This is a genomic window from Stutzerimonas sp. LR2 (assembly GCF_055755175.1).
Map to the genome: position 1 here is coordinate 494723 of NZ_JBVTRR010000002.1, position 56032 is coordinate 550754.

The 56032-nt window shown below is 59.8% G+C and carries 56 protein-coding genes, 2 tRNA genes and 1 other RNA gene (2 of these 59 cut by a window edge); 38 read left to right on the top strand and 21 right to left on the bottom strand.

The features are described from left to right. Positions 1-24, top strand: the final stretch of a protein-coding gene (locus ACVRRC_RS08835) for a thiopurine S-methyltransferase (protein WP_472996871.1). 636 nt of this gene lie to the left of the window's left edge; only the last 24 of its 660 coding nucleotides appear in the window; its start codon lies off the left edge, out of view; its stop codon occupies positions 22-24. Between the two features lie 22 nt (positions 25-46). Here ACVRRC_RS08835 and ACVRRC_RS08840 read toward each other — a convergent pair whose 3' ends face one another. From ACVRRC_RS08840 to ACVRRC_RS08855, 4 genes are all read right to left on the bottom strand, one after another. After that, positions 47-691, bottom strand: coding sequence for a DUF2959 domain-containing protein (locus ACVRRC_RS08840; RefSeq protein WP_017243993.1), 645 nt, complete (start codon positions 689-691; stop codon positions 47-49). 83 nt (positions 692-774) lie between these two features. Continuing rightward, the gene (gene htpX, locus ACVRRC_RS08845; RefSeq protein ID WP_014597043.1) at positions 775-1647 is read right to left on the bottom strand and encodes a protease HtpX; all 873 of its coding nucleotides are present in this window, start codon (positions 1645-1647) and stop codon (positions 775-777) included. A gap of 88 nt (positions 1648-1735) precedes the next feature. After that, complete coding sequence (locus ACVRRC_RS08850; RefSeq protein ID WP_045158418.1) at positions 1736-2206, bottom strand: hypothetical protein; 471 nt, start codon at positions 2204-2206, stop codon at positions 1736-1738. Between the two features lie 4 nt (positions 2207-2210). Beyond that, positions 2211-3422, bottom strand: coding sequence for a pyridoxal phosphate-dependent aminotransferase (locus ACVRRC_RS08855; protein WP_151320048.1), 1212 nt, complete (start codon positions 3420-3422; stop codon positions 2211-2213). Between the two features lie 270 nt (positions 3423-3692). Here ACVRRC_RS08855 and msrB point away from each other — a divergent pair, with 270 nt between their 5' ends. From msrB to ACVRRC_RS08870, 3 genes are all read left to right on the top strand, one after another. After that, positions 3693-4091 (top strand): peptide-methionine (R)-S-oxide reductase MsrB, encoded by a 399-nt coding sequence (gene msrB / locus ACVRRC_RS08860; protein ID WP_014597041.1) that lies wholly within the window; start codon positions 3693-3695, stop codon positions 4089-4091. Between the two features lie 16 nt (positions 4092-4107). Next, positions 4108-4590: a glutathione peroxidase gene (locus ACVRRC_RS08865; RefSeq protein ID WP_011913647.1), complete on the top strand. Its 483-nt coding sequence runs from the start codon at positions 4108-4110 to the stop codon at positions 4588-4590. 87 nt (positions 4591-4677) lie between these two features. After that, positions 4678-5568: an ATP-binding protein gene (locus ACVRRC_RS08870; RefSeq protein WP_011913646.1), complete on the top strand. Its 891-nt coding sequence runs from the start codon at positions 4678-4680 to the stop codon at positions 5566-5568. A 57-nt stretch (positions 5569-5625) separates the two neighbouring features. Here the strand turns inward: ACVRRC_RS08870 and ACVRRC_RS08875 are convergent, their stop codons facing one another. Further along, entirely contained in the window at positions 5626-6303 is a 678-nt protein-coding gene (locus tag ACVRRC_RS08875; protein ID WP_472996872.1) for a glutathione S-transferase family protein, read from the bottom strand. Positions 6304-6357: 54 nt separating this feature from the next. Then, positions 6358-7125, bottom strand: coding sequence for a hypothetical protein (locus tag ACVRRC_RS08880; RefSeq protein ID WP_472996873.1), 768 nt, complete (start codon positions 7123-7125; stop codon positions 6358-6360). A gap of 214 nt (positions 7126-7339) precedes the next feature. On the opposite strand from ACVRRC_RS08880, the gene ACVRRC_RS08885 reads away from it, so the two are divergent. Beyond that, a tRNA-Glu gene (locus ACVRRC_RS08885) sits at positions 7340-7415 on the top strand. A gap of 17 nt (positions 7416-7432) precedes the next feature. Beyond that, positions 7433-7508 (top strand) — tRNA-Gly (locus ACVRRC_RS08890). 172 nt (positions 7509-7680) lie between these two features. Here the strand turns inward: ACVRRC_RS08890 and ACVRRC_RS08895 are convergent. Continuing rightward, complete coding sequence (locus ACVRRC_RS08895) at positions 7681-7971, bottom strand: metal-sensing transcriptional repressor (RefSeq protein WP_013983149.1); 291 nt, start codon at positions 7969-7971, stop codon at positions 7681-7683. Positions 7972-8158: 187 nt separating this feature from the next. On the opposite strand from ACVRRC_RS08895, the gene ACVRRC_RS08900 reads away from it, so the two are divergent. From ACVRRC_RS08900 to ACVRRC_RS08915, 4 genes are read left to right on the top strand one after another with little or no spacing between them, the layout of a single operon-like run. Continuing rightward, positions 8159-8476: an ArsR/SmtB family transcription factor gene (locus ACVRRC_RS08900; RefSeq protein ID WP_011913642.1), complete on the top strand. Its 318-nt coding sequence runs from the start codon at positions 8159-8161 to the stop codon at positions 8474-8476. Further along, positions 8473-8907, top strand: a complete 435-nt coding sequence (locus tag ACVRRC_RS08905; protein WP_472996874.1) for a YeeE/YedE family protein — start codon at positions 8473-8475, stop codon at positions 8905-8907. Before ACVRRC_RS08900 ends, ACVRRC_RS08905 begins: the two co-directional genes overlap by 4 nt. A gap of 2 nt (positions 8908-8909) precedes the next feature. After that, the gene (locus ACVRRC_RS08910) at positions 8910-9329 is read left to right on the top strand and encodes a DUF6691 family protein (RefSeq protein WP_472996875.1); all 420 of its coding nucleotides are present in this window, start codon (positions 8910-8912) and stop codon (positions 9327-9329) included. 13 nt (positions 9330-9342) lie between these two features. After that, positions 9343-9543 carry a YgaP family membrane protein gene (locus ACVRRC_RS08915; RefSeq protein ID WP_013983146.1) on the top strand — a complete coding sequence of 67 codons (201 nt, stop codon included), beginning with the start codon at positions 9343-9345 and terminating at the stop codon, positions 9541-9543. Between the two features lie 63 nt (positions 9544-9606). Here ACVRRC_RS08915 and ACVRRC_RS08920 read toward each other — a convergent pair whose 3' ends face one another. The 7 genes from ACVRRC_RS08920 to ACVRRC_RS08950 all read right to left on the bottom strand — a co-directional run bounded on the left by ACVRRC_RS08920 (position 9607) and on the right by ACVRRC_RS08950 (position 17691). After that, entirely contained in the window at positions 9607-9987 is a 381-nt protein-coding gene (locus ACVRRC_RS08920; RefSeq protein ID WP_011913639.1) for a rhodanese-like domain-containing protein, read from the bottom strand. Then, positions 9984-11762 (bottom strand): SulP family inorganic anion transporter, encoded by a 1779-nt coding sequence (locus tag ACVRRC_RS08925; protein WP_019406810.1) that lies wholly within the window; start codon positions 11760-11762, stop codon positions 9984-9986. The genes ACVRRC_RS08920 and ACVRRC_RS08925 overlap by 4 nt, the downstream gene beginning before the upstream one ends. Then, positions 11759-13507, bottom strand: a complete 1749-nt coding sequence (locus tag ACVRRC_RS08930) for a bifunctional protein tyrosine phosphatase family protein/NAD(P)/FAD-dependent oxidoreductase (RefSeq protein WP_472996876.1) — start codon at positions 13505-13507, stop codon at positions 11759-11761. The genes ACVRRC_RS08925 and ACVRRC_RS08930 overlap by 4 nt, the downstream gene beginning before the upstream one ends. A 24-nt stretch (positions 13508-13531) precedes the next feature. Next, positions 13532-14395 carry an MBL fold metallo-hydrolase gene (locus tag ACVRRC_RS08935; RefSeq protein ID WP_106443059.1) on the bottom strand — a complete coding sequence of 288 codons (864 nt, stop codon included), beginning with the start codon at positions 14393-14395 and terminating at the stop codon, positions 13532-13534. Positions 14396-14557: 162 nt separating this feature from the next. Next, on the bottom strand, positions 14558-15289 hold the full coding sequence (locus ACVRRC_RS08940) for an ABC transporter ATP-binding protein (RefSeq protein ID WP_106443060.1): 732 nt from the start codon (positions 15287-15289) through the stop codon (positions 14558-14560). Continuing rightward, entirely contained in the window at positions 15282-16502 is a 1221-nt protein-coding gene (locus ACVRRC_RS08945) for an ABC transporter permease (protein ID WP_106443061.1), read from the bottom strand. The genes ACVRRC_RS08940 and ACVRRC_RS08945 overlap by 8 nt, the downstream gene beginning before the upstream one ends. A 4-nt stretch (positions 16503-16506) precedes the next feature. Then, positions 16507-17691 carry an efflux RND transporter periplasmic adaptor subunit gene (locus ACVRRC_RS08950; protein ID WP_472996877.1) on the bottom strand — a complete coding sequence of 395 codons (1185 nt, stop codon included), beginning with the start codon at positions 17689-17691 and terminating at the stop codon, positions 16507-16509. A gap of 185 nt (positions 17692-17876) precedes the next feature. Between ACVRRC_RS08950 and ACVRRC_RS08955 the strand changes: the two genes are divergently transcribed. Continuing rightward, on the top strand, positions 17877-18809 hold the full coding sequence (locus ACVRRC_RS08955) for a ZIP family metal transporter (protein WP_013983139.1): 933 nt from the start codon (positions 17877-17879) through the stop codon (positions 18807-18809). Between the two features lie 4 nt (positions 18810-18813). Here ACVRRC_RS08955 and ACVRRC_RS08960 read toward each other — a convergent pair whose 3' ends face one another. The 3 genes from ACVRRC_RS08960 to ACVRRC_RS08970 form a co-directional block, all read right to left on the bottom strand. Continuing rightward, entirely contained in the window at positions 18814-19548 is a 735-nt protein-coding gene (locus tag ACVRRC_RS08960; protein WP_407042833.1) for an OmpA family protein, read from the bottom strand. Between the two features lie 2 nt (positions 19549-19550). After that, a complete protein-coding gene (locus tag ACVRRC_RS08965) occupies positions 19551-20360 on the bottom strand; it encodes a motility protein A (protein ID WP_011913630.1) in 810 nt (269 codons plus the stop codon). A gap of 100 nt (positions 20361-20460) precedes the next feature. Next, positions 20461-21447 carry an NAD(P)/FAD-dependent oxidoreductase gene (locus ACVRRC_RS08970; protein ID WP_472996878.1) on the bottom strand — a complete coding sequence of 329 codons (987 nt, stop codon included), beginning with the start codon at positions 21445-21447 and terminating at the stop codon, positions 20461-20463. Positions 21448-21744: 297 nt separating this feature from the next. On the opposite strand from ACVRRC_RS08970, the gene ffs reads away from it, so the two are divergent. The 3 genes from ffs to efp all read left to right on the top strand — a co-directional run bounded on the left by ffs (position 21745) and on the right by efp (position 23786). After that, positions 21745-21841: signal recognition particle sRNA small type (gene ffs / locus ACVRRC_RS08975), an RNA gene on the top strand. A 193-nt stretch (positions 21842-22034) separates the two neighbouring features. Then, positions 22035-23174, top strand: coding sequence for an elongation factor P maturation arginine rhamnosyltransferase EarP (gene earP, locus ACVRRC_RS08980; protein WP_068506647.1), 1140 nt, complete (start codon positions 22035-22037; stop codon positions 23172-23174). A gap of 45 nt (positions 23175-23219) precedes the next feature. Next, positions 23220-23786 (top strand): elongation factor P, encoded by a 567-nt coding sequence (gene efp / locus ACVRRC_RS08985; RefSeq protein ID WP_011913626.1) that lies wholly within the window; start codon positions 23220-23222, stop codon positions 23784-23786. 68 nt (positions 23787-23854) lie between these two features. Here efp and ACVRRC_RS08990 read toward each other — a convergent pair whose 3' ends face one another. Both ACVRRC_RS08990 and ACVRRC_RS08995 read right to left on the bottom strand, forming a co-directional pair. Then, a complete protein-coding gene (locus tag ACVRRC_RS08990) occupies positions 23855-25303 on the bottom strand; it encodes an SLC13 family permease (RefSeq protein WP_061373206.1) in 1449 nt (482 codons plus the stop codon). Positions 25304-25444: 141 nt separating this feature from the next. Further along, positions 25445-26794, bottom strand: coding sequence for a class II 3-deoxy-7-phosphoheptulonate synthase (locus tag ACVRRC_RS08995; protein WP_181121177.1), 1350 nt, complete (start codon positions 26792-26794; stop codon positions 25445-25447). 138 nt (positions 26795-26932) lie between these two features. On the opposite strand from ACVRRC_RS08995, the gene ACVRRC_RS09000 reads away from it, so the two are divergent. From ACVRRC_RS09000 to ACVRRC_RS09110, 23 genes are all read left to right on the top strand, one after another. Then, the gene (locus ACVRRC_RS09000) at positions 26933-27682 is read left to right on the top strand and encodes a spermidine synthase (protein ID WP_019406818.1); all 750 of its coding nucleotides are present in this window, start codon (positions 26933-26935) and stop codon (positions 27680-27682) included. A gap of 295 nt (positions 27683-27977) precedes the next feature. Continuing rightward, the gene (locus tag ACVRRC_RS09005) at positions 27978-30140 is read left to right on the top strand and encodes a methyl-accepting chemotaxis protein (protein WP_472996879.1); all 2163 of its coding nucleotides are present in this window, start codon (positions 27978-27980) and stop codon (positions 30138-30140) included. A 331-nt stretch (positions 30141-30471) separates the two neighbouring features. Continuing rightward, a complete protein-coding gene (locus tag ACVRRC_RS09010; protein ID WP_013983117.1) occupies positions 30472-32133 on the top strand; it encodes a DEAD/DEAH box helicase in 1662 nt (553 codons plus the stop codon). A gap of 253 nt (positions 32134-32386) precedes the next feature. Further along, positions 32387-32668, top strand: a complete 282-nt coding sequence (gene ihfB, locus ACVRRC_RS09015; protein ID WP_061373209.1) for an integration host factor subunit beta — start codon at positions 32387-32389, stop codon at positions 32666-32668. A 99-nt stretch (positions 32669-32767) separates the two neighbouring features. Next, positions 32768-34045 carry an LPS O-antigen chain length determinant protein WzzB gene (locus ACVRRC_RS09020; protein ID WP_472996880.1) on the top strand — a complete coding sequence of 426 codons (1278 nt, stop codon included), beginning with the start codon at positions 32768-32770 and terminating at the stop codon, positions 34043-34045. Between the two features lie 83 nt (positions 34046-34128). Continuing rightward, positions 34129-34845, top strand: a complete 717-nt coding sequence (locus ACVRRC_RS09025; protein WP_472996881.1) for a Wzz/FepE/Etk N-terminal domain-containing protein — start codon at positions 34129-34131, stop codon at positions 34843-34845. A 392-nt stretch (positions 34846-35237) separates the two neighbouring features. Further along, on the top strand, positions 35238-36509 hold the full coding sequence (locus ACVRRC_RS09030; protein WP_472996882.1) for a lipopolysaccharide biosynthesis protein: 1272 nt from the start codon (positions 35238-35240) through the stop codon (positions 36507-36509). A 17-nt stretch (positions 36510-36526) separates the two neighbouring features. After that, entirely contained in the window at positions 36527-37525 is a 999-nt protein-coding gene (gene pseB, locus ACVRRC_RS09035; protein WP_472996883.1) for a UDP-N-acetylglucosamine 4,6-dehydratase (inverting), read from the top strand. A gap of 2 nt (positions 37526-37527) precedes the next feature. Then, positions 37528-38688 carry a UDP-4-amino-4,6-dideoxy-N-acetyl-beta-L-altrosamine transaminase gene (gene pseC, locus ACVRRC_RS09040; RefSeq protein WP_472996884.1) on the top strand — a complete coding sequence of 387 codons (1161 nt, stop codon included), beginning with the start codon at positions 37528-37530 and terminating at the stop codon, positions 38686-38688. Then, on the top strand, positions 38685-39377 hold the full coding sequence (pseF, locus tag ACVRRC_RS09045) for a pseudaminic acid cytidylyltransferase (protein WP_472996885.1): 693 nt from the start codon (positions 38685-38687) through the stop codon (positions 39375-39377). Before pseC ends, pseF begins: the two co-directional genes overlap by 4 nt. A gap of 2 nt (positions 39378-39379) precedes the next feature. Then, on the top strand, positions 39380-40477 hold the full coding sequence (pseG, locus tag ACVRRC_RS09050) for a UDP-2,4-diacetamido-2,4,6-trideoxy-beta-L-altropyranose hydrolase (protein WP_472996886.1): 1098 nt from the start codon (positions 39380-39382) through the stop codon (positions 40475-40477). Between the two features lie 22 nt (positions 40478-40499). Beyond that, entirely contained in the window at positions 40500-41048 is a 549-nt protein-coding gene (gene pseH / locus ACVRRC_RS09055; protein WP_472996887.1) for a UDP-4-amino-4,6-dideoxy-N-acetyl-beta-L-altrosamine N-acetyltransferase, read from the top strand. A gap of 27 nt (positions 41049-41075) precedes the next feature. Then, positions 41076-41999, top strand: coding sequence for a GNAT family N-acetyltransferase (locus tag ACVRRC_RS09060; protein ID WP_472996888.1), 924 nt, complete (start codon positions 41076-41078; stop codon positions 41997-41999). 11 nt (positions 42000-42010) lie between these two features. Further along, positions 42011-43057 carry a pseudaminic acid synthase gene (pseI, locus tag ACVRRC_RS09065; protein ID WP_472996889.1) on the top strand — a complete coding sequence of 349 codons (1047 nt, stop codon included), beginning with the start codon at positions 42011-42013 and terminating at the stop codon, positions 43055-43057. Further along, entirely contained in the window at positions 43054-43722 is a 669-nt protein-coding gene (locus tag ACVRRC_RS09070) for a PIG-L deacetylase family protein (RefSeq protein WP_472996890.1), read from the top strand. The genes pseI and ACVRRC_RS09070 overlap by 4 nt, the downstream gene beginning before the upstream one ends. 81 nt (positions 43723-43803) lie before the next feature. Continuing rightward, positions 43804-45006: a hypothetical protein gene (locus ACVRRC_RS09075; RefSeq protein WP_472996891.1), complete on the top strand. Its 1203-nt coding sequence runs from the start codon at positions 43804-43806 to the stop codon at positions 45004-45006. Between the two features lie 57 nt (positions 45007-45063). Then, positions 45064-46620: a capsule biosynthesis protein gene (locus ACVRRC_RS09080; protein ID WP_472996892.1), complete on the top strand. Its 1557-nt coding sequence runs from the start codon at positions 45064-45066 to the stop codon at positions 46618-46620. Next, positions 46617-47411 carry a glycosyltransferase family 2 protein gene (locus ACVRRC_RS09085; protein WP_472996893.1) on the top strand — a complete coding sequence of 265 codons (795 nt, stop codon included), beginning with the start codon at positions 46617-46619 and terminating at the stop codon, positions 47409-47411. The genes ACVRRC_RS09080 and ACVRRC_RS09085 overlap by 4 nt, the downstream gene beginning before the upstream one ends. Beyond that, a complete protein-coding gene (locus ACVRRC_RS09090; RefSeq protein ID WP_472996894.1) occupies positions 47408-48358 on the top strand; it encodes a UDP-glucuronic acid decarboxylase family protein in 951 nt (316 codons plus the stop codon). The genes ACVRRC_RS09085 and ACVRRC_RS09090 overlap by 4 nt, the downstream gene beginning before the upstream one ends. Positions 48359-48366: 8 nt before the next feature. Beyond that, complete coding sequence (locus ACVRRC_RS09095) at positions 48367-49698, top strand: UDP-glucose dehydrogenase family protein (protein ID WP_472996997.1); 1332 nt, start codon at positions 48367-48369, stop codon at positions 49696-49698. Next, positions 49698-50648 carry a UDP-glucose 4-epimerase family protein gene (locus tag ACVRRC_RS09100; RefSeq protein ID WP_472996895.1) on the top strand — a complete coding sequence of 317 codons (951 nt, stop codon included), beginning with the start codon at positions 49698-49700 and terminating at the stop codon, positions 50646-50648. The genes ACVRRC_RS09095 and ACVRRC_RS09100 overlap by 1 nt, the downstream gene beginning before the upstream one ends. Continuing rightward, complete coding sequence (locus tag ACVRRC_RS09105) at positions 50645-51202, top strand: sugar transferase (protein WP_472996896.1); 558 nt, start codon at positions 50645-50647, stop codon at positions 51200-51202. The genes ACVRRC_RS09100 and ACVRRC_RS09105 overlap by 4 nt, the downstream gene beginning before the upstream one ends. A gap of 82 nt (positions 51203-51284) precedes the next feature. Next, a complete protein-coding gene (locus ACVRRC_RS09110) occupies positions 51285-53291 on the top strand; it encodes a polysaccharide biosynthesis protein (RefSeq protein ID WP_472996897.1) in 2007 nt (668 codons plus the stop codon). A gap of 179 nt (positions 53292-53470) precedes the next feature. Here the strand turns inward: ACVRRC_RS09110 and ACVRRC_RS09115 are convergent, their stop codons facing one another. Then, positions 53471-53878 (bottom strand): PA2817 family protein, encoded by a 408-nt coding sequence (locus ACVRRC_RS09115; RefSeq protein ID WP_011913619.1) that lies wholly within the window; start codon positions 53876-53878, stop codon positions 53471-53473. Between the two features lie 165 nt (positions 53879-54043). Then, positions 54044-54772 carry a 4'-phosphopantetheinyl transferase family protein gene (locus ACVRRC_RS09120; protein WP_207238716.1) on the bottom strand — a complete coding sequence of 243 codons (729 nt, stop codon included), beginning with the start codon at positions 54770-54772 and terminating at the stop codon, positions 54044-54046. A gap of 224 nt (positions 54773-54996) precedes the next feature. On the opposite strand from ACVRRC_RS09120, the gene pap reads away from it, so the two are divergent. Next, positions 54997-56032, top strand: the 5' portion of a protein-coding gene (gene pap, locus ACVRRC_RS09125; protein WP_019406833.1) for a polyphosphate:AMP phosphotransferase. 464 nt of this gene lie beyond the right edge of the window; 1036 of the gene's 1500 nt are visible here — the first part of the coding sequence; the start codon lies at positions 54997-54999; the stop codon falls past the right edge of the window.

Consider the following 56032-nt stretch of genomic DNA (forward strand, 5'->3'; position numbering starts at 1 on the left):
TACCGGCTGCAACGGCGGGGTTGACCGCCGTTGCCGCTCGCTGCGCTCAGCTGTCCGCCTGGAGTCTGCGGATAAAGGTGTCGGCCTCGTCGATGGCGCGCTGCATGTCCGCCATCAACTGGTCGACATTGCCTTGCAGCGTGCGGTACTCGCCATGCAGGGCGCTGATCGCGCGAGCATTGAGGTTGTGCTTGAGAAACAGCACCTGATCGCGCAGTACGCTGAGCACCGGCTCGATGCGTTGTTCGGCTGCCTTCATGCGTTGCAGCAGCGTCCGGTATTCGGCACGGGTACGGCTCAGCTCCTTCGCACTGGCAGCCTTCAGGCTGGCATTGCTGTACTGCTTCAGTTCGCTCTCCCATTCCTTGAACAGAGCATTGGCGACGTCTTCCACCGCGTCGATGCGGGCCCGCACATCCCGGGCGCTGGCGACGCTCGCCTCGTACTGTCGGTTCAGTGCGTCATAGCGCTTCTCCAGGTCGCCGCCCTTGACCTCTACCACGCTGCGATAGCGTTCCAACGCATCCTTGAACTGTTCCTTGGCGGCTTGCTGCGAGTCGCGTGCGTCCTCCACCCGGTCGACCAGGATGTCACGCTTGTGGATGCCGGCTTTTTCCATTGCGGAGTAATAGGCACTCTGGCAGCCAGCGAGGGCGAGCAGGGCGCAGCAGACGAAGATGAGGCGGCGCATGGCGATTCCTTCTATGCGGAGTTGAATCTGCATAGACAAACGAAAAGGGCGACTTGCGTCGCCCCGGTACCACTCGGTCGATCTCAGCCACGCTGACGCAGGGCTTCGATGCGATCCTCCAGAGAGGGATGGGTCATGAACAGGCCGGCCATGCCGTGCTTGAGCGAGCCGTTGATGCCGAACGCCTTGAGCGAATCGGGCATGTGCACCGGCAGGCCCTGTTCGGCCCGCAGGCGCTGCAGGGCGCCGATCATAGCGCCGGTGCCGGCCAGTTGCGCGCCGGCTTCGTCGGCGCGGTATTCACGCTTGCGCGAGAACCACATGACGATGATGCTGGCAAGGATGCCCAGTACCAGTTCGGCGAAGATCGTCGCGACGAAGTAGCCGATGCCATGGCCGTCCTCGTTCTTGAGGATCGCCTTGTCGACGAAGTTGCCGAAGATTCGTGCGAAGAACATGACGAAGGTGTTCACAACGCCCTGGATCAGCGCCAGGGTGACCATGTCGCCATTGGCCACGTGGCCGATTTCATGCGCCAGCACCGCGCGCACTTCATCCGGGGAGAAACGTTCGAGCAGGCCCTGGCTGACGGCTACCAGCGCGTCGTTGCGATTCCATCCGGTGGCGAAGGCGTTGGCCTCGTAGGCCGGGAAGATACCGACCTCGGGCATCTTGATGCCGGCTTCGCGCGACAGTTGCTCGACGGTCTGCAGCAGCCACTGCTCATGGCGGGTGCGCGGCTGGCTGATGATCTCCGTGCGTGTGCTCATCTTCGCCATCCACTTGGAGATGAACAGCGAAATCAGCGATCCCGCAAAGCCGAACACCGCACAGAAGACCAGCAGGCTGCCATAGTTCTGGCCGGTGTAGCGATCGACCCCGAGCAGCTTCAGGGTGATGCTGGCGATGACCAGGACCGCAAGGTTGGTGGCCAGGAACAAGAAAATGCGCATCATGTTGCGGCAGACTCCAGGGTAGGATTTGAAGAACGATAGGCTATATAAGGTGCGCCCTTGAGCTATTCAACCGAGCGACTATTTCAAGCTATGTCGCTTGTGCGCCAAGGCTGGAGTGCAGCGGCGAGCCGGTGTCGTTTTCGAACAGCAAGCGGGCAAGATGGGCGATGCGCTCGCTGTGACCGGTTTTCAGTGCGTCGCGAAGCTGATGGGCGAGACTGGCCTGGATGCGCAGTACGCTGGGAGGCAGGCTGCGGTCGCCCGCCAGGTATCCGGGGACGGCGCGGGTCAGGCGAATGAAACCCTTCTCGGTCAGCACAGCCTGGTCCAGTGCGAGGAACTGGATGGTGCTCTCGAAGCGCAAATAGCCTTCGTCGGCCAGCCAGAGCAGGGCGCCCAGGCAGCTCTGGTGGCGTTTGGAGGGAAGGCCGAACTCGTCCGGCTCTTCCCGGCCTATCAGGTCTTCCACATACAGCGCGATCTTCCGTGGAAACGCCTGATACAACGCGAGCAGACCGCCCGCGGCGTCCTTGTAGAAGTCGTCTATCTGCAGATCCATTCGGTTACTGCTGGTAGGTCTTGAGGAAGTTGCCGATGCGTCCGATCGCCTGCTCCAGGTCATCCACGCGCGGCAGGGTAACCACCCGGAAGTGATCCGGCCACGGCCAGTTGAATGCCGTGCCCTGGACGATCAGCAGTTTCTCGGAAAGCAGCAGGTCGAGCACGAACTTCTCGTCGTTGTGAATCGGGCAGATCTTCGGATCGATGCGCGGGAACGCATACAGCGCGCCCATGGGCTTGACGCAGCTGATGCCGGGAATGTCGTTGAGCAGCTCCCAGGTGCGGTTGCGCTGCTCGAGCAGCCGACCCGGCGGCAGGACCAGGTCATTGATGCTCTGATAGCCGCCCAGTGCAGTCTGAATCGCATGCTGCGACGGTACGTTGGCGCACAGGCGCATGTTGGCAAGGATATCCAGGCCTTCGATATAACTCTGGGCCTTGTGTTTGGGGCCGGAGATGGCCACCCAGCCGGAGCGGAAGCCGGCGACACGATAGGACTTGGACAGGCCGTTGAAGGTCAGGCAGAGCACGTCCGGCGCCAGCGAGGCGGTGGAGATGTGCACCGCGGCGTCATAGAGAATCTTGTCGTAGATCTCGTCGGAGAACAGCACCAGCTTGTGCTGGCGAGCCAGCTCCACCATGCCCTCCAGGACTTCCTTCGGATAGACCGCGCCGGTGGGGTTGTTCGGGTTGATCAGGACCAGCGCCTTGGTGTTTGGCGTGATCTTGGCCTTGATGTCGGCCAGGTCGGGCCACCAGTTGGCCTGTTCGTCGCAGAGGTAATGCACCGGCTTGCCGCCGGCCAGGCTCACGGCGGCCGTCCAGAGCGGATAGTCCGGAGCGGGGATCAGCACTTCGTCGCCGTTGTTGAGCAACGCCTGCATGGACATCACGATCAGCTCGGACACGCCGTTGCCGAGATAGATGTCCTCGATGCCGATGCCTTCCACCTGCTTTTGCTGGTAGTACTGCATGATCGCCTTGCGGGCGCTGAACAGGCCTTTCGAGTCGCTGTAGCCCTGGGCAGTCGGCAGGTTGCGGATCACGTCCTGGAGAATTTCCTCCGGAGCTTCGAAACCGAACGGCGCCGGGTTGCCGATGTTCAGCTTGAGGATGCGATGGCCTTCCTCTTCCAGGCGTTTGGCGTGCTTGAGCACTGGCCCACGGATGTCGTAACAGACATTGGCGAGCTTGTTCGATTTGCTGACCTGCATGATCCTGAGTGTCCCGAAGTGAAAACGTGCCAGTTCCGGAAATGGCTGGTCACGTTTGGCATGAACCCGGGCGCCTTGGCAGTCGGAAACCCCGCTGCCAGACTAGGCGTCGAAGAGGGAGGCATGATACGTGCGGCCCGACCACCGGAAAAGGTACAGATCGGCCTTTTTTATATAGCGTGCTGTTGCGCTTCGTGTGCGTTCCAAACAACCGGTGCGCCATGTCGTGGCCATGGGACGAAACGCGAACAGACCCCGAGGAGGCTACCGATGGACAAGCTGGAAAAACCGCTCGACGCCTGGCGTGAGGAGCTGTCCGATGAGCAGTTCCAGATCTGCCGGCTCGGCGCCACCGAGCGCCCCTTCACCGGCAAGTACAACGACACCCGGACGCCGGGCGTCTACCATTGCGTCTGCTGTGATGCGCCACTGTTCGATGCCGATGCCAAGTTCGACTCCGGCTGTGGCTGGCCCAGCTATTTCCAGCCGGTAAGCGATACGGCGATCGCCAGCCTGGATGACTTCAGTCATGGCATGCACCGGATCGAGGTCAGGTGCGCTCGCTGCGACGCCCACCTGGGGCATGTGTTCCCCGATGGCCCTAAACCGACCGGTCTGCGCTATTGCATCAATTCGGCCTCGCTCGACTTGAAGCCCCGCGAAGTCTGAGCCGCAAGGAACCAGCATGCGCGATCCTCTGTTAGATATTCCCTGCGTCACCATCGACGGCGAGCACAAGACGCTCGCCGATTTCGATGCCAAGGTGCTGCTCGTGGTGAACACCGCCAGCCAATGTGGTTTCACGCCCCAGTACAAGGGATTGGAGGAGCTCTGGCAGCGCTACGGCGAGCGTGGCCTGGTCGTGCTCGGTTTTCCGTGCAACCAGTTCGGCGGACAGGAGCCGGATAGCGAGGCGCAGATCGCCACCTTCTGCGAGCGTCGGTTCGGCGTGTCCTTCCCGTTGTTCGCCAAGGTCGAGGTCAATGGCGGCGACGCCCATCCGCTGTTCATCGAGCTGAAGAAGCGCGCGCCCGGCCTGCTGGGCAGCAAGGCCATCAAGTGGAATTTCACCAAGTTCCTCATCGCCGATCAGGGGCGCACGGTGCGGCGCTATTCCTCGCGTACCGCGCCGCAGGCGCTGGCGGCGGATATCGAGGCGCTGCTCTGAAGCACGAGCGGCGCGGGATCGATAGCTTTCGCAGGCGTTGATGTCTGGTCCGGCTTCGGCCGGACTTTTTCTGTTTTGGAGTCAATCATGGATGTCGAGTTGAAAGCCTTCCTGCAGCGTGCCGAAGGCCTGTTGGCGCGTATCGAGCCGTTGCTGCCCGCGCAGCCGCCCGTTATCGATTGGGAGCATACGCTGGCGGCGCGCTGGCAGCGTGACGGCCGAAGCGGCTATCTGGCGCCGCTCGAGGTCAATCTCGATCTGCGTCTGGACGACCTGATCGGCATCGACCGACAGCGTGATCTGCTGGCTGCCAATACCCAGCAGTTCGTCGATGGCCTGCCCGCCAATCACGTCTTGCTCTGGGGCGCCCGTGGTACTGGAAAATCGTCGCTGATTCGCGCTCTGTTGGCCGAGTATGCCGGCCGTGGGCTGCGCCTGATCGAGATCGAGCGCGACCATCTGGCGGATCTGCCGCGCGTGGTAGAGCTGCTTTCAGGGCAGCGCCAGGCCTTCGTGCTTTTCTGCGACGACCTGTCCTTCGAGGCTGGCGAGGGTGACTACCGGGTGCTCAAGAGCGTGCTCGACGGTTCCCTGGAGCGTGCGCCGGAGAACGTGCTGCTGTATGCCACGTCGAACCGCCGTCACCTGGTGCCGGAGCGCCAGAGCGACAACGAGAACTGGCAGATGGTGGACGGCGAGCTGCATCCGAACGAGGCGGTGGAGGACAAGATTGCCTTGTCCGATCGTTTCGGCCTCTGGCTGTCGTTCTATCCCTTCAGCCAGCAGCACTACCTCAGTGTGGTGCGCCACTGGATCGATTCGCTGGCAGGCAAGGCGCGCCTGCAATGGGATTGGGACGAAGCGCTGGAAAAGGACGCGATTCGTTGGGCCACCGGACGTGGCAATCGCAATGGGCGCTGCGCGTATCAGTATGCCCGTCAGTGGGTGGGCGCACGTTTGCTCGACGCGCGGCGCTAACTTGGTAGCTTGTCGAACCCGCCGCAGCTGTTGCGGCGGGCCCGATGCCGGCCGACCCTAGACGGTAGCGGCCTTGCCCATCTCCTGCAGCTTGGCATTCATGCGTTGCTCGCCCGGCAGCAGGCTTTCGATGGCGGGGCGCGCCAGCATGCGCGCATGGTGTGCAGCCAGCCCCGGCCAGCGCTGGGCATCGAGCTGTTCGCCGCCGTGGCTCATGTTGATCAGCTGACAGGTCACGGCGATGTCCGCCATGGATAACCGGTCGCAGACGAAGAAATCGTTGTCGCCGAGCTGCTGCTCGAGGTAGTCGAAATGAGGCGGCAGCTTCTGCTGCATCGTTGTCTGCACCGCCTCTTCGTTGCACGGCTGGCCGGAGGTCGGCTTGAGAATTCGGTTGCGAAACACGGTGAAGGTGGTCAATGGCGCCAGCTCGTAGTCCGCGTATTTCTCGAGCCAGCGCACCTGACCACGCGCCTGGGCGCTGTCGCCGTACAGGGTTGGCGTGGCGGGATAGGCTTCTTCCAGGTACTGGCAGATCACGCTGGAGTCGGCGAGGGTGCAGTCACCATCCTTGAGCGAGGGAATACGTCCCAGCGGGTTGATGGCGTAATACCAATCGGGCGGGGTGAAGGGCATCACCGTTTCAAGCTGATAGTCGAGTCCCTTTTCCTGCAGGCACAGCCGTACCTTGCGGACGAAGGGGGAGAGGGGCACGCCGTACAGGGTCACAGACATCATCGTCCTCCGCGGTGGATTCGTTCTTGTTATGAGCTGGCGCCGGTGATGCGATCAGTAGACGTTGTTCTTCTTCCAGAGGTCGTCGTCGTCGAATGCCTTCATGCCTTCGGCCAGCTCGCTCGACTCGTCGGCCTTGGGCACCTCGTTCTTCAGCACCAGTGCGTTGGCATGCTCCAGCAGGGCCTCCAGCTGTTTCAATTGAGCCTGGTAAGGCGCCGGTGCCGGCTGCCGTCGAATGTGCTGGACGCCTCGTTCGAAGGCCAGGCGTGCACGCTGCGGCTGGTTCTGCTGCAACGCCTGCTTGCCCAGGTTGGTGAAGAACTCGATGTGCAGGATGGCCAGCATCCGCTGGATATCCTGTACCCAGCGCTTGGCCTCGGCTTGTTCCAGGAGGCCTTCCTTGGTGGCGCGCACGATCTGGGCGTGGAGATCCTCGAGCATGAAGCGGCTCTCCTTGGCCTGGGCCTCGGTGAGGATCTGCCGGGGCGGATTGCGCACTTCGATCGCCTCACCCTTCGCCACGTCTGCGCGCAATGTCTGAAGGCGGGCTGTCAGTTTGTCGTTGCCCTTGTCCAGCGGCTGCAGGCGCTCGCTGAGCGCCAGCTCGAGGCGGGTGAGCAACAGCTTCAGGGCCGGGGTCATCATCTGCCCGGGCAGGCCGTCAGAAAGATCGGCGCAGCGGCGGCAGCGGTCGGTCAGCTCGGCGCGCTTGCGGGCCTTTTCCAGATTGCCTTTTTCGACGATCTGTATGGAGTAGACGATGATGACCAGAACGAGCAAACCGGCCAGGATCAATCCCGTGATCATTAGTGGGGACACTTGACTACCTCTCGAGCCGCTGGCTTTTCGTCTGAGTGTAGTGGCTTGATGATGTGGCCGATAGCTCCAGCTGCCGCACGGTGATGCTGCGAAAATTTTTTTTAAAACTATGCTTGACGACCTTCGGAGGCCTCCATAGAATGCGCGCCACTTGCAGCGTGAAGCGCCAAACAGAGCGCTGCAAGCCGGAAGTAAGCTGTAGTTTCCGGGCAGCGTCCCCTTCGTCTAGTGGCCTAGGACACCGCCCTTTCACGGCGGTAACAGGGGTTCGAGTCCCCTAGGGGACGCCACTTTTTGTTGTAGATAAGCGGGAATAGCTCAGTTGGTAGAGCACGACCTTGCCAAGGTCGGGGTCGCGAGTTCGAGTCTCGTTTCCCGCTCCAAATTCTCTTCGCGGCTTCTTCAGGCCTGCGAGGAATCAAAAAAGCGACCTAAGGGTCGCTTTTTTCGTTTTGCGTTCTCGACATTCACCTGGATAGCGTCAACGGTTCGCTACGGCCCAGGCCGGCGTGCTCGCCGAGGCTTGCGGTATCGATCGGTCGACAGCGGCTTGCTTCAGGTGTACTTGGTGAAAATGCTGCGCACGCGCTCCAGGGTCTCGCCGGTATCCTGGGTCTGATCCTGCAGCGCTTCCTCGATCAGGCACGTCAGCATCAGCCGGTAGGCCTTGTCCAACGCACTGCGCGCAGCGGAGAACTGCTGAGCGATCGCTTCACAATCCTCCCCGCGTCTGATCATCGCCTGAATGCCGCGCACCTGCCCCTCGACTCGCGCGAGCCGTTTCAGCATGGCCTGCTGCTGAGTCTGCAATTCCGCGGATTCAGCGGCAGTGGTCTGGTCATTCATGCGTTTACCTCGAGATCACGAAAGAAGAGCTGGCGGGTGTTCCGGTCGCTTGGCCGAGTGGCCTGTATACGGGTAGGGGCATGCTAACGATGACCGCGAGCACGGCCAACTTCTTTCGCTGACGGCTTGCCTTATATTATATAAAAAAATATATTGTATTCATCTTAACCGTGCTGGTGACCGTCTCATGACGCCCGAGCTGGACATCGAACAGCTGCGAGCCAATGCAGCTTCCGCCGGCGCCTTGCTCAAGGCCCTGGCCAACCCGGATCGCCTGCTGCTGCTCTGTCAGCTGTCGCAAGGCGAGCGCAACGTTTCCGAGCTGGAACAGCTGCTGGGTATTCAGCAGCCCACATTGTCGCAGCAACTGGCTGTGCTGCGGCGCGAGGGGCTCGTTGCGACTCGCCGTGAAGGCAAGCAGATCCACTATCGAATCAGCAGCCCAGAGGCGCTGGCGGTGATCACGACCCTGTATCAGCTGTTCTGCGAGAGAGGTCAGGCATGACGATCGATTGGATCAATTTCACGCCCTGGACGGCGCTGGCCGGTGGCGTCCTGATTGGCACGGCTGCCGGCCTGTTCGTTGTGCTCAACGGGCGTATCGCCGGAATAAGCGGTTTGCTTGCGAGCTTGCTCGAACGAGGTGCCGAAGGGCGCGGAGAGAAAGCGCTGTTTCTTCTCGGCATCCTGTTGGCACCACTGTGCTGGTTGCTGATGGCCGAGTTGCCCGGCGCGGAGTTCCAGACCAATTGGCTGGGGCTGCTGGCTGCCGGGCTTCTGGTGGGTATCGGCACCCGCTACGGTTCCGGCTGCACCAGTGGTCATGGGGTCTGCGGGATCTCGCGACTGTCGCCGCGCTCCATCTTCGCCACCTTGGCGTTCATGGCTGCTGGCTTCGCCACGGTCTTTGTGCCCCGTCATCTGCTGGGAGGTTGAACATGCGCAAGTTGACGTCATTCGCCGCCGGGCTGCTGTTCGGGATGGGGCTGCTCCTCTCCGGCATGACCAATCCGGCCAAGGTCATCGGTTTTCTCGATCTCGCCGGTGCCTGGGATCCCTCGCTGGCGCTGGTGATGGTCGGTGCCATCGCAACGGCAGTGCTGCCTTTTACCTGGGCGAAGGCGCGCACCCGTTCGCTGCTCGACGCGCCGATGCAGTTGCCGGCCAAGCGGGAGCTGGATGGTCGCCTGATCGGGGGCAGTCTGTTGTTCGGGGTGGGGTGGGGCGTCGCCGGGATCTGCCCCGGGCCGTCGATCGCGATGCTGTTGGGCGGGCACTGGCAGGTCGTGGTGTTCGTGCTCGCCATGCTCGCTGGAGTGCTGTTGTTCTCTGCGCTGGAACGCCGGCGCGCTTGCTGACCGGGAGGTCATTATGAAAGCCAATGTTGGAACCATTGATCGGACACTGCGCATCATCGTCGGCCTGGCGCTGATCGCCTTGAGCCTGGCCGGCGTGATCGGCGTCTGGGGCTGGATCGGCGTGCTGCCGCTGGCCACGGGTATTTTCCGTTTCTGTCCGGCTTACACGCTGCTCGGCATCAAGACGTGCAAGAGCTGCAGCGCCAAATCCTGACGTGTGTTTGAAAAAGAGGCCGACGATGATGTCGGCCTCTTCTTGTTTATCGAGGGTGCCGAGCTAGTCGAAGCTCGGCAGGCTCGGCTTGACGACGGGCTTGTGCGCGGCGGTCCAGGCATCGAAACCACCGGCGATCGATTTCACCTGCAAATAACCCATGTCCTGCAGCGCTACTGCCGCCAGGGCAGCACGTCCGCTGGTCTTGCAGTAGAGGACGATGTTCATGTCCCGCGCGGCGAGTTCCGGGGTGGCGCTCAGCTTGAATTCCAGAACGCCCCGGGGAATGTTCAGCGCACCGTTTATATGGCCTTCGCGGTACTCGTCCGCCTCGCGGACATCGATCAGCACATCCGCTGCCTGAATCGCTGCCTCGGCGTCAGCGAGCGGTATTTCCTGGATGTGGCGCCGGGCCTGTTCGACGAGTTCGTGTGCGTTCTTCATCCTGCGTTCTCCTTGATGCTGGCAAAGCGTTCACGCGGCCGTTCGAGTGCGTGAAAGGTGGTATCCGGGTCCAGTGCAAGCAGCGCCTCGTACTGGCTGATGAAAACCTGGCCGCCGAAGTCAGAGAGGAAATTGCTGTGGCGCAGTCGATCCATGACCGGTCCTTTGACTTCGGACAGATGCAGCTGGATGCCGGCGGCGTGCAGTCGTGCCGTGATGGCCTCTAGGCTCTCCAGCGCACTGGCGTCGATGAGGTTGACGCCGGGACACATCAGCACCAGGTGTTCGGCCTGCGGATGACGGCCGATCAGCTCGGCGATGCGGTCTTCGAGAAAGCGCGCGTTGGGAAAATAGAGGCTCTCGTCGACCCGTACCGAGAGGACACGGGGGCTCTGTACCACGGCGAAACGCTCGACGTTGCGGAAATGTTCGCTGCCCGGCAGCTGCCCGACCACGGCGATATGTGGCTGGCTGGTGCGCCAGAGAAAGAGCAACAGCGACAGGCCGACACCCAGGAGAATGCCGCTCTCCACACCAATCAGCAGCACGCCGAGCATGGTTGCCGCCATCGCGGCGGCGTCCTGTCGGGAGTAGCGCCATGTGCGCCTGAGTGCGGAGAGGTCCACCAGGCTGAGCACGGCGATGATGATCGTCGCGGCCAGCACTGCGTGAGGCAGGTTGTGGAATAGCGGAGTGAACAGCAGCACGGTAATGCCGATGCCCAGGGCGGTGAGGGCGCCGGCCAGCGGCGTCTGCGCGCCGGCGTCGAAATTGACCACCGAGCGGGCGAAACCGCCGGTCACCGGAAAGCCGCCACTGAGGGCCGCGGCGACATTGGCGCCGCCGAGCGCAACCAGTTCCTGATTGGGCTCGATGCGTTCGCGACGCTTGGCTGCCAAGGTTTGCGCCACCGACACCGACTCGACGAAGCCGACCAGGCTGATCAGCACCGCCGCAGGCAACAGCTGCAGAATCAGTGCCGGCTCCAGCATTGGCAGACTCAACGAGGGCAGGCCGCGCGGTACTTCGCCGACGACCCGCACGCCGGCATCGGCAAGCCGGAAGGCGCTGACCGCCGCGATGGCCAGTAGCAGGGCGGCGACCGGGCCGATCTTGGTCAGCGTGCCGGCAATATGCGGGCTCATGCCCAGATGCTGCAGCCAGACGGAGAGCCGGCTGCGGACCAGATAGAGGAACAACAGGCTGCTGCCACCGATGGCGAGCGTCGGCAGATGCGCCCCAGGCAGCGCCGTGAGCAGCGCGGCAAGCAGGTGCACGGCGTTCTCGCCGTCGATCGAGATGCCGAGGATGTGCTTGAGCTGGCCGAGGGCGATGAGAATGCCCGACGCGCTGATGAAGCCGGAAATCACCGGATGGCTGAGGAAGTTCGCCAGGAAGCCCAGGCGCAGCGCCGCCATGAGCAGCAGCACCGCGCCGGAAAGCAGCGCCAGCAACATGGCCGCTGCGGCGTATTCCGCGCTGCCCGGGGCGAACAGCGGCCCGAGAGCGGCGGCGGTCATCAGCGAAACCACCGCTACCGGGCCGACCGCCAGGGTGCGGCTGGTGCCGAACAGCGTATAGGCGATCAGTGGCAGCATGCTGGCGTACAGGCCGGTCACCGGCGGCAGGCCGGCGAGCATGGCGTAGGCCAGGCTCTGCGGGATCAGCATCAATGTCACGATCAGTGCGGCCAGACTGTCCTTCGTCGCGGCCGCGCGATCGTAGTGCCTGGCCCACGCCAGCATGGGTAGATAGCGGGCCAGGCGCTGCTTCATCCCTTCTTCTCCTGGGTGAAGTCGCAGGCGTTGCGTGCCTCGGTCGAGCGCGGTTCGAAGTCCAGATGCTTCGGTTCGGCCAGCCACTCATGCCCCTTGAGCATCATGTCGAAGTAGATCGAGGGCATCCATTGCGTCTTCAGCTTCCAGGCCAGCCGCCGCGGCACCTTCGGGTCGAGGGGGAAGGTCGGCAGCAGCTTTCCGCCGTAGCCGAACTCGGCGAGGATCACCTTGCCGTACTCCACGGTCAGCGGGCAGGAACCGTAGCCGTCGTAGAGCGCCCGCGGGCCGCTGCCCTTGAGTACGCTCAACACGTTCTCGGCGACCACAGGTGCCTGCTTGCGTACCGCCGCGGCGGTCTTCGCGTTGGGCGCGGAGCAGACGTCGCCAAGGCTGAAGATATTGCCGAAGCGCGGACGCCGTAGCGTCTCGTGCTCGGCCTCGAACCAGCCGTCGGCGTTGGCCAGGGCGCTGTGGCGGATGAAGTCCGGTGCGTGCTGCGGCGGCACCAGGTGCAGCAGATCGAAGTCCCGCTCCACCGTGCTGTGCTGTCCGGCGCCGTCGGTGACCTTGAACCAGGCCTTGTGCGCGGGCCCGTCCACCGCCACCAGGGAGTGGTTGAAGTTCAGTCGGGCACCGTAGCGTTCGACGTACTGCATCAGCGCGGGTACGAAGTCGGCAACGCCGAACAGCACTGCACCGGCCGAGCAGAAGTCGACCTCGATATCCTTCAGTACGCCGTGCTGGCGCCAGTGATCGCAGGACAGGTACATGGCCTTCTGCGGTGCGCCGGCACACTTGATCGGCATGGGTGGCTGGGTGAACAGCGCCTTGCCGCCGCGCAGGTTCTGCACCAGCTGCCAGGTGTAGGGTGCGAGCTCGAAGGCGTAGTTGGAGGTCACGCCGAACTTGCCGAGGCTGTCGCGGGCGCCTTCGATGGCGTCCCAGTCGAGGCTCAGGCCCGGGCAAACCACCAGGGCACGATAGCCGATGCGGCTGCCGTCCTCGAGGACCACCTGCTGGTGCTCGGGTTCGAAGGCCTCTGCGGCTGCGCGAATCCACTGTGCCCTGGACGGAATGCAGCGGCTCATCGCGCGCTCGGTATTGGCACGGTCGAACACGCCGGCCCCCACCAGCGTCCAGCCGGGCTGGTAGTAGTGCTGGTCACGCGGTTCGATGAGGGCGATGCGCAGTTCGGGGTCGCGCTTGAGCAGGCTGGCAGTTACTGCGCAGCCGGCCGCGCCAGCGCCGATCACCAGAACGTCGTAACGCGGTGTGGCGGCGAAGGTCGAGGCGGCCGGAAGCGGCTGGTCGATGATCGACTGCCAGTACTGCTGCATGCGCGGCAGCAGGCCGCTGAGGTCGTAGCTGGCCTGCTGGGTAGTTTGCAGCAGCACCTGTGGGTCGAGATGGTGTGCCTCGGCCAGCGCCCAGAGTGAGGCCGAACGGGTACCGGTGCGGCAGAAGGCCAAGGCCGGGCCCTTGATCCGTTCCAGCAGTTCTCGGAAGGCCGCAACGTCAGCTTCGGTGATCTGTCCGGATACCACCGGGAGATGGTGATACTCGAGGCCGGATGCCTCGGCAGCGGCGCGCATGGCCTCGCTCGACGGCTGGCCCTCGCCCTCGTTGTCCGGACGGTTGTTGATGACGCAGCGGAAGCCATTGCTGGCCAGCAGTGCCATGTCGGCCGGTTGCAGCTGGGCCGCGACGGAGAGAAAAGGGGTCAGTCGTTTTATTGTTTGCATGTCGACGTCCTCCGCATTCGGGGGTTACAGCACGTCCAGGGGAATCTTCAGGTAGCGCGTCCCGTTGCTTTCGGGCTCGGGCAGTTCGCCGCCGCGCATGTTGATCTGCACCGACGGCAGGATCAGGGTGGGCATGCCCAGCGTGGCATCGCGTGCGGTGCGCATGGCGACGAACTGCTCCTCGCTGATACCGCTGTGGATATGCACGTTGTGCTCGCGCTCGGCGGCGATGGTGGTCTCGTAGAGAAACTCCTCGCGCCCGGGCGCCTTGTAGTCATGGCACATGAACACCCGGGTCTCGCCTGGCAGGGTGAACAGCTTCTGGATCGACTGGTACAGGGTGCGCGCGTCGCCGCCGGGAAAATCGCAGCGGGCGGTGCCGTAGTCGGGCATGAACAGGGTGTCACCGACGAAGGCGGCGTCACCGATGACGTAGGTCATGCAGGCCGGGGTGTGGCCCGGGGTGTGGATGGCGCGGGCCTGCACGTTGCCGACCTGGAAGCGGTCGCCGTCATGGAACAGGTGATCGAACTGACGGCCATCGGTGGCGAACCCGCTGCCTGCGTTGAACAGCTTGCCGAAGGTGTCTTGCACCACGGTGATGCGGTCACCGATCGCCAGTTTGCCGCCCAGTTGCTGCTTGAGATAGGGCGCCGCGCTCAGATGGTCGGCGTGCACATGGGTTTCCAGCAGCCACTGCACCCGCAGGTCCTGGTTGCGCACGTAGTCGACCAGGCGCTGCGCGCTTGCATGGGAGGTGCGGCCGGATGCCGGGTCGTAGTCCAGCACCGAGTCGATCACCGCACACTGGCGCGTTGCCAGGTCGCTGACCACGTAGCTGTAGGTAAAGGTCGCGGGATCGAAGAAGGCTTCGACGTGGGCATTCATGGCGCGGGGCTCCTCTTCAGATTAAATACCGGTGGGGGTATCTGTCCGGAGAGATCTTAGCCCTGAATTAGGTTATATGCTTAGATTTATTGGTTATTAGTGAAAGCCGCGAAATTCGTCCGGACGACCCGGCACAACGGCTCGCTGGGGCTGCCGCTGAGTTCAGCTTGCAAGCGGGTTGGCGGCATCGCTGACGATGCGGCCGTCGACCAGCTGGATGGTGCGCTCGCAGTCTGCGGCGAGTCGCGGATCGTGAGTGACAACCAGGATGGCGCAGCCGAACTGGGCGTTCAGGCGGTGGAACAGCTCGAACACGCTTTGCGCGGTGCGCGTATCGAGATTGCCGGTCGGCTCGTCTGCCAGCAGCAGCGGTGGACGGGTCACCAGCGCACGGGCAATGGCGACCCGCTGCTGCTGGCCACCAGAGATCTGCGTGGGTTTCTTGTCGGCGAACGGGCCGAGGCCGACCTCCTCGAGCAGGGCGCGCGCCAGGTCGGTCTCCGCCCGGGAGGGTTTGCCGTGGCGGATCATCAGCGGCATCAGCACGTTCTCCAGCACGCTGAACGCAGAGATCAGGTGATGGAACTGAAACACGAAGCCGATCGCCTGATTGCGCAGCTGCGTGCGCGCTTCATCGTCGCTGTCGCGTGTCGCCTGGCCGAGTACATACAGCTCGCCGGAGCTGGGCGTATCCAGCAGGCCGATCAAATTCAGCAGAGTGCTCTTGCCGGAGCCGGACGGGCCGACCAGCGCGGCCAGCTCGCCGCGCCGAAGCTGCAGGTCGATGCCGTGCAGGACTTCGGCCTCCAGGGGTGTGCCGATGTTGAAGGCCTTGCGCACCTGTTCCAGGCGCAGGACTTCCTCGGCAGGGGCGATCGGTGCGCTTTCACACATAGCGGATCGCCACCGCCGGGTCGTAACGCGCCGCACGTCGTGCGGGCATCGCCGCCGCCAGCACGCCGGTGACCGTCGCCACCAGCATGGCCAGCGGCACCAGCGTGGGGTCGACCGGAATGATGAACAGCCGCGGGCCGAACAGGTTGAACACCTGCACCAGTCCCCAGCCGACCAGCCCGCCGCAGGCCGAGCCGAGCAGCCCGAGCAGCCCGCCCTGCAGCAGGAATACGCGCAGGATCTGCCCGCGCGGGCTGCCCATGGCGCGCAGGATGCCGATCTCGCGGGTACGCTGGACCACACTCACGGCCAGTACGCTGGCGATGCCGAAGGCCACCGAGATGCCGACGAACACACGGATCATCTCGGTGGTCATGCTTTGCGAGCTGAGCGCGTTGAGCAGCTGGCCGTTGGTTTCCATCCAGCTTTCGGCGCGTAACCCGGTCAGGCGCGCCAGGCGCCTGGCAACTTCGTCGGCCTGGAAGATTTCGGCGACCGTGGTATCGATCACTGTCACGCCGCCGGGCAGGTCGAGCAGCGTTTGCGCCTGCTTGAGGTCGAGATAGACGTAGCGCGCGTCCAACTCGCGCACGCCCAGCTCGAAGATGCCGGCGATGTCGACGACCGCTTCGCGGCCTTCGCCGGCATCCAGGCGCAGCTTGTCGCCGATGCCCAGGCCGAGGTCGCGGGCCAGCTCCTTGCCGATCACTGCGTTGCCCGCACCCACCAGGAAGCGGCCGGCGATCAGGTCGTCGGCCAGCGGGATGATGCGCTGATAACGCGGTGGATCGATGCCCAGCAGCGCCACGGACGCGCGGGCGACGCCGCGCCGGGCGATGGCCGGGCCGCTGATCACCGGCGACACCGCGAGAATCTGCGCGTCCTGGTCGAGGACGTCACGCACGTCCTGCCAGTTGATGATCGAACGCAGACGCTGGGCGCGCGGGCTTTCCAATACCAGCGACCAACTGTCGGCGACGGCTGGAAGCGTGCGGTTGACCTCGTCCGGGGGCAGGATGCGGATGTGGGCCTGGGTGCCGAGGGTTCGTTGGATGACGTTGGCCTGCAAGCCGGTGATCAGGGCGGTAATGAAGACAATCACCGCCGAACCGACGGCGATGCCGAAGGTGATCAGCAGCGTCTGCATGCGGTTGTCCAGCAGGAAGCGCAGGGCGATCTTCCATTCGGTCCACAGCGAATCGGCCAGGCGCATGCGCTCAGTCCTGGCTGCCGCTGGGGATGGGTTGTACGCGCGGCCGCACGCGCTGGCCTTCTTCGGCGTCGCCGATCAGCACCAGATCGCCGGCCGCCAGCCCCTCGCTGATCTCGCTGAGCGCCGTGCCCAGCATTCCCAGTCGCACACCGACGCGCTCGACCACACCATCGCGCACCCGTAGCACCTGGGCGCGCGTCCCGTCGCGGGCGCGCAGTGCATCATTGGGCAGCACCAGTGCCTGGTCGCGCCGGCCTGTCTCGATGTTCACCGACACCGTCATGCCCTGGCGGAGAAAGGCGGCCGGCTCCTGCAGGTCCAGATGGACATCGATGGTGCCGCGCGCCGTGTCCACGCTTGGTGCGATGAAGCTCACCTTCGCCGTCAGCACGCGGTCCGGATAGGCGTCGGCGATGATCCGGGCGCTCTGCCCGTGCTCGATCGGTGCCAGGCTCTTCTCGTCGAGGGGCAAGAGGATTTCGCTGCTGCCGGAGCGGGCAATGGTCAGCAGTGTGCGGCCCGGCTGAACCAGGTCGCCCGGCTCGACGTCGCGCGACTGCACGACGCCGTCGACCTGGGCGTGAATACGGGTTCGTGCCAGGTTCGCACGGGCGACCTCCAGACGCTGCCGCAGGACTTGTTCCTCGCTGCCACCTTCGGCCAGCGCTGTGGCGGCGAAGCGGGCGCGATCACGCACCTCGCGTGCGGTCAGCTCCGCGCGGCGCGCCTGCTCCAGCGGCTCGGAAGCCAGCAGCTTGCGCTCGAACAGCGTTCCGCGGCGCTGCAGTTCGCGGCTGGCCTGTTCCAGATTGTGTTGTGCCTCGCGCAGAGTGGCCTGCGCCTGCGGTCGGGTGGAATCGATGAGCTGCTGCAGCGCCGCTTCGGCCTCGCGCAGGCGCGCGCGCTGTTCGTCGTCGCGCAGTTCCAGCAGCAGATCGCCGGCGTTCACCGCGTCGCCTTCCCGCACATGGCGTGCAGCAACCACGCCGGTGATTTCGCTGCCGACCTGCGCCAGCGACTGGCTGTCCACTTCACCACTGGCCACCACGCGCTGCACCAGTGGGCGAGCTTCCAGGCGGTAGGCCGGCAGTTCCGGGCCCTGCAGCTGACGCCAGATCAGCCAGCCGCCAATCGCCAGTAGCGCAATGGCCAGGATAACTAGACGGCGGATGGATCTTACGGCAGGCACGACGGACCACTCCCTGATACGGCCCGTGACGGCCATCGAAACGGTGCAAGCTTACGGACATCCTCGGCGTGACTACAACGCGCGCTGCAAGCGACACGATGCCCTGCGCCTATCGTAACCATAGCCTCTGGCATGGGGCAGGGCGGAGTACACTGGGGGCACCCGCATCGAGGATCCCGAATATCATGGCGTCCACCGTCCAGAGCCCTGCTGCCACCCTGCGTTCCGCCTGGCTTGCGCAAGCCCAGGCCAATCCCTGGATCACCATCGGCCTGGCCGCAACGGCAGTCGCCGTCCTGCTGCTGTTGCTGGCCGGAGCGGTCAATGCATTCCAGAGCAGCGCGGCCAGCAACGTTCGCTACGCATTGCTGGGCGGCAGTGCCGGGTTTGTTGCGACGGCGGTCGGCGCCTTTCTGGCGATCGGGCTGCGCGACATTTCCACCCGCACCCAGGACAGCATGCTCGGCTTCGCCGCCGGCATGATGCTCGCGGCGAGTGCCTTTTCGCTGATTCTGCCGGGGCTCGCAGCGGGCCGTGAGCTGTTCGGCAACGGTCCGGCCGCCGCCGCGACCGTTGTGGCCGGTCTCGGTCTGGGCGTGCTGCTGATGCTGGGGCTGGACTACTTCACGCCCCACGAGCACGAGAGCACCGGGCCGTGTGGGCCTGAATGCGAACGTCTGAACCGGGTCTGGCTGTTCGTGCTCGCCATTGCGCTGCACAACATTCCCGAAGGCATGGCCATCGGCGTCAGCTTCGCCAACGGCGACATGAGCGTTGGTCTGCCGCTGACCACCGCCATATCCATCCAGGACATTCCCGAAGGCCTCGCGGTGGCCCTGGCACTGCGCACCACCGGGCTGTCGGCGCTGGCGTCGGTGCTGGTCGCCGCGGCGTCCGGGTTGATGGAACCGATCGGGGCACTGGTGGGCATCGGCATGTCCAGCGGTTTCGCCATCGCCTATCCCGTCAGCCTGGGCCTGGCCGCCGGCGCAATGATCTTCGTGGTATCCCACGAGGTGATTCCCGAGACTCACCGCAACGGCCATCAGACCCCGGCGACGCTCGGCCTGATGGTTGGCTTCGCGGTCATGATGTTCCTGGATACCGCGTTGGGCTGATGCCTCAGGGTTTGTCCGGCTCGGTCTGCATCACCAGCTCGACGCGGCGGTTGCTGGCGCGTCCGCGCTCGTCAGCATTGTCGGCGAGCGGTCGGGTGTCGGCGTAGCCGGTGGCACTCAGGCGCGTCGCTTCGATGCCTGCCAGCTGCAGGTAGCGCACCACGCTGCTGGCGCGGCTGGCGGAAAGCTCCCAGTTGGAAGGAAAGCGCTCGGTCTGGATCGGCAGGTTGTCGGTATGCCCTTCAACGACGATGCGAAAGGCGTTCGCCGCCAGCGTCGGCACCAATCGGTCGATCACTTCCAGCCCAGCGTCCTCCAGTTCGGCTCGTCCGGAGCCGAAGAGTATCTCGCTGCTGATGCGGAAGCTGATGCTGCCTTCGTTGACGATGACCTGGATGTCATCGCCCAGCGCCATGCCTGGCGTCGTCGGCATGCTCTCTTGCGGGGCATCCGGTTGCGCATCGGCGGCGGGCGTCGGCACCGGTGCGATCGATGGAATCGTTGCGGCGGGAGCTGGCAGCGCCACGCCCAGTTCGCCGGCCGCGAGCATGGCCGAGGCGGCGGGGTCGTTCTGCTCACCGTCGCCCTTGCCGGCCAGCGCGAGCATGATCACCAGCATCACCAGCAGCAGCGTCAGCATATCCAGATAGGTGATCAGCCAGGCTTCCTGCTCTTCTTCCCGCTGCGGCTCGATATGCCAGCGGGAGAAGCGGCTGCCCTGGGATGCTTGCCCGTTCACCGTCAGTCTTCCTGCGGTCTGACGCGCGGCGCCGCAGGCGTACCGTCGCGGATTTCATCGTCGTGGTGGGCGATGAACGATTTCAGCGTCTCGCGCATGTACGCCGGGCTACGGCGGTTGCACATCATCGAAATACCTTGCATCACCAGGTTCATCAGGGCGACCCGCTGCTCGGTACGCCGCTCCAGCTTCACCGCCACCGGCTTGAGAATGAGATTGGCCAGCAGCACACCGTAGAAGGTGGTCATCAGCGCAACGGCCAGGCTGCGACCGATCAGATCCATGTCACCGCTGCCGAGCATGAACATCAGGTTGATCAGGCCCACCAGCGTGCCGATCATGCCGAACGCTGGCGCGTAGCTGGCCATCGCGCGGAACAGCTGCGCCTCGGCGTTCTCCCGTGCGCGTAGCCGGGCGATCCGCCATTGCAGCACCTCCAGAATGTCCTCCTCCGGGGTGTTGTCGATCACCAGCTGCACGCCGGTACGCAGGAAAGGATTGCTGACCTGCTCGACAGCCTTTTCCACCGCGGGCAGATCGCCGCTGATCCACAGCCGCGAAATCTGCACCAGCTCGTCGAGATCCTGACGGGTGTACAGTCGCTCGTTGCGCAGCACGGTCCAGAGCAAACCGAATACCCGAGTGACTTCGCGCAACGGATAACTGATGAAGGTGGCAGCCAGAGTGCCGACCAGCACGATGCCGAGGCTGGGCAGGTCGATGAAGAGCGCCGGTTCCTTGGCCGCGAAAAGCAGGACGACCGCCAGCAGGCCGATGCTCGCGACGATGCCGATCAGGGTGGAGGGGTTCATCGGGGCTCCGCTGAGAGGGCTGTTGCAGAAAACGCGGGATGATAACAGCGGGCCCGGGGGCCGGGCTGACCTGGATCAGGACCGGGTCAGCCATCCATCGTCAGAGGTTTTCCAGCAGCCGCCGGGCGGCTTCCTGGCCGCTGAGCCAGGCGCCTTCCACCCGGCCGGACAGGCACCAGTCGCCACAGGCGTACAGACCCAGGCCGGCGTCGGCCAGGGCAGTCCACTCGTGGGCCTGTGCCGGGCGGGCATACAGCCAGCGGTGCGCCAGGGTGAACTCGGGGGCTGGTACAACGCAATCGATCAACTCCGCGAAGGCGCCGTGCAGGCGCTCGATCACCGCCTCCTTCGACAGATCCAGGTGCTGACGGCTCCAGCTGCTGGTGGCGTGCAGTACCCAGGCGTCCAGCGCGCCATCGCGCCCCGACTTGCTGCGATTACGCGCGATCCAGTCCAGGGCGTCATCCTGGACGAAGCAGCCTTCCAGCGCCGTGCCCAGCGGTGTGGCGAAGCCCAGGGCGACGGCCCAGGTCGGCTCCATGGCAACGCTGGCGGCGACCGCCGCGAGTTTCGGCGCGCCAGAGAGCAGCGCGGCGGCCTGCGGCGCCGGCAGGGCGATGACGACATGGCTGAAGGGCCCATGGCTGGCGCCGGTGGCGTCCACCAGTGTCCAGTACTGTTCGCCACGGAACACTTCGGTGATGCGACAGCTGAAGGTGACCGGCATTTCGCCGAGCAACCCGCGGGTGATCGCGCTCATGGTCGGGGTGCCGACCCAGCGCAGCTGCTCATCGGCAGAGGGGCTCAGCTGCCCGTCGCGGGACTGGAACAGGGTGGGCGTCCACTGATCCACCCAGCCCCCGGCCTGCCACTGGCGCACGGTTTCGGCGAAACGGCGGTCACGTGCCGTGAAGTACTGTGCGCCGAGGTCGAGTGAGCCGGCGTCGCTGCGCTTGCTGGCCATGCGTCCGCCGCTGCCGCGGCTCTTGTCAAAAAGGTGTACGGCCTGCCCGGCATCGTGAAGCGTGCGGGCGGCGGAAAGTCCTGCGATTCCGGTTCCGATGATGGCGATTGGAGCCTTGCTCATGATTACCTCGTGTGCTGTTGCCATCAGCCGCACAGGCGAAGCGCCGCGCAGCACGTTTTCATGACAAGCGTTCGATCGCTTGAGCCTGCTCATCCTCGAACAGACATCGTCCTTTGGCTAGAGGCTTTCGACGCAATGCGACATCCCGGTCGCCGGTTTCGGCAGTTGCTGACCAGCGGTCGGTGCCGCGACCTGTTCAGCGCGATTCCGACCAGGCTCAGTCTGTGGTTGTAAGTTGCTGATAAGCCGGTACAATGGCGCCGCTCGCCGCCAGGCGGGTTTCGTTATGGTGGGCCCTGCCGGTCCCCTCGCAACGATCAGCCGTGAACCCGGTCAGGCCCGGAAGGGAGCAGCCGCAGCGGTGACATTGTGTGCCGGGGTGTGGCTGGTAGGGTTCACCTCCATAACGACCTTCTCGCGTCCCCCCTTTCTTGATTCACGACGGCCGGTTGTCCGTGGCCTGAGCGTGCGCGCCTGTCCTGTCCCTTCGATCGTTAGCCACGCGGTTCTTCACCCCGGATCGGCTCATGTATCCTGCGCGGCATTTTCAACGGCGCCGTCGCCGTTAACGGTTCAAGGAGCATGCTTTGTCGGTCAGGGCGAGTTGGGACATTTTCTGCGCGGTCGTGGATAACTTCGGTGACATTGGCGTCACCTGGCGCCTGGCCCGTCAGCTGGCTGCCGAGCACGGCCAGCAGGTGCGGCTGTGGGTGGACGATCTGGATACCTTCGCCCGGCTGTGTCCGGCGGCCAGTGCGCAGGCTGATCAACAGATGCACGAAGGCGTCGATGTCCGCCGCTGGTCCAGCCAGTGGCCGGGTGCCGAGCCGGCCGATGTCGTCATCGAGGCGTTCGCTTGCAACCTGCCGCAGGCCTATATCAACGCCATGGCCGCGAGCGGGCGGCGTATCCTCTGGCTGAATCTCGAATACCTCAGCGCCGAGGACTGGATCGTCGGATGCCATGCGTTGCCGTCCTTGCAGCCCAACGGCGTACAGAAGTACTTCTTCTTTCCCGGCTTCGAGGCCGAGACCGGTGGCCTCATCCGCGAGGCGGACCTGATGCTGCGCCGCGCCAGCTTTCAGGGCGATCCTGAGCGGCAGGCCGGTTTTCTCGCGACGCTGGGCGTGGTGCGCCAGCCGGAGGCGCGTTTGCTGTCGCTGTTCGCCTACGAGAACACAGCCGTTGCTGGCTGGCTGGACGTGCTTGCCGCCGATTCCCGCGTCAATCAGCTGCTGGTGCCAGAGGGGCGGGTGCTGGGCGATGTCGCGGCCTGGCTGGGTGTTGCGACGCTCGAGCCGGGGGCCTGCCACCAGCGCGGTAGCCTGCAGATCTCCATCGTGCCGTTCATGACGCAGGACGAGTACGACCTGCTGCTGTGGAGCTGCGACTTCAACGCGGTGCGCGGCGAGGAGTCGTTCATCCGTGCCCAGTGGGCGGGGCGTCCGCTGGTGTGGCACATCTATCCGCAGGAGGACGACGCGCACTGGGACAAGCTCAATGCATTTCTCGAGCTCTACTCGCAGGGGCTCTCGCCTGCTGCCGGTTCGGCGCTGCGAGAGTTCTGGCATGCGTGGAACGCGGGAAAGGGCGCCGAGCAGGCGTGGAGCGGACTGCTGGGCCAATACCCGACGTTACTGGAGCACGCCGAAACCTGGACCCACGCGCAGGTCGCCAATGGCGATCTGGCCGGAAAGCTGGTGTTTTTTTACACAGATTGGCTATGATACGCGGCCTGTTTTTTTGTCTCTAATTCCCTTCGGATATTTCGTATGAAAACCGCACAAGAGTTCCGTGCCGGCCAGGTGGCCATCATCAACGGCGCACCCTGGGTCATCCAGAAAGCCGAGTTCAACAAGTCCGGCCGCAACAGTGCCGTGGTCAAGATGAAGCTGAAGAACCTGCTCAACGGTTCGGCTACCGAGACCGTCTACAAGGCTGACGACAAGCTGGAGCCGGTCATTCTCGAGCGCAAGGAAGTGACCTACTCCTACTTCGCCGACCCGCTGTACGTCTTCATGGACAACGAGTTCAACCAGTACGAAATCGAAAAAGACGACCTGGAAGGCGTGATGACCTTCATCGAAGACGGCATGACCGACGTCTGCGAAGCGGTCTTCTACAACGACAAGGTGATCTCCGTCGAACTGCCGACCACCATCGTTCGCGAAATCGCCTACACCGAGCCGTCCGTACGTGGCGACACTTCCGGCAAGGTCATGAAGACCGCCCGCCTGAAGAACGGTGCCGAGCTGCAGGTTTCCGCTTTCTGTGAAATCGGCGACTCGATCGAGATCGATACCCGTACCGGCGAGTACAAGTCCCGCGTCAAGGCCTGATCCTCGGCCTGCGGTGGACAGAAAAAAAGCCCAGCTCGATGCTGGGCTTTTTCGTTTCTGTGCGCGTGTCAGCTCGCCCATATCCAGCCGACCAGGCCGTAGCAGAGCAGGGAAACCAGCAGCACACCGAACAGGTTTAGCACGAAGCCGGCCTTGATCATCGCCTGGATCGGCAACTGTCCCGTGCCGAATACGATGGCGTTGGGTGGTGTCGCTACCGGCATCATGAAGGCGCAGCTGGCAGCGACCGCGGCCGGAATCGCCAGCATTTCCGGGGACAGCCCCTGGGCCACGGCGAGCGCACCGAGCAATGGCAGGAAGGCCGCTGCAGTCGCGGTATTGGAGGTGATTTCGGTGAGGAAGATGATCACCGTCACCACCAGCGCGATCATCGCCAGCAGGGGCAGGGCATCGAAGGCGCCGAGGCTGCTGGCGATCCATTCGGCCAGCCCGGACGCACCGATGACGCCAGCCAGCGAGAGACCGCCGCCGAACAGCAGCAGCACGCCCCACGGCGCCTTGTTGGCCTGTTCCCAATCCATCAGAAACACCCGTTTGTGCAGGTCAACTGGAATCAGGAACAGTGCGATCGCTGCGGCCATGGCAATGCTGGTGTCGTTCACGCCGTCGATATAGTCCGCCAGCAGTGGCTGGAAGATCCAGGCCGCCGCTGCCAGCACGAATACCACGGCGACCATTTTTTCGGCACGCGACATCGGCCCGAGGGCGGCCATTTCCTTTTCGAGCAGACCACGGCTGTCGCCCCCCGCCAGGCGAAAACCGCCGCGGGTGAGCGACCACCAGATGAAGATCAGCATGCCGACGCTCAACGGCAGGCCCAGCAGCATCCACTGGCCGAAGCCGATCTGGACGTCGTAATTCTCCCGCATGAACGCCGCCAGCAGGGCATTGGGCGGGGTGCCGATGAGCGTGGCGATGCCGCCGACGCTGGCCGAATAGGCGATGCCCAGCAGCAGCGCTACGGCGAACCGCGCGCCTTCCTTTTCCTCGCTGCCGGCGATCAGCAGGCCGATGACCGACAGGCCGATGGGCAGCATCATGATGCTGGTCGCCGTATTGCTCACCCACATGCTGATGAACGCCGTGGCGATCATGAAGCCGGCAATCTGCCGGCTCGGCTGGTTACCCACCGCCAGCAGCGTCGCCAGGGCGATGCGTTTGTGCAGGTTCCAGCGCTGCATCGCCAGGCCGAGCAGAAAACCGCCGAGGAAGAGAAAGATGGTCGGGTTGGCATAGGGCGCGGTGGCCTTGGCCAGGGTATCGATGTCGAGCAGGGGTATCAGCAGAATCGGCAACAGCGAGGTCGCCGGGATCGGTATCGCCTCGGTCGACCACCAGACCGCCATCAGCGCGGCCAGGCCCACGGTCAGCCAGGCCTTTTCCGAAAGGCCGCCGGGTGGGTCGGTCAGGATGCAGGCCAGCAACAGCAGTGGGCCCAGGATCAGGCCGATCCACGCGGCCAGTACGGCGCCCCGGCTTTGAGATGATTCCGCCATTTTCGTCCTCTTCGAAACTGCGCTATCGAAAGCGGGGCCGTGTGGACTGAACCCGCGCGGCCCCTACTTAGGCGGACAGGGCCGGCGGGGTTTCGTTTCGTGCGCGCGGGCGGTGCTGCCCGCGCAGAGGGGCCGAGAGGCTCAGTCCGGTCGGACCTGCTTCAGGGTTTCGGCGATCATGAAGGCCATTTCCAGCGACTGGTCGGCGTTCAGGCGCGGGTCGCAATGGGTATGGTAGCGATCGCAGAGGCCGGCCTCGGTGATCGGGCGCGAGCCACCGATGCACTCAGTGACGTTCTGCCCGGTCATCTCGATATGGATGCCCCCCGGATAACTGCCTTCGGCGCGGTGCACGTCGAAGAACTGGCGGACTTCGGCGAGTACGCGCTCGAAGTCGCGTGTCTTGTAGCCGCTGGATGCCTTCATGGTGTTGCCATGCATCGGGTCGGAGCTCCACAACACCTGGCGTCCCTCGTTCTGCACCGCGCGCACCAGGCGTGGCAGGCCAGCTTCCACCTTGTCGGCACCCATGCGCACGATGAGGTTCAGGCGGCCGGGGTCGTTCTGCGGATTGAGGATGTCGATCAGGCGAATCAGCTCATCCGTAGCCATGCTGGGGCCGACCTTCACCCCGATGGGGTTGCCGACGCCGCGCAGGAACTCGACGTGAGCGCCGTCCAGCTGACGGGTGCGATCACCGATCCACAGCATGTGCGCGGAACAGTCGTACCAGCCGCCGCTGAGGCTGTCCTGGCGCACGAAGGCCTGCTCGTAGTTGAGCAGCAGTGCTTCATGGGCGGTGAAGAAGCTGGTTTCGCGCAACTGCGGCGCGCCGTCCAGGCCGCAGGCACGCATGAACTTCAGTGTTTCGTCGATGCGCGCGCCGAGCTGGTGATACTTCTCGGCCAGCAGCGAGTTGGCGATGAAATCGAGATTCCACTGGTGCACCTGATGCAAGTCGGCGAAACCGCCCTGGGCGAAGGCGCGCAGCAGGTTCAGGCTGGCAGTGGACTGGTGGTAGGCCTGCAGCAGGCGCTCCGGATCGGGTACACGGCTCTTGGCGTTGAAGTCGATGCCGTTGACGATGTCGCCGCGGTACGCCGGCAGCGTAACGCCGTCGATGGTTTCATCACCTGCCGAGCGTGGCTTGGCGAACTGACCGGCCATGCGTCCGACCTTTACTACCGGGCAGCCGGCGGCGAAGGTCATGACGATTGCCATCTGCAGCAGCACTTTGAAGGTGTCGCGAATCTTGGTCGCCGAGAATTCGGCGAAGCTCTCGGCGCAGTCGCCGCCCTGCAGCAGGAACGCGCGCCCGCGCGTGACCTCGGCGAACTGCCGCCTGAGCTCCCGCGCCTCGCCGGCGAAGACCAACGGCGGCAACCCGGCGAGCGTGCGCTCGACGCGCTTGAGGTGCTCGGCATCCGGATATTCGGGTTGCTGCTGAATCGGCTTGTTTCTCCAGCTGTCGGGGCTCCAGGCGTGGTTCATGGTCATTCCAGATCGAAAGATGAATGGCGCGAGTTTACCTGATGCATCCGGCGCCCGGAGATAGCGATGGCCTATGGGCCTGCGTAAGATGCGCCTTCGCTGGCACATAGCGGCCATAGACTTTGCGGGAGCTAGCAGATGGAAAAAGAGGAACGGTTGCTCGCTGAAGTGCGCGATGCGTTCGGGCTCATCCGTGTGCTCGAGGTCGGTGACTACCGCTTTCTCGAATTCGGCGCAGCAGTCGAGCAGAGCTGCGTGTTCATCGCCGATCCCGCCTGGCTCGAATATGACTACACCCGTGCCATGCTGCTCGGCGGGCTCTGCCATCCACAGCCGGAAACCGCGCTGTTTCTCGGTCTGGGAGCGGGCAATCTGACCCAGGCCTGCCTCAAGTTCCTGCCGCTGGAGGACGTCGAGGTCATCGAGCTGCGCCCGGCGGTGCCGGAGCTGGCCATGCAATACCTGGGGTTGCAGAACGATCCGCGACTGTACATCCGCATCGGAGATGCGACCGAGCTGCTGGAAACCGCGGAAACGGCTGATTTGATATTCGTCGACCTCTACAACGACTCGGGGCCGGACGCGGCGCATCTGGCCTGGTCATTTCTCAAACGCTGCCAGGAAAAGCTCAACCCGGGCGGGTGGCTCGTCATCAACCAATGGGGCACCGACGACGACCGGCCGCTGGGAGCTGCCCTGTTGCGTGGCCTGTATCACCGGCACTACTGGGAATGCCCGGTGAAGGAGGGCAACGTGGTGGTGCTGGTGCCGGCCGATCTGGAACAGCAGCTGGATTTGGCGGGCCTGCGATCGCGTGCCGAAGCGTTGGCACCTCGTCTGGGCTATTCGCTGGATTCACTGATCGGCGCGCTGCGCCCAGCCAGTTGAGCGCAAGCGTGCGCCATGCTGGTGCACAGCGATGCGCCGGCCAATTCACCAGGTCTCTAATTTGGTGCGCTTATGTCGGCATACCGCCGAGGACCTGCCCGCGGCGTTTCGACGCACCCGCTACGCAGAGCGCTTTCCCATGCGGGGCGCCATTCACCGGTCTAGCAGCTTATGAGGCGAACATGAGCGGTCCTGGCGCACAGGGGAGCCTGTGCTCGCAGCCGTGGCCTGATCGCTTGCTGGTCTGCTAATTGCAATTGGCCAGTATGTCTTTCCGATCATCAAGGACTGCCCGGTGACCCAGCTTCAAAGCCTCCAAATGCAACTTTCCCCTAGTGAACGTCACTGGCTGCCCTGGCTGGGACGCACCGGCAAGCTGTCGATGGGCTGGTCCTGCTGGTTGAACCGTGGTGTGTATCCCGCCATCGAGCAGGTGTTTGAAGGCGTTGCGCAGTCCCGGGTGCGCATCCTGCAGAACTGGGTGAGTGCTCACTGGGACCATCTGGCGGACCTGGCCGCGAGCCTGGGCGAAGGGCTGGTTCATGTGGATGTCGACCTGCTGGAAAAGAAGCGTGCTCAGCTCCCCGACCTGTCCGAACTGTTCGTCATCGACCCGCAGGGGCGGGTACTGGCGTCCACGTGCGCCGCGCATGTCGGTCAGCAGGATCTGGATGCGCAGGCCGTTGCGCGGGGGCTGCGCGAGCCGTTCTTGCATGGCCCTTATCGCGATCCGCTGACCGAGCGCCTGGGGGCGAGCACGTCACGCTTTCACGACGCGGTGACGCTGATGTTCTATCAGCCCGTGCACGCCGCCGGTAAACGCCTCGGCTGTCTCTGCGCGCGAGTGCCGAACGATGTGCTGGGGGATCTGATCCAGCGCGAAGCCGGGCATGTCTATCCCGAGTCCGGCGACAACTATCTGTTCATGGTCGACTCGCGCTTCGACAGCCGCATCCAACCCGGTACGGCCCTGTCGCGCTCGCGCTTCGAGGACGCCACCTTCAGCCACGGTGAGAACCTGAAAAGCGGCGTGCACACTCGCTGGGGCACGGTCCGTGTACAGCAGCACACCGAGCTGGAACTGCGCTTCACCGATCCGGCCACCGGCCAGCTGCACCCCGGTGTGCGGGAAACCATCGCCAGGGGTTCGAACCTGTTCGTCACCTATCCCGGCTATTCCGATTACCGCCACATTCCGGTGATCGGCAAGGGCGTCACCTTCCAGCTGCCGGGCTCCCCGGATCGCTGGGGCATGATGTGCGAGGCCGATCTGGAAGAGGTCTATCGCCGGCGTTCGCTGAGCGTTGGCCTTATGAAGACGTACCTGCTCACAGTAATCACGCTGTTCGTCACGGGCAGCCTGCTGCAGGCCTTCAGCGGGCTGTCCGAGACGGCGCTCTACCTGCTCAACGGCGTGCTGCTCGTGCTCGGCGCCTGGGCGTTCGCCTCATTCGGGCCGCGCCGGCTGGCGGCGCGCATGCAGGCGATGACCGAGGTGATCCGCACCCTGGCCGAGGGCGAGGGCAATCTGCGTCAGCGCGTCGACAGCAGCGCCATGCCGCGCGACGAGAGCGGTGACATGGCGCGCTGGATCAACAGCTTCATCGACAGCCTGGATGGCGTGGTCGGTCAGGTGATCCAGGTGTCGAAACACGTGCGCCAGGACAACGAGCTGATGCTGGTGCGCAGCAGCGAAGCCGGGCAGACCACCAGTGACGTCGCCGAGTCGATCCACCAGCTGCTGTTGCTGGTGGAGGAGCAGTTGGGCGAAATTCAACAGGCGTCGATGACCGCCGAAGAAATGAAAACCGCCATGGACGAAGTGATGTGCCGCGCGCGGGAGCGCTTCGATACGGTGCGCCAGGGCACCGAATCCATCCGTGATGTGGTGCAGCGCTCGGCGCAGAGCGTGCAGCTGCTCGACAGCCGCATGGGCGAGATCGACGAGATCGTCGGGCTGATCAGCGACGTCACCACCCAGACCAACCTGCTGGCGCTGAATGCCGCGATCGAGGCGGCCCGTGCCGGTGATCACGGACGCGGTTTTGCGGTGGTGGCAGGGGAGGTACGTTCGCTCGCGCTGCGCACGGCCAAGGCGGCGGAGGATATCCGCGGCAAGGTGGAAAGCCTGCAGTCCGAGACGCGCCAGGCGGTGTCGTTCATGCAGGGCGGCGTGCAGGACGTCGACAGCAGCCTGCGGTTGACCGAAGAGGCGTCGTCGGAGAACGTCCACCTGCACGAAGCCGTGGAGCGCATGTTCGAGATCATCAAGGGGTTGAATGAGCGCAGCCTGCACTACGGGCAAACCATCCGCGGCGTCGATCAGGCCTCCAACGAGATGGGGCAGACCCTCGGCGTGCTGCAGGACAGCGCTGAGCGCGTCCGCCATACCGCCGGCAAGCTGCACCAGCTGGTCGGCCGCTTCCGTGTCAGTGCCGCCAACAGCGAAGCGGCCTGATCTCCGGTCGCGCCTCCCGGCGGTTTCGCTGGGAGGCGCCTGTGCGGGGAGTCCCGGGCCATGGCGTCATCCGCTGCGGCTTAAAATATCCGCACAGCGTCACGTTAATCCGGTATAGTACGCGCCGGCTGAAACCCAGCCTGCGTTCAGGTACTGCAACACACGAAGCGCCGCTTCGGCTGCTGTCCGCTTCGAGCGGACTATCTTGACGATTCATCATCCATACGTTTTCGCAACCCCGCCGACCAGGCTGCCAGGGTGACCTTCGGGTTTTGCACGGCATGCGCAGCTTCGGAACAATGGGTCTTGCGGAGCATCAGAGACAAGACCCATGACCCAGGAAATCGGCGGCTTTGCCGCACTCGGTATTCACTCCGCTGTTCTGGCTGCCATCAGCGCAGTCGGCTACGAAGAACCGTCCCCCATCCAGGCCCAGGCGATCCCGGTGATCCTCGGTGGCCACGACATGATCGGCCAGGCCCAGACCGGTACCGGCAAGACCGCCGCCTTCGCGCTGCCGATCCTGTCCAAGATCGATCCGGCCAAGCGCGAGCCGCAGGCGCTGATCCTCGCGCCGACACGCGAACTGGCGCTGCAGGTCGCCACCGCGTTCGAAACCTATTCCAAGCAGATGCCGGGCGTCAGCGTCGTCGCCATCTACGGTGGTGCCCCGATGGGCCCGCAGCTCAAGGCCATCCGCCAGGGCGCGCAGGTCATCGTCGCCACTCCGGGCCGCCTGGTCGACCACCTGAGCCGTAACAGCGAGCTGCTGTCGACCATCCGCTTCCTGGTCCTCGACGAAGCCGACGAGATGCTCAAGCTCGGCTTCATGGACGATCTGGAAGTGATCTTCGAAGCCATGCCGGAAAGCCGCCAGAGCGTGCTGTTCTCCGCCACGCTGCCGCACTCCATCCGTGCCATCGCCGAGAAGCACCTGCGCGAGCCGCAGCACATCAAGATCGCTGCCAAGACCCAGACCGTCGCGCGCATCGAACAGGCGCACCTGATGGTCCACGCCGACCAGAAGATCCAGGCCGTGCTGCGCCTGCTGGAAGTCGAGGATTTCGACGCGCTGATCGCCTTCGTGCGCACCAAGCAGGCCACCCTTGACCTGGCCGCCGCGCTGGAAGCCAAGGGCTACAAGGCCGCTGCGCTGAACGGCGACATCGCGCAGAACCAGCGTGAACGCGTCATCGAATCGCTCAAGGATGGCCGTCTGGACATCGTCGTCGCCACCGACGTCGCCGCCCGCGGTATCGACGTACCGCGCATCACCCACGTATTCAACGTGGACATGCCGTACGATCCGGAATCCTATGTGCACCGCATCGGCCGTACCGGCCGTGCCGGTCGCGAAGGTCGCGCGCTGCTGCTGGTCACTCCGCGTGAGCGTCGCATGCTGCAGGTCATCGAGCGGGTAACCAACCAGAAGGTCGCCGAAGCCCGTCTGCCCAATGCCCAGCAAGTGCTGGATGCCCGTATCAAGAAGCTGACCAGCAGCCTCGCGCCGCTGGTCGCCGATGCAGAAGCCACTCATGGCGAGTTGCTCGACAAGCTGGTTGCCGACATCGGCTGCAGCCCGCGTGCCCTGGCTGCTGCGTTGCTGCGCAAAGCCACCAATGGTCAGGCGCTGACTCTTGCGGAAGTGGAGAAAGAGCAGCCGCTCGTCCCCACCAGTGGTCCGCGCGAGCGTTCCGATCGTCCGGAGCGCAGTGGCGATCGTGAACGTCGCGCACCCGTGCCCCTGGCCGAAGGCCGCGCCCGCTGCCGTACGCCGCTGGGCGCACGCGACGGTATCGCTGCCCGTAACCTGCTCGGCGCCATCCTCAACGAGGGCGGCCTTGCGCGCGAAGCCATCGGCCGCATCCAGGTGCGCGACAGCTTCAGCTTGGTCGAACTGCCGGAAGATGGCCTCGATCGCCTGCTCGGCAAGCTCAAGGACACCCGCGTCGGCGGCAAGCAGCTCAAGCTGCGCCGTTATCGCGAAGATTGATTTGTCGTAGCTAAAAGTAGGCGGGCTCTAGAGCCCGCCTTTTTTATGCCTGCAAGAAAGGATCGGCAGCATTCCTCCGTAGACCGGCCCCGCCGGGGTGAAGGGCTGAATCATGATGCCGATCTGTGCCGTGGTCTCCTAAACCAAGCGCTCATTCGTCGTCAATCCCGTTCGGGCTGTTCAAAGTCTGAGCAACATGCTACAAACGACCGCAACCCGAATGATCTAGCCGCTTGAAAACGAAGGGAAAACCATGACCAAGTCGGAGTTGATCGAGCGAATCGTCACCCAGCAGGGGCTGCTTTCATCCAAGGATGTCGAGCTGGCCATCAAGACCATGCTTGAGCAAATGGCTCAGGCCTTGGCCACTGGCGAGAGGATCGAGATCCGCGGCTTCGGCAGTTTCTCCCTGCACTACCGCGCCCCCCGCGTCGGCCGCAACCCCAAGACTGGCCAATCCGTCAGCCTTGACGGCAAATTCGTTCCGCATTTCAAGCCGGGGAAGGAATTGCGGGATCGGGTGAACGAAGAGTAACGCTCAGGTTCCTCAATCATAAGCGGAACCTTGTCACAAAATGCCTGTCGGACCTCCGTTGCCTGTATTTCAGGATGATCGATCAACGAGGGAACAACCGTGGGCATAGCGATGCAACAGGTAAACACTTCCGCTGACGAAATCGACCTGGTAGCTCTGTTCCAAGCGCTCTGGCAGCAGAAATTCCTCATTCTGGCGATTACCCTGGTTTGTGCTGCTGTTGCCGTTGGCTACGCATTTATAGCGACGCCGTACTACAAGACAACTACCTATCTTCGACCCACCGATCGCAGCAGTCTCGACCAGCTTAACGAAACCGGTATCTATAAACTGGCGCCCGAAGAAGCACTGGGGCGCGTAGCGGCAAGCCTCTCATCCTACGATCTGCGCCGTGAGTTTTTCCGGCAGCATCCTGATCTGTTCGAGCCCATTATGCGTGACGGTCGTCCCGATCAGCTCTCTTTCAGCGATTTCAACGAAAGAGCGTTCGAAGTTCTGCGGCCGGACCCGAAGCGGACTGACGATCGCAACGCCTACGTCGGACTGGCACTTACCTACCCATCAAAAATGGACGGTGTCGCGGTAGTAAATGAGTTCGTAGGTTTCGTGTTGGGTCATGAGCGAGATGCGATTGGCCGTGAAGTAGCGCATCTGGCGGCCAATCGGCTTGCTGGTTTAGAGGCGCAGATTGCAGCAGGACGTGCAGCCTACGAGTCGAGCAAGGAATCGGAAATTGCCGCTCTGCTCGAGAATGATGCCATCAAGGCCGCAAAGCTTCAGGCCGAGCGCGACGCTTTACGAACCCAGCTTCGCACCAAGCGTGAGAACCGCGTTCTTCAGCTGGAAGAAGCGATAGGAATTGCCGAGTCGCTGGGTATCAAGAAGCCGAGCCCATTGCTGGCGATGAATACCGCAACCATTGATCGCGGCACTGGCCAAACGCCAAATGCGGATGGCTTGGAGACGCCGCTTTACTTCCTTGGATCTGAAGCTTTATCGGCGGAGCGCGAGGCGTTGCTAGCCCGCGAGAGCGATGATTTTGCTGAACCACGTATCGCAGAAATCGAGAAGGAACTGGCGATACTGGAACGCAACCCACAGGTAGAGCTTATGCGGCAGCGGGACACGGATGATCTGTTTCTCGCTGATCTGGCGAACTGGCGTAAGGAAGCAGCACGCCTGAAGGCCATTGATGTCGATATCGAAGCGCTCAAATTGGTCCGCCTAGACCAACCCGCGATGACGCCGTCTGATCCGCTAAAGCCGAAACGGGCTTTGGTTGTTGCACTGGGCGCAGTTTTAGGACTGATGCTCGGGGTATTCGTGGCACTGGTACGTGCGCTTCTGGTTAATCAGCGCCGTGTTCAGCCCATCTGATTTTTCAAAGTGACTACTCAGTCCCAATTCGGTCTGTCTTGTGGCAGAATGCCCCGCTTTTTAGTAAGGCCAAGGGGCGGCGAATGCATAACGGTCTGGAACGGCTGGATACTGATGAAATCGATTTGGTTGCACTTTTTCGTCAACTTTGGAAGGGGCGCGTGACGATTTTGCTCATGGCAACGCTGGCTACATCGCTTGCAGTTGCCTACGCGTTATGGACTCCCCCGGTTTATCGTGCGCAGGCAATCATAGCACCTGGCGCGCTGGATGATTTCGGGACTCTTGCAGGGCAGATGCAGGCTCGCTCAGCTCAGCCGGTTGCGGTAGCCATCGCTGATGGTAGACAACTGGTCATCGATTCATTCGAATTGCTGACCAGCCAGCTTGAATCGAAAGCAGCAAAAGCAGAGTTCGATGGTGCGCAGGCCGAGGTGCTGCGAGATGTCACGCTTGAGATCAAGCGCGGGCGCGTCAAAGGCGACCCGGTTACCATCGTTGCCAGTACGACTCGCCGCGGTCAGGCTGGCGGGGTTCTTGAGGCCTATCTGGCGTTTGCATCAGGCCGCACAGCCACGGAGCTCAACGGATTCTTGACGGGCATGGGGGTTACCTACGAAGTCGGGCCCGAGGTGCTTTATCGATTGGAGGCTCCCGCGCACGAGCTCAGCTCGCCTGTCCACCCTAAGCGGCTCTTGATAGCGGCGCTCGGGTTCGTACTCGGGACAATGGCAGGCGCGTTCATTGTTATGATGCGCCCTTTGCTGGCGCGGAATAGGGCTCTGCCAGTCATCCCCTGATTCCCAGGGCTGTACTCTGCTGTGCTGTGCACCGTCAATGCTGAGCTGAGCCGGGGGCAACGGAAGGGCTTGAACTGATGGTGCTGTGTTAAAGGAGCTAACCGTGCGCTACCTACATATCGTCCATCACGGCGCCCAACATGGCGTTACCGGCTCCTGCCATCAAGTGCATAGGGGTGCCGAACACAGCCTGTTGGTCCATTGCGGTCCATCTCAAGGCGATCATGTCGGGCACATCCCCTGTCTGCGCGCGGCTGGCTACAAGGGGCCGATCTTCAGTAGTAAGCCTTCGACCACGCTGCTACCCATCGCTCTGATAACGCACTCAAGCTCGGCTTCAGTCGTGACTCGTATTCAAGAGCGCTCCATATGACTCTTGGACTTACGTATTTATGGCTGTGCACCGTTATCATCGCTTGCTGAATGTAGCGCTGCGCGGCATCACCCTGGCGAGCAAGTTTTTGCTGATTTTCTTCCTGGCGCGTTTTCTCGAGCCGGCGGAGCTGGGGCTATATGGGCTTATTACAGCGACCATTGGCTACACCCTTTACCTGCTGGGGTTTGATTTTTACGCTTTCACAACCCGCGAGCTGATCAAGCGTGAACGCAGTCAATGGGGAGGGTTATTGAAAGGACAGGGCGCGCTTACAGCAGTGCTTTATTGTGTCTTTCTACCGTTGTTTTGTCTGATCTTCGTTCAACAGCTACTGCCTTGGAGCTTGGCTGGTTGGTTCTTCGCCCTATTGATACTCGAGCATCTAGCCCAAGAGTTGAGTCGCCTGCTTATTGCTATTTCCGAACAACTAATGGCGAGCTGGGTGCTATTTCTGCGTTCAGGCGTCTGGGCGGTTGCTGTGGCAGCTCTGATGTTCATTGAGCCGGAGTCGCGGTCACTCGACTTCGTGCTAGGGGCCTGGACGCTTGGCGGGCTGTCGGCACTGCTGCTTGGCGCTAACAAGGTTATGCATTCGAAAATGGGGGGGTGGCACCAAAGCGTGGACTGGCGATGGATCCGCAAAGGACTGAAGGTTGCCATTCCTCTGCTCATCGCTACCTTGGCGATACGTGGAGTGTTCACGCTTGATCGTTATTGGGTTGAAGCGCTGGCAGGATTGGAAATACTGGGAGCTTATGTGTTGTTCATGGGGGTTAGTAGCGCGCTGATGTCTTTTCTGGATGCGGGTGTATTTGCCTTCAGTTATCCGGGGCTCATTGCCGCGCATAGCAGGCAGGATGCTCCTGCATTCCGCCTAGGCCTGCGGAAGTTACTTGGACAAACCTTGCTGCTTTCTGCTGCCTTTGCCGTGATCGCACTCTTGCTGATCGGACCTTTGCTGCAATGGCTCGACAGGTCGCTTTATATTGATCAGGAAAATTTGTTTCCGTGGATCCTTCTAACTACCGTGCTTTATGCCATTAGCATGGTTCCACATTATGCGTTGTACGCCCAGGGGCATGATCGACCGATTATTCAAAGTCACGTTGCAAGCCTTATAGCCTTCATCCCGGCTACCTGGCTGTTCTCATTCTACTCACCGCTGCTCGCCGTACCGCTCGGCCTGTCTGCAGCGTTTACTCTGGTACTGCTCTGGAAGTCCTGGTTCTTTTTCCAGCTGACGCCGGCGCACTATCGTTCCACTCGCGTCAATCAGAAATCGGTCTGAAGAAAAGGAATGTATTAATGTTTAGCGACAAGACCATCCTCGTTACCGGCGGTACCGGCTCCTTCGGCAATACGTTCGTGCCTATGACGCTGGCCAAATACGATCCGAAGAAGATCATTATTTTCTCCCGCGATGAAATGAAACAGTGGGACATGGCCAAGAGGTTCGAGGGTGACAAGCGCGTTCGCTTCTTCATCGGTGATGTGCGCGATAAGGATCGCTTGTACCGCGCACTGGATGGCGTCGATTACGTGGTGCATGCCGCTGCTACCAAGATCGTCCCGACGGCTGAGTACAATCCCTTCGAATGCGTTAAGACGAACGTCGACGGAGCCATGAACCTGATTGATGCCTGCATCGACAAGGGAGTGAAAGGTGTGGTGGCCTTGTCCACCGACAAAGCCAGCAGCCCAATCAATTTGTACGGTGCCACCAAGCTGGCTTCTGACAAGCTGTTCGTCGCCGGCAACTCATACTCCGGTGAACACGGCACCCGTTTCTCCGTGGTGCGCTACGGCAACGTGATGGGCTCGCGCGGCTCGGTGATCCCGTTTTTCATGTCCATCAAGGACAAAGGCGTGCTGCCGATCACTGACGAGCGCATGACGCGCTTCATGATCTCGTTGGAAGAAGGCGTCGAGCTGGTCTGGCATGCCTTTGAGGACATGGAAGGCGGTGAGATCTACGTAAAAAAAATTCCGTCGATGAAGGTTACCGATCTGGCTCGCGTCGTTGCCCCCGAAGCTCGCCAGGAGATCATCGGCATTCGCCCTGGTGAAAAGCTGCACGAGCAGATGATTAGTGCCGAGGATGCTTACTACACCTACGAATATCCCGAGCATTTCAAGATCCTGCCGACCATTCATAGCTGGTCCACTTGCCCGAAGCGCATAAAGGACGGCAAGAAAGTCCCAGAAGGCTTTGTTTACGCCAGTGATAACAACAGCGAGTGGATGAGCGATAGCCAACTTCAGGCATGGATTGATGCGAACCGCGAAAAGATCGGGAGCATCTGACGATGATTCCCTATGGTCGCCAAGACATTACCCAAGCTGATATCGACGCTGTTGTGAGTGTGTTGCAATCCGACTTCCTGACGCAGGGGCCGATGGTGCCGCGCTTCGAGCAGTCCGTGGCGCAGCATGTCGGCGCCAGCCACGCTCTGGCAGTGAATAGTGCTACCTCGGCGTTGCATGTTGCCTGTCTGGCGCTGGGGCTTGGTAATGGCGACTGGTTATGGACAACGCCTATCACGTTCGTTGCTTCGGCAAACTGCGGTTTGTATTGCGGCGCGCAGGTCGACTTCGTCGACATCGATCCCCGAACCTACAACCTCTGCCCGCAGGCGCTGGCTCGCAAGTTAGAGCAGGCCGAGCGCGAGGGCCGCCTGCCCAAGGTCGTGGTGGCCGTGCACCTGTGTGGCCAGCCGTGCGACATGCGGGCCATCCATGCTCTCGCTCAGCGCTACGGCTTCAAGGTCATCGAAGATGCCTCCCATGCCATCGGCGGCAAGTACCGTGACGAGTTCATCGGCAACTGCCGTTACAGCGACATCACCGTCTTCAGCTTCCATCCCGTCAAGATCATCACCACCGCAGAGGGCGGCATGGCGCTGACCAAAGATGCCCAGCTGGCGAACAAGATGGCGCTGCTGCGCAGTCACGGTATCACCCGCGATCCGGCGCAGATGACCCACGAGGCCGATGGCCCCTGGTACTACCAGCAGATCGATCTGGGCTTCAACTACCGGATGACCGAACTGCAGGCCGCCCTCGGCAACAGCCAGATGGAGCGCCTGGATGCGTTCGTGGCGCGTCGCCACCAGTTGGCCAGCCGCTATGACGACCTGCTCGCCGATCTGCCGGTCACCACCCCCTGGCAGCATCCGGACAGCTATTCCGGCCTGCATCTGTATGTCATTCGCCTGCAACTGGACAAGATCACCAGGACCCATCGCCAGGTGTTCGAGGCCCTGCGCGAACTGGGTATCGGCGTCAACCTGCACTACATCCCGGCGCACACCCAGCCGTATTACCAGCGCATGGGCTTCCGGCAAGGCGACTATCCTGAAGCCGAGCGCTACTACGCCGAAGCTGTCAGTCTGCCAATGTTCCAGACCATGACCGAGGCGCAGCAGGATCGGGTCGTGGCAGCCGTACGCAAGGCAGTAGCAGCATGAAACTGGCGATCATCCCGGCCCGGGGCGGCAGCAAGCGGATACCCCGCAAGAACATCAAACCGTTCTGCGGCAAGCCGATGATCGCCTGGTCCATCGAAGCAGCCTTGGAAAGTGGCTGCTTCGACCGCGTCATCGTCTCGACGGACGATGACGAGATTGCCGAGGTGGCTCGCCAGTACGGCGCCGAGGTTCCCTTCATGCGGCCGCTCGAGCTGTCCGATGACCATGCCGGGACCCTTCCGGTGATTCGGCATGCCATTGAGACGATGAACAGCCAGGGTCGCGCCGTGGAGCAGGCCTGCTGCCTGTACGCCACAGCGCCCTTTATCCAGGCAGAAGATCTGCGGCGGGGGTTGGAGATCCTGCAGGGGAGCGGGGGCGATTACGCGTTCTCGGTAACCAGCTATGCCTTTCCCATCCAGCGTGCCATCCGCCTCACGCCGGGAGGCAGAGTGGAAATGTTCAACCCCGAACACTTCAACACCCGCTCGCAGGATCTGGAGGAGGCCTATCACGATGCCGGCCAGTTCTACTGGGGCCGCGGCAAGGCCTGGCTGCAGGGCCAGATGATCTTCAGTCCGGCGTCGCTGCCGGTGATGCTGCCCCGCCATCGGGTCCAGGACATCGACACGCCGGAAGACTGGGTGCGAGCCGAATGGTTGTTCAAAGCCATGCAGGCGCAGGGCTAAAAATGAAAATTGTCTTTCGCGCCGATGCCTCCCTGCAGATCGGTACCGGCCATGTGATGCGCTGCCTGACCCTGGCAGATGCGCTTGCTGCGCGCGGGGCCGACTGCCAGTTCATCAGCCGCGCGCATCCAGGCAACCTGATCGAGTTCGTCCGCGGCCGGGGCTATATCGTCCATGCCCTGCCGGAGTGTCCGACGTCCGCCGATGCGCTCCAACCTGGCAACGAGGCGCAACTCCTCTCGCATAGTCACTGGCTCGGTGTAACCCAGGCTCAGGATGCCGAAGCGTGTGCAGCTATCCTTACCGATCTGCAGCCGGATTGGCTGATCATGGATCACTACGGCCTTGATATTACTTGGGAAGAGACACTGCAGACTTTTTACCAGCGTCTTATGGTTATTGATGATCTGGCTGACCGCAAGCATATCTGTGAATTGCTATTGGATCAGAATCTCGGGCGAGACCAACAAGATTACACAGGACTAGTGCCAGGCGGCTGCAAACTCATGGTCGGACCGCATTATGCGTTGCTCAGGCCAGAGTTTGCTGAGCTAAGAGGTTTTAGCCTTAAAAGGCGTGAAGAACCTTCCATCGAACAAATACTCATCTCCATGGGGGGCGTGGATCCTGACAATGTGACCGGCAGAATCCTGTCGTCTTTGCGTGGATGTCCGCTGAGTAAGAACTGTCGGATTTTAGTGGTTATGGGGAGGAATGCTCCTTGGTTGCAGAATATTAAGAAGCAAGCTGCGGACCTGCCTTGGCCGGCGGAAGTGCTCGTCGATACTAAAGATATGGCGAAGAAAATGGCCGAAAGCGATTTGTCGATTGGCGCTGCCGGCAGTACTTCCTGGGAGCGCTGTTGTCTAGGCCTGCCGTCCATAGTTGTCGTACTGGCGGAGAATCAGAAAAACGTTGCCAGATTTCTGTCGAATAAGAAGGTGGCGCTGGTAGTAGACCTGAACTCCATTGAGAATGATTTGCCAAATTGTTTTGAGTCTGCGTCGCCATCTGTATTGAAATTATTGAGCGACAGGTCAAGTCAGGTTACGGCTGGGGATGGGGCTGAAAAAGTAGTTCAGCAGATAATGCTTGGATAAGCATCGTGCCGGAGATTAGTACATGACAGAAATTGGTTATTTTCGTGAGATCAAGGAGTGCGAGCTTGAAATGATGCTCGCATGGCGTAATCAACCAAGTGTCCGTGAAAATATGTACACCCAGCATGAAATTAGCTGGGATGAGCATATTGCTTGGTGGGGGCGCCTGAAACAACAAGCCACGCAGATATACCTGATGTACGAATGCGATGGCCAGCCACAGGGCGTCGTTTACTTCACATCAATTGATAAGTCAAATTCGAACTGTGCATGGGGCTTTTATTCATCTCAAGACGCTCCAAGAGGTACAGGGACGAAAATGGAGTTTTTGGCTCTGGAATATGCATTCACCGATCTTGGGCTTTATAAGCTGTGGTGTGAAGTCTTAGCCTATAACGCTGCTGTCATCAGGCTTCACGGAAAGTTTGGCTTTCTTCAGGAGGGCGTCTTCCGTCAGCAATTCAAACGCGGGGATGAATACTTCGATATTGTCCGCATGGGCATGTTGTCTTCTGAGTGGACTTCGCAGCGAGATGGTATGAAGCAACGGATTATCGCTCTAAATAGATAGTCTGGCCTGATATTGAAGAGAGTAAATATGACAGACATTAAGCTGGTACAGATTGATCAAGAGCGTCGTCAAGATTTTATCGTTGCTTGGGAGGCGGCTTTCTCAAGGCAACTTGACCAAAGTATTTATGACTGGATATTTGATGGGGTTAATGTTTTATATGCTGCGCTGATTGGCGGTGAGATTGCAGCTGGATACTGCTTGTATCCATTGAAATGTGTTCTCCAAAAGAAGTCAGCCGTTGCTTTACTGTGCAATAACGTTTTTGTTCATCCAACCCATCAGGGCAAACATCTTTTTACTAAACTCGGCAAGCTAGCGCTTCAGGATGCTGGCCATAGAGGATATGGTCATATCGCGTTTGGCATCCCAAACAGGCAGGCGCTTCCTGGGCACAAACGTGTTGGCTGGGGAGTGCAGTCAACTATCAAATTTTTGGAAAAGACACGTGGCGAACCAAAAAATAGGGATGTTGTCTGGGTCCAAGGTAAATTGAATGAGTTGCAGCGTAGGCAGATCCAAGCATGTTCGCAAAAGTCGGCGCAGAATAGGGATTTCTCAATCGTCAAGACCGCTGAGTTTGTAAAGTGGCGTTATGAATCAAAGCCTGGCACCGCTTATTGGTTCGGATTTGTGTACGATAACGATGAATTGATGGCTTACTGTGTCTGTAAATTTTATGAAACAAGCAAGACCCTACACGTGCTGGATATTGACGGTACCGGTAATGGATTTCTAACCCGTCTGATCGAGCAATTAACGAACGTAACTGAATCCTTTGATAAGGTAAATGTGTGGGGCACGACTGCGCATGCGTCGCTCTTTGTTGATGCAGGCTTTAAACAAGCTGAGCTCGAAGATAATCTGATATTTATAATTCCGGGTGATCTGCAGGCCGTTCATTTTGATGGAAATATCAATGTGTGCCTTGCGGATAATGATGTGTACTGAGGGGCTGGGTAATGATTGATATACAAGGTTATAAAGTTGGGCCTGGTTCTGCTCCATTCATTATCGCGGAAATGTCTGGTAATCATAACCAGTCGCTTGAGCGGGCGATGCAAATAGTGGATGCGGCAGTGGCTGCGGGTGCGCACGCTATTAAATTGCAAACCGCTAGTCCGGATGGATTAACTTTGGATGTTGATAGTGAGGATTTTCTTATTACCGACCCCGAAAGCCTGTGGTATGGTCGAAATTTGTATAGCCTATACCAAGAGGCTGTAACGCCTTGGGAATGGCACAAACCTATATTCGATTATTGTAAAAAGAACAACATAATTTCCTTTAGTTCTCCATTCGAATTGAAAGCTGTTGAGTTCTTGGAGGAGCTGGAAGTTCCGTGCTATAAAATCGCGTCTTTTGAAATTGTCGACGTGCAATTGATTCGTAGAGTGGCTAGAACCGGCAAGCCAATAATTATGTCTACTGGCATGGCCTCTCTTTCTGAAATTGAGCGCGCCGTCAAAACGGCGCGTGCGGAAGGAAACGACCAGATAATATTGCTCAAGTGTACATCTACCTATCCGGCAACACCTGAAGATTCTAACTTATTAACGATTCCACATTTGCAAGCGGCATTTGGAACACAGGTAGGATTGTCCGATCATACGATGGGTGTAGGTGTTCCTTGTGCAGCAGTTGCACTAGGGGCAACTGTTATTGAAAAACATTTTACTCTTTCTCGAGCAGATGGTGGTGTTGACTCTGCGTTTTCTCTTGAGCCGCAGGAATTAAAGTTGCTGGTAGAAGAAACAGAGCGCGCTTGGCTCGCAAAGGGCGAAGTTCGATATGGTGGAAGTGATAAGGAGCAAGCGTCTCTAAAATATCGGCGCTCCATATATGTAAGTGCGGACGTGAAGGCTGGTGAAGTTCTCACTCATGAGAATATAAGAGTCGTTCGGCCCGGCTTTGGGTTGCCGCCTTACTTTTTGGATACTCTTATTGGTCGGCGTGTTAATAAATCGCTACAAAAGGGCGTCCCAATGGCTTGGGAGCATATAGGTTGAAAACCATACTAGTTGTCGCCGCTCATACTGACGATGAAGTTCTGGGCTGCGGCGGGACGATTGCACGTCACACTGCTGGTGGTGACGAGGTATACGCCGTTTTCATGGCGGACGGCGTAACGTCAAGAAGCCAAGCAAAAGAGAGTGATCTGACAACCCGTACCTGTGCTGCTGAGAATGCAAGGAAAATTCTAGGCATTCGGAAAAACTTCTATCTGGGGCTTCCTGATAACCGACTCGACAGCGTTCCACTCATTGATGTCATTCAGCGTCTCGAACTGATAATTCACGAGTTAAACCCGAGCATCGTATACACGCATCATCATGGCGACCTCAACGTCGACCACCGAATCACCCATCAAGCGGTATTGACCGCGTGCCGACCGGTGCCTGGAAGCAGCGTACGAGCAATTTATACTTTCGAGGTCATGTCGAGCACTGAGTGGGCAACACCAATTGCAGAACCTTTCATGCCAAACCACTACGTGGATATCAACAGGCATCTCAATACAAAGTTAGACGCCCTTAGGGCGTACCAGTTGGAGATGCGCGAAGCGCCCCACTCGCGAAGCATCGAGCATCTGAAATATCTCGCGTATCACCGCGGCCATATAGTTGGTTTGATCGCAGCGGAGGCCTTCATCACTGTTAGAACAATAAATTAGTGCCCTCACGTGGTTAATTCCGGTGAGCACGGTCTCGCTGACTAAGCCTTTTGGAGTGTACAGCGTATATACGTGGATTTTATGACTGAAGCAATTTATCCTCCTGTTAGCAATTCGCAAAAAGCATGGACTTTTGTTTCAGTTTCTGTGCTTCTAAGTAATTATTATTTTCTGTACTTCGTGGATTTCCATCAAGGGTTGGCGAATGCTGGATTTTTATTTTCTTTTATGAAGATTATTGGTGTAGTGCTCATATGTTCTGTTTTTTTGAGTGCTTCTATTTGTTTAAAATACACGATTGAAGCAGTAGTATTGATTTTTTTCTTGTTGTTTTCAATATTGATTTATGTATTAAAGTCAATAGAGATTGGTGTGAGTGATGCGATGTATTTTAATGGGGTTTTCTGCCTGGCTCCTTTTTTGCTCTTAAGGTTTGGTGCGGATCTTAATCGGGTCAGGTTTTTCTTCGAGTGTTGCGTAGTAATAATTGCGATGCAAATTTTGTTGGATTTGATAATTTATATGGCGGGGTATAGTCTTTGGGAGAATAAAGCTTTTATCGGGGGGCTTGGAAATCCATCGAGCTTTGGTTTTGTTTGTAATGTTCTAATGTGCTATGTGCTTTTTGAGAGAAAAAGTGGGGCGAGTTCTGTTTTGTTTTTTCTTGCTCTTGCGTATGGTGTATATATGACAAGCTCCATGCTTGCTTTATTGCTTCTTGCTTTCGTGATTACTTATTGGGTTTTTAGTAAAGTTACGATTTCCAGAGTGCTGCTGGGGATAATATGTGTTTCTCTTGGGGTGTTGTTTGTAAGCAGCTTCTGGGGGGGTCATGTTCAATACAAGTTAGCATCAATTGCCGGGCTAGTCACCGGCGAAAAAGATGCTCAGTCGCTTTCCGTTTCTCTTCGCGTTCAGAATATATTCGAATATATAGGTAATTTTTCAGGGAGCCCCGTTGCAGGATTGTTTTATGGGTTCACTGAGCGCTCTTATTATGGATATGATAGTCAGTATTTAACGTATGCTAGTAGTTTTGGGGCTTTTTTGTCTCTGCTTTTTTGTCTCGCGATTATTGTTCTTTATTTTCGGCTCCGGCATGAGTCGAAATGGTATTTTTTGAGTGTTATTGTTTTGCTTTTTGGTATTGCTTTTTCGGTAAATAGGTTTATGGATTATTATCCGTTGCCGATTTTTCTGGCCGTTATTTTGTGTGTTCATCGTGAGTTGGTGAGACAAAGGAATGCAGGTCGTTGGGTGGCGGCTGATGCGCCTGGCACTTAAGTTATTCTTTTTTATTTTTTACTGTGTTTCGAATGGGTTTTTTATGGGGGGCTTTCTATGAGAATTGGTTTTGTTAATCTTTTCTCCTTTCGGCCTCATGTTGAACAGCTTTACTACCTCTCGGTGTTGCTGAAGTCTGCTGGACATGAGGTCTTCTTTCTGACGTGTGATGCGGGGGTGAGCAATTGCTATCCTCGTGCAATCAAGGGAAGTAGCAGGATCAAAGAATGCACCAAGTGTGTGATTGGTGGTGTGCGAAGCTACACCGGAAAGTCGGTTATGTCGATTCGGCATACTCCCGCCAATGAGCTGCCGATCTCCGTTCTCGATGAGCTTGCTCTGTCCAGTTCATGCACGCTGACACGTACCGAATCTGAAGATGAGTGGCTCGAGCCTGACGTCGTTCGGGTTCGTCAGTCGTTATACGCCCCGATCGCGAGTACTTATGAAAGTGCGAGACATTGGATTGAGGACAACGCGCTTGAGGGGGTCATCTGTTTCAACGGACGCATGGATATGACCCGTGCAGTGACATATGCGTGCGAAAAGCTTGGGGTGCCTTTTATCACACACGAGCGGCCTTGGTTCAGCCAAGGCCTGCATTTGACGCCCAATGCTAACTGTCTTTCGCTCAAAGCTGTGGGGGACATGGTGGCTGAGTTCGATGATCGGCCATTGACCTTACGGCAGGCGAGAATCGCTGGGAAGCTCATTGGCCAGCGCTTCTTGCAGCGCAACTCTTTAGAGTGGCGACTTTATAATCAAAACCCAGAGCCAGCACCTTGGCCGCTCAAGGCATCGGGGGCTCGTGTGTTGGTATTGCCTAGCAGCAAGAATGAGTTTGCTGGCCATGCCGAGTGGAGCTCCCCTTGGATTGATAATACTCGGGCTCTTGATGATTTCTTCGAGGCCTTCTCTATTAGACCTGAGCAGGTGGTGGTCCGGTGCCATCCCAACTGGGCTGAAAAGATCGGCCAGGTTGGAGGTGATCGCTCATTGACGCTTTATAAAGACTGGGCTCAGAGGCGTGCCATTCACTGCATTTCCAGTGAGCAGAAAGCCAGCACGTATGATCTCATCCAGCAAGCTGACATTGTGGTGCTCAACGGTGGCAGTTCAGCCGTAGAAGCGGGCGCCTGCGGTAAACAAGTGATTTGCCTAGGGCCCTCGACCTACGCGCGGGCCGGGTTCGTAAGAGTATTTACCGATAAAGCAAGTATGTACGTGCCGCACGCCCGCTCGAACTTGGATCCAGAGCTAGTTATGCGCAAGACACTGCGTTTTCTATATGTGCGCTCTCATCGTCACCCGCAGTTCGTTGACTATGTTCGTCCGGTTGAAACCACCCGTTACCGCTATTTTCAGGGGGCGGATGCTACCCGGATTATTGACATTTTTCGTACTGGGATATTAACGCCCGATGATTCTGATTACGCGCAGTGTGAAGATCAAGAAAATTTGGTGCTAAGGCTTATGATGAAAAAAAACTGGGGCGAGCTTGCAGACTATGAAGTTCAGAGTCCTGCACTGCCGGTATTGAATGTCAAACGGCGTTTAGCATTGCGTTGGGTCGATGATGTCAGAGCAAGGCTGCCCAGAGGAGATAGGGGGTGAATCAGTTGGGATCGCCAGCCGTAACAGTGGTCACACCATCATATAATGCCGAGAAGTTAATCGGGCGTACCATACAATCCGTGCTCAAGCAGTCGTGGCGGGACTGGGAGTTGCTGGTGGTTGACGATTGTTCAAAGGATGCGACTCGTGACATTGTTGCTAGCTATGCAGCAAACGATCCTAGAATCCGGCTAATTGCTTTGGATAAGAATCATGGCGCCCCTGCTGCGCCTCGTAATATCGGTGTGGGGGAAGCTAGAGGGGCCTGGATAGCCTTTCTTGATGCGGATGATATTTGGCATCCAGAGAAGCTCGCCCTGCAATTGGCGGCAGCCGACTCGACATCGGCAAGGTTTATTAGTTCGCAGATGAAAGACTTTTGCGATGATTCGAATTTACGATTTTTGCCCGTTGCTAATGCTTCCGTTGGAGCTGTTACCTTCCATCAGCAGCGAATAAAAGGGCGAATTCCAACATCCAGCGTGCTGGTCTCGCGGGAGTTGATGTTGGCTTTTCCATTTAATGAAGATATTCGTTACAAGGCTGTGGAGGATTACCACTGCTGGCTGCGCATTCTTGCTAGCGGGGTAGAGCACAGGAAGGTCCAGTATCCTTTACTCAGCTACCGGCGGATTGAAGGCCAAATTTCTGGCTCCAAACGTTACATGGTAGAGCGAATGCACATGCTGCATCGTGAGTTCCCTAATACCAGCGCACTACAGGCGGCGGTATTTACGTTTACTCATGCATTGGGTGGTTTCTATTATCGAGTTTTAAGGAAGGGTCTATGAAACGGATTATGGTGACGGGTGGTGCTGGATTTCTGGGGTCTCACCTCTGTGAGCGCCTGTTGGCCGACGGGCAAGAAGTTTTATGCGTTGATAATTTTTTTACAGGATCTAAGCGAAATATCGCTCATCTCATTGCCAATCCATATTTCGAGTTAATTCGTCACGACGTAACTTTTCCTCTATATATAGAGGTGGACGAAATCTATAACCTTGCCTGTCCGGCTTCGCCTGTGCATTATCAATATGACCCTGTGCAAACATTGAAGACCAGCGTGCATGGCGCAATCAATGTTTTGGGTTTGGCCAAACGTACTAAGGCTAAAATTTTTCAAGCCTCCACCAGTGAGGTATACGGTGATCCTGAGGTTCATCCACAACCCGAGTCTTATTGGGGGCGAGTGAATCCTATTGGAATTCGCTCCTGTTATGACGAGGGCAAGCGCTGTGCCGAAACGCTGTTCTTTGATTACCATCGACAGCACAGTCTCAAAATTAAGATCGCGCGCATTTTCAATACTTATGGTCCGCGTATGCATCCTAATGATGGGCGAGTCGTGAGCAACTTTATCGTCCAGGCGCTGCGAGGCGACGATATCACTATTTACGGTCAAGGGCAGCAGACGCGTAGCTTCTGTTATGTTGACGATCTAATCGATGGCTTTGTGCGCCTGATGAAGACGGATGGTGAGGTAACAGGGCCAATCAACCTGGGCAATCCCGGTGAATTCACTATGCTACAACTGGCCGAACGAGTTCTGGCTTTGACAGGTTCGCGTTCCAAATTGGTATTCCGTCCGTTACCGCAGGATGATCCGAAACAGCGTCAGCCTGATATAACTCAGGCGAAGGAAATACTAGATTGGAAACCTCATATTTCGCTTGATCAGGGCCTTGAAAAGACGATTGGCTATTTCGATGCCTTGCTTAAAGAGGAGTCGCTGGTTTGAGTTCGGTCATGAAGATAACGGTTTTTGGCAGTGGCTATGTTGGCTTGGTTACTGGAGCATGTCTGGCAGATGTCGGCCACTCTGTAATGTGTATCGACGTTGACCAAGACAAGATCGATGCGTTGAATCGAGGCACCATCCCGATTTATGAGCCGGGTTTGGAGGAGTTGATCCTTAAAAACTGCAAGGTTGGGCGCTTGAGCTTTTCGACCGATGCAGCGGCTGGGGTTGCGCATGGCTATTTGCAGTTCATCGCGGTCGGTACACCTCCTGATGAAGATGGCAAGGCAGACCTTAAGTACGTACTGGAGGTCGCGTCGACAATCGGTCGCTATATGACTGATGCAAAGATCGTGATTGATAAGTCAACCGTACCTGTTGGTACTGCGGACAAGGTCCGCCAGCAAATAGCTGCTATATTGAATAAACGCGAAATTGAAGTGGATTTCGACGTTTGCTCGAATCCTGAATTCCTCAAAGAGGGCGCGGCCATTGACGACTTCACTAAGGGCTCGCGTATCGTTGTTGGGACGAACTCGGCAGAAGTTATGGATGTGATGCGACAATGTTATGCCCCTTATAACCGTAATCATGACAAGATGATGTTTATGGATGTGCGTTCGGCAGAGCTCACGAAGTACGCGGCTAATGCCATGTTAGCCACCAAGATCAGTTTCATGAATGAAATGGCACTGATTTCTGAGTGTCTTGGTGCAGATATCGAGAAGGTACGCCTCGGCATTGGATCTGATCCACGGATTGGTTTCCACTTTATTTATCCAGGTTGCGGTTACGGTGGTTCTTGTTTCCCAAAGGATGTTCAGGCGTTGGCGCGTACTGCGCTAGAGGTTGGTGTCGAGCCTGACCTATTGACGGCCGTAGAACGCGTAAATCAGCGACAGAAGCAAGTGTTATTCGGCAAGTTGTTCGCCGCATTCGATGGTCAGTTAGCTGGTAAGACCATTGCGTTGTGGGGGTTGGCTTTCAAGCCCAACACAGATGACATGCGTGATGCACCGAGCCGCGTTCTGATGGAAGCGCTCTGGCAGGCAGGAGCCAGCGTGCAAGCATTCGATCCCGAGGCTATGAATGAGTGCGCACGTATCTACGGCGTACGCTCCGATTTGATGCTTTGTGGGTCTCGTGAGGAAACACTACAGGGTGCAGATGCGCTGGTGATTTGCACGGAGTGGAAAGCTTTTCGTACCGTCGATCCAGTACAGCTGAAGGCGGCACTTCGGTTTCCCATCGTTATAGACGGACGCAACTTGTTCGATCCGGCGGAGATGACTGCTGTTGGCCTTCTCTACCATGCCATCGGCCGTGGAGTGGGGCGCTAATGTCTGTTCTCGTGACGGGGGCTTCGGGATTTGTCGGAAGCGCTCTTGTCGAGCATCTAATCCGACTGGGTATGCCTGCTCGCGCGTTGGGGCGCACACGCCCTGAGGTTGACGTTGTTTTTTTTGAAGGAGCTCTTGATGACCCGGTTGTCTCGAAGAGCGCTTTGGATGGTGTCGACTGCGTAGTGCATCTGGCGGGGCTTGCTCACCAAATCCATGACGCGACTGGCGATCCGTTGGAAAACTATATGGCAGTGAACCGTGATCTGACCATTGCACTAGCAAACCAAGCAGCTTTGGCTGGGGTCCGGCGCCTCGTATTTATTAGCTCCATTGGAGTAAACGGTGCCATTACGACCGAGGCTCCTTTCAACGAGTTTAGTGCTCCGAATCCGCATTCTAACTACGCACATTCTAAATATGAGGCGGAGCGGGCTTTGCAAGCTCTGGCGGAAGATGGCGGTATGGAGCTTGTAATCATTCGCCCTCCGTTAGTTTATGGGCCGAATGCGCCGGGCAACTTCGGAAGTTTGATGCGTTGGATTGGAAAAGGTGTACCACTGCCTCTCGGCGCAATCCACAACAGGCGGTCTTTGATTGGTATCGATAATCTTGTCGATCTCATTATCCGCTGTATTGATCATCCCGCAGCTGCCAATCAGATATTGCTCGCAGGTGACGGTGACGATCTTTCTACCACTGAACTTCTGCGGGGTGTAGCGAATGCGATGGGCAAGCCTGCACGGCTAATCCCTGTGCCTGCTGGCTTATTGCAATTAGGTGCTGCCTTGTTAGGAAAGAAGGACGTAGCTCAGCGCCTTCTTGGTTCTCTGCAGGTCGATATCAGCAAGACTTGCGAGCTACTCGATTGGAAGCCGCCCTACTCGGTGCAAGAGGGGCTACGACGTTGTTTCGAACCGCCCCATGGACGAGCGTTAGGTGAATCGTGATCCGATTTTTTGATTTTGTTTTTTCTTTGCTGGGTTTGGTAGTCGGCTTTCCGCTATTGGTGGTGCTTACGGTCATCGGCTTGTTCGATACCGGCTCACCGATATTTCGGCAGGTTCGTGTTGGTCGGCATCAGAAGCCATTCACTTTGATCAAATTTCGCACAATGAAGGTGAATACGGCATCGGTTGCCACGCATCTGGCCAGCAGTGCTTCCATTACTCGTTTTGGCCGTTTCCTGCGCAAGAGCAAACTGGACGAGTTGCCTCAGCTATGGAACGTGCTCAAAGGGGAAATGAGCTTGGTCGGGCCGCGTCCAGGACTGTTCAACCAAAGTGAGCTGACTGAAGAGCGTGCCAAAAGGGGAGTGTTTGCTGTCCGGCCTGGGATTACTGGTCTGGCGCAGGTGAGTGAGATCGATATGTCTACACCGGCCTTGCTGGCTGAGACCGACGAGAGAATGATCCAGAGCCTCACGTTGGCTCATTACTTCAAATATATCTTAATGACTGTGACGGGCAAGGGTGCTGGTGACAGAATCGTTCGTGGGGAATAATGGCTAAGATGATTCTGGCGGTTCACCATTTTGGGCACTACTTGTAACGGGTAGACCCGGCGCAAATAAAGAGAAAAGAAGAGTGTTAAGGCTAGCTGAAAAACTACGGGCTTCGCTGGTGCGTCTGCCTAGGCAACAGAAGCGCCTGATTCAGGTTTCCGCGGACGTGCTGTTGGTATGGCTGGCGCTTTGGCTGTCTTTCTATCTCCGGCTGGGGAACCCGAGTTTTGTCGAGCCATTAGGTGGCCATGCCTGGCTGTTCGTCGTTGCACCACTGCTGTCGATACCATTCTTCGTTCGTTTTGGAATGTATCGAGCGGTCATGCGTTACTTTGGTAACGACGCGCTAATTGCCATTGCCAAGGCAGTTACACTTTCTGCCTTGATGCTGTCTCTGGCTGTGTATTGGTACACCAATGCGCCCAAGCTGATTCCTCGTTCCATGGTGTTCAACTACTGGTGGTTGAGCCTGGTGCTTATTGGGGGCTTGCGGCTCGTGATGCGTCAGTACTTTATGGGTGACTGGTTTTCGCCAAATGCCGCCACCAAGTTCAAGGGCAAAGAAGCAGGATTACCCAAGGTCGCTGTGTATGGCGCGGGGGCGGCAGGCAATCAGCTGGTTGCCGCTTTGCGTATGGGCCGTGCAATGCGTCCTGTGGCTTTCATTGATGATGATCCCAACCTGCATAACCGTGTTATCGCAGGGTTGCGGGTTTATTCGGCTAAACAGATTACCCAACTGGTAGAGGATACAAGCGCCGCCGAGATCCTGTTGGCCATTCCTTCTGCTTCGCGGGCACGCAGGCGCGAGATCTTGGAAATGCTCGAGCGTTTCCCTTTACACGTGCGTAGCGTGCCGGGGTTTATGGACCTGGCGAGCGGCAAGGTGCAGGTTGAAGATATTCAGGAAGTCGATATCGCTGACTTGCTTGGACGCGACGCTGTTCCCCCACAGCAGGCTTTGTTCGAAAAGTGCATACGCGGCAAAGTCGTGATGGTCACGGGTGCGGGCGGGTCTATCGGTTCGGAGTTGTGCCGACAGATTCTTTCCAACAAGCCCAAGGCGCTGCTCTTGTTCGAGCACTGCGAATTCAACCTGTACAGCATCCACCTTGAACTGGAGAGGTTGATCGAACGGTCGTCACTGGCAACCCGGCTAGTGCCCATCCTGGGGTCGATTCGTAACGAGGATCGGCTCCTAGAGGTGATGCGCACCTGGGAGGTGGAGACGATTTACCACGCCGCGGCTTACAAGCATGTGCCGATGGTTGAGCACAATGTGGCCGAAGGCGTGCTGAACAACGTGATCGGCACCTTGAACACGGCACAGGCAGCGGTGCAGGCTGGTGTCAGCAACTTCGTTCTGATTTCTACCGACAAGGCTGTTCGCCCGACCAACGTGATGGGCAGCACCAAGCGTGTGGCTGAGCTGATTCTGCAGGCGTTGAGCCGTGAGCCGGCGCCTTGCCTGTTTGGCGCCTCGGGTGTCCATCACGTCAATAAGACGCGCTTCACCATGGTGCGTTTCGGCAACGTACTTGGCTCCTCAGGCTCGGTCATACCGCGCTTCTACGCGCAGATTCGCGCTGGCGGGCCGGTGACGGTGACGCATCCGAAGATCACCCGTTATTTCATGACCATTCCGGAAGCGGCGCAGCTGGTGATCCAGGCCGGCTCGATGGGGCAAGGTGGCGATGTGTTTGTGCTGGATATGGGCCAGCCGGTGAAGATCGCCGAGCTCGCTGAAAAGTTGATTCACCTGTCCGGCCTCAGCGTGCGTTCCGAGAATTGCCCACACGGGGATATCGCCATCGACTACACCGGCCTGCGCCCCGGTGAAAAGCTGTACGAGGAGCTGCTGATCGGTGACAACGTCAGTGCCACCGAGCATCCGATGATCATGCGGGCCAACGAAGAACATCTCGACTGGGATGTGCTCAAGGACAGGCTGGCCAAGCTGCTCAAGGCGGTGGAAAACGATGATTACCCGCAGGTTCGGCAGCTGCTTCGTGAGGTGGTGAGCGGGTACGTGCCGGAGGGTGAGATCGTCGACTGGATCTATCAGCAGCGGCGGGTGGAGCCGGAGTAGCTCATGCCTGGCGCCAATCCGCGCGCTGGAGCTTGATAGCTCCGTAGGCCCAGCGGTCTTTTGTTCGAGTAACAGGCCCGCGGTAGAGACGATAGGCGGGCTTGGTATCACTGGCTTCGGGACACTCCGAGATCGGTTTACTGAGTGTTTTTACGGATCTATCGCCAGAGGTGGGATCGTCAGTGCCGCGCACCCTCATCCGGCATGCTCAATAGCTGCTTCTCATGGTTCCAGTCGAAGGGCTCGTCGTTCTGTTCGGCTTCGTAGCGGCGCTCCTCGAGTTGCTGGAATACGGCGATTTCCTCGTCCGGCATGAAGTGCAGACAGTCGCCGCCGAAGAACCAGAGCAGGTCGCGCGGGACGAGGTGGGCGATCTGCGGGTAGCGATGGAAGACCTGGCAGATCAGGTCCTGGCCCATGTGACGCTCTTCCGGCACGTTTTGCAGGTTCATGATCAGTTCGTCGAAGCGTTCGAGGAACAGCGCGTGGCTTTCTTCCGAAACCTGTTCGGCTTCGCCCATGGCAAGCAGAATGCCGCGCAGATGGGCCAGCAGCGCCAGGTTGTGATCGTGGTATGGATTGGCCATGGTGCACCTGTGTCGTTTCTGAGGGCGCGATTATAGGCGTGCGCGCCGGTGATTTGGGGTGTCTGGTTGACTCGTCTGGAGCCTGAGGGTTCGGTTCCAGCCTATCGAATCAGCATGAGGGACCAGCCAGGCGGGGCGCTTCGACGTCTGTCGGCCTCCGTCGCTTCAATCTGGCGAAGGCGCGGTGGGGATACTGACCAGGCTCAGCAGGTAGCCGTCGAAACAAGCGAACTGGCCTTCGACCAATGCGCCGTTGCGCCAGGTCTGCGAAAGGTCGATAAGCAGGCGCAGGCGCGCGAGCCCCCCAGGTGTGGCCTCCAGCACCTCGGCATCCTGAAAGTAGAAGCGTTGCTTGACCAACGGGTAGAGGGCCTTGAACAGGCTTTCCTTGAGCGAGAAGGTGCGGGTGACCAACTCGGCGCGTTCGTGGTCGCCCAGCGATGCAAACGCCTCCAGTTCGCTGGGCGTGAGAATCTCGCCCGCCAGGCGGTCGGCACGCTCGCACACCAGCATGCGTTCGATATCCAGCCCCAGACCGCACCATTCGCGTTGCCGCGCTACGACGACGCCCGCCCAACCGGCGCCATGGGTGATGGAGCCAACGACGCCGCGCGGCCATTGCGGGGCGCGGTCCTCGCCCACGGTTGGCACATAGGGTGTGCCGGTCAGGCTCTGTAACGCTTCCCGTGCACATAGGCGGCCGGCCAGGAACTCTGCCTGTCGCTTGCTAACGCCTCGCGGCGCGGCAATGCCCCAGCGGGTGAAGTCTTCGGGGTCGAGCAAGGCGGAGTCGAACTGCGTGCTCAATAGACGAACACCGGGCAATGCCTCGGGCAAGGGCCAATGGTCCTGAGGCGGCGTGCAGCAGTGCGGGTAGGGCGGGCGCTCGATCATGGCCGGTATTCTGCCTGAAGTGCGCTGCGATCGTTCAACGGAACGCGCGCTGCAGCGGCTCATGGAGCCGGCCGGCAGCGGGGCGTGCGGTGACCTGGCAGAAGGTCAAGGTCTCGCTGTCTCGCCGACGCAGATCAATGTCACGCGATCTAATCGGCCATGGTCCTCGCTATGCCCGCGGGCTGCCTGCTAGGGTTGAGCGCATCAACCGAGCGGAGAGCGCGATGTTCGAATCAGCCGAAATTGGTCACGCCATCGACAAAGCCACCTACGATGCCGCAGTGCCGGACCTGCGCGAGGCGCTCCTGCAGGCGCAGTACCGGCTCAAGGCCCAGGCGAAGTTCCCGGTTTTGATCCTGATCAACGGTATCGAAGGGGCGGGCAAAGGCGAGACCATCAAGCTGCTCAACGAGTGGATGGACCCCCGGCTGATTCGGGTCGACAGCTTCGATGTGCCCAGCGACGAAGAGCTGTCGCACCCCCCGGCCTGGCGCTTCTGGCGGCGGCTGCCGCCGAAGGGGCATACCGGCATCTTCTTCGGCAACTGGTACAGCAAGATGCTCGAGGATCGCGTGCATGGCCGCATCAAGGGTGCCGAGCTGAAGCTGGCCACGGCCCGCGCGCAGCGTCTGGAGCGCATGCTCTGCGACGAAGGCATGCTGATCTTCAAGTTCTGGTTCCATCTCTCGAAAGACCAGATGAATGCACGCCTCGACTCGTTGAAGAACGACCCGCTGCACAGCTGGCGCATCAGCCCGCTGGACTGGCAGCAGTCCAAGACCTACGACAAATTCGTGCGCTACGGCGAGCAGATCCTGCGGCTGAGCAGCCGCGATTTCGCGCCCTGGTACGTGATCGAAGGCGCCGACGAGCGTTATCGCAGCCTGACCGTGGGGCGCATCTTGCTGGAAGGTCTGCAGGCTGCGCTGGCGGCCGCGGAACAGCCCGGACAGAGCGTGGCCCAGCCCCATTCGGCGCCGCTGCAGGTGGACCTCGATCACCTGAGCCTGCTGGACAGCCTGGACCTGAGCCAGAAGCTCGACAAGGACAACTACCAGCAGCAACTGGCCGAGGAGCAGGCGCGGCTATCACGGCTGCTGCGCGACCGCAGGCTGCGCAAGCGCGGCGTGCTGGCCTTGTTCGAAGGGCATGATGCGGCCGGCAAGGGCAGCGCGATCCGGCGGGTCACGGGCGCGCTGGACCCGCGAATGTATCGCACGGTGCAGATCGCCGCACCGACCGACGAAGAGCGGGCGCAGC

Excerpts from the sequence above, each read along its gene's own strand:
- ACVRRC_RS08840 (WP_017243993.1), bottom strand. The coding sequence starts at position 691 with ATGCGCCGCCTCATCTTCGTCTGCTGCGCCCTGCTCGCCCTCGCTGGC.
- htpX (WP_014597043.1), bottom strand. The coding sequence starts at position 1,647 with ATGATGCGCATTTTCTTGTTCCTGGCCACCAACCTTGCGGTCCTGGTC.
- ACVRRC_RS08850 (WP_045158418.1), bottom strand. The coding sequence starts at position 2,206 with ATGGATCTGCAGATAGACGACTTCTACAAGGACGCCGCGGGCGGTCTG.
- ACVRRC_RS08855 (WP_151320048.1), bottom strand. The coding sequence starts at position 3,422 with ATGCAGGTCAGCAAATCGAACAAGCTCGCCAATGTCTGTTACGACATC.
- msrB (WP_014597041.1), top strand. The coding sequence starts at position 3,693 with ATGGACAAGCTGGAAAAACCGCTCGACGCCTGGCGTGAGGAGCTGTCC.
- ACVRRC_RS08865 (WP_011913647.1), top strand. The coding sequence starts at position 4,108 with ATGCGCGATCCTCTGTTAGATATTCCCTGCGTCACCATCGACGGCGAG.
- ACVRRC_RS08870 (WP_011913646.1), top strand. The coding sequence starts at position 4,678 with ATGGATGTCGAGTTGAAAGCCTTCCTGCAGCGTGCCGAAGGCCTGTTG.
- ACVRRC_RS08875 (WP_472996872.1), bottom strand. The coding sequence starts at position 6,303 with ATGTCTGTGACCCTGTACGGCGTGCCCCTCTCCCCCTTCGTCCGCAAG.
- ACVRRC_RS08895 (WP_013983149.1), bottom strand. The coding sequence starts at position 7,971 with ATGAATGACCAGACCACTGCCGCTGAATCCGCGGAATTGCAGACTCAG.
- ACVRRC_RS08900 (WP_011913642.1), top strand. The coding sequence starts at position 8,159 with ATGACGCCCGAGCTGGACATCGAACAGCTGCGAGCCAATGCAGCTTCC.
- ACVRRC_RS08905 (WP_472996874.1), top strand. The coding sequence starts at position 8,473 with ATGACGATCGATTGGATCAATTTCACGCCCTGGACGGCGCTGGCCGGT.
- ACVRRC_RS08910 (WP_472996875.1), top strand. The coding sequence starts at position 8,910 with ATGCGCAAGTTGACGTCATTCGCCGCCGGGCTGCTGTTCGGGATGGGG.
- ACVRRC_RS08915 (WP_013983146.1), top strand. The coding sequence starts at position 9,343 with ATGAAAGCCAATGTTGGAACCATTGATCGGACACTGCGCATCATCGTC.
- ACVRRC_RS08920 (WP_011913639.1), bottom strand. The coding sequence starts at position 9,987 with ATGAAGAACGCACACGAACTCGTCGAACAGGCCCGGCGCCACATCCAG.
- ACVRRC_RS08925 (WP_019406810.1), bottom strand. The coding sequence starts at position 11,762 with ATGAAGCAGCGCCTGGCCCGCTATCTACCCATGCTGGCGTGGGCCAGG.
- ACVRRC_RS08930 (WP_472996876.1), bottom strand. The coding sequence starts at position 13,507 with ATGCAAACAATAAAACGACTGACCCCTTTTCTCTCCGTCGCGGCCCAG.
- ACVRRC_RS08935 (WP_106443059.1), bottom strand. The coding sequence starts at position 14,395 with ATGAATGCCCACGTCGAAGCCTTCTTCGATCCCGCGACCTTTACCTAC.
- ACVRRC_RS08940 (WP_106443060.1), bottom strand. The coding sequence starts at position 15,289 with ATGTGTGAAAGCGCACCGATCGCCCCTGCCGAGGAAGTCCTGCGCCTG.
- ACVRRC_RS08945 (WP_106443061.1), bottom strand. The coding sequence starts at position 16,502 with ATGCGCCTGGCCGATTCGCTGTGGACCGAATGGAAGATCGCCCTGCGC.
- ACVRRC_RS08955 (WP_013983139.1), top strand. The coding sequence starts at position 17,877 with ATGGCGTCCACCGTCCAGAGCCCTGCTGCCACCCTGCGTTCCGCCTGG.
- ACVRRC_RS08965 (WP_011913630.1), bottom strand. The coding sequence starts at position 20,360 with ATGAACCCCTCCACCCTGATCGGCATCGTCGCGAGCATCGGCCTGCTG.
- ACVRRC_RS08970 (WP_472996878.1), bottom strand. The coding sequence starts at position 21,447 with ATGAGCAAGGCTCCAATCGCCATCATCGGAACCGGAATCGCAGGACTT.
- efp (WP_011913626.1), top strand. The coding sequence starts at position 23,220 with ATGAAAACCGCACAAGAGTTCCGTGCCGGCCAGGTGGCCATCATCAAC.
- ACVRRC_RS08990 (WP_061373206.1), bottom strand. The coding sequence starts at position 25,303 with ATGGCGGAATCATCTCAAAGCCGGGGCGCCGTACTGGCCGCGTGGATC.
- ACVRRC_RS08995 (WP_181121177.1), bottom strand. The coding sequence starts at position 26,794 with ATGAACCACGCCTGGAGCCCCGACAGCTGGAGAAACAAGCCGATTCAG.
- ACVRRC_RS09000 (WP_019406818.1), top strand. The coding sequence starts at position 26,933 with ATGGAAAAAGAGGAACGGTTGCTCGCTGAAGTGCGCGATGCGTTCGGG.
- ACVRRC_RS09010 (WP_013983117.1), top strand. The coding sequence starts at position 30,472 with ATGACCCAGGAAATCGGCGGCTTTGCCGCACTCGGTATTCACTCCGCT.
- ihfB (WP_061373209.1), top strand. The coding sequence starts at position 32,387 with ATGACCAAGTCGGAGTTGATCGAGCGAATCGTCACCCAGCAGGGGCTG.
- ACVRRC_RS09025 (WP_472996881.1), top strand. The coding sequence starts at position 34,129 with ATGCATAACGGTCTGGAACGGCTGGATACTGATGAAATCGATTTGGTT.
- ACVRRC_RS09030 (WP_472996882.1), top strand. The coding sequence starts at position 35,238 with ATGGCTGTGCACCGTTATCATCGCTTGCTGAATGTAGCGCTGCGCGGC.
- pseB (WP_472996883.1), top strand. The coding sequence starts at position 36,527 with ATGTTTAGCGACAAGACCATCCTCGTTACCGGCGGTACCGGCTCCTTC.
- pseC (WP_472996884.1), top strand. The coding sequence starts at position 37,528 with ATGATTCCCTATGGTCGCCAAGACATTACCCAAGCTGATATCGACGCT.
- pseF (WP_472996885.1), top strand. The coding sequence starts at position 38,685 with ATGAAACTGGCGATCATCCCGGCCCGGGGCGGCAGCAAGCGGATACCC.
- pseG (WP_472996886.1), top strand. The coding sequence starts at position 39,380 with ATGAAAATTGTCTTTCGCGCCGATGCCTCCCTGCAGATCGGTACCGGC.
- pseH (WP_472996887.1), top strand. The coding sequence starts at position 40,500 with ATGACAGAAATTGGTTATTTTCGTGAGATCAAGGAGTGCGAGCTTGAA.
- ACVRRC_RS09060 (WP_472996888.1), top strand. The coding sequence starts at position 41,076 with ATGACAGACATTAAGCTGGTACAGATTGATCAAGAGCGTCGTCAAGAT.
- pseI (WP_472996889.1), top strand. The coding sequence starts at position 42,011 with ATGATTGATATACAAGGTTATAAAGTTGGGCCTGGTTCTGCTCCATTC.
- ACVRRC_RS09075 (WP_472996891.1), top strand. The coding sequence starts at position 43,804 with ATGACTGAAGCAATTTATCCTCCTGTTAGCAATTCGCAAAAAGCATGG.
- ACVRRC_RS09080 (WP_472996892.1), top strand. The coding sequence starts at position 45,064 with ATGAGAATTGGTTTTGTTAATCTTTTCTCCTTTCGGCCTCATGTTGAA.
- ACVRRC_RS09090 (WP_472996894.1), top strand. The coding sequence starts at position 47,408 with ATGAAACGGATTATGGTGACGGGTGGTGCTGGATTTCTGGGGTCTCAC.
- ACVRRC_RS09095 (WP_472996997.1), top strand. The coding sequence starts at position 48,367 with ATGAAGATAACGGTTTTTGGCAGTGGCTATGTTGGCTTGGTTACTGGA.
- ACVRRC_RS09100 (WP_472996895.1), top strand. The coding sequence starts at position 49,698 with ATGTCTGTTCTCGTGACGGGGGCTTCGGGATTTGTCGGAAGCGCTCTT.
- ACVRRC_RS09115 (WP_011913619.1), bottom strand. The coding sequence starts at position 53,878 with ATGGCCAATCCATACCACGATCACAACCTGGCGCTGCTGGCCCATCTG.
- ACVRRC_RS09120 (WP_207238716.1), bottom strand. The coding sequence starts at position 54,772 with ATGATCGAGCGCCCGCCCTACCCGCACTGCTGCACGCCGCCTCAGGAC.